Origin of the sequence: Amycolatopsis dongchuanensis, from assembly GCF_039542405.1 — a bacterium.
Taxonomy (GTDB): Bacteria; Actinomycetota; Actinomycetes; order Mycobacteriales; family Pseudonocardiaceae; genus Amycolatopsis_E; species Amycolatopsis_E sacchari.
In genome coordinates, this window is sequence record NZ_BAABIB010000074.1 from 1 (window position 1) to 57,083 (window position 57,083).

The following is a 57,083-nucleotide window of genomic DNA, read 5'->3' on the forward strand; positions in this document are numbered from 1 at the left end:
GGGGGCATCAGTCATACCGAACCTGGCGACCACAGCTCCTTGATCAGGAACCACGAAAAAGGTAACGGGGGGCGGTGGTTTCTGGCGGGTGGCGGAAGGGTTGGGCTGGGGCACGGAACGGCGCGGTGGCGGTGCGGCGCACCTTCGGGCGGCGCGTGGTCAGCGCAGGCGCATCGGCGCCGCGATGCCACCCCCGGCACGTCTGCCGAGCCGGTACCTCAGTCCTCCGCGCGGCGGCGGCGCCGGGGGATGGCGTCCGTCGTGCCGTGGGCGGCGAGCCTTCGGGCGGCGGGTGGTTGAGCCCCGGCACGTCTGTCGGGCCTCCGCGCAGCGGGCGGCGCGGGTCCGCCCCGACGCGCAGCGGCGCTGCCACCCCGGGCATTCTGCCGGGCACCAAGCCTCCGTATAGCGGCAGCGGCGCCTGATCAACCGCGGCGTGGCAGCGGCACTTGTCAGCCCAGGCACGCCTGCCGGGCGCCAAGCCTCAGCAGCGGCGCGGGTGATCAGACCCCGCGCGCGGCGGCGGCGCGCCAAGCCCCCGCACGGCGGGCGTGTGGTCAGCGCAGGCGCATCGGCGCCGCGATGCCACCCCCGGCACGTCTGCCGAGCCGGTACCTCAGTCCTCCGCGCGGCGGCGGCGCCGGGGGATGGCGTCCGTCGTGCCGTGGGCGGCGAGCAGGTCGCTCACCGACCGGCCCGCGGAGTGCGAACCGCCCTCCTCCGGGGCGGCGCGGCGGCCGGTCGGGGGTTCGGGGTCGGGCTTGGCGTGACTACCGTGCGAGGGCGCCTGCCACGACGGCGGCTCCCCCTCCGGACGGCGCCGGCGGCCGCCTCCGGACTGCTCGGCGGGGCTTTCCTCGTCGTCCGGACGGCGGCGACGGCCACCGCGGAACTCCTGCGCCAGCCGCCGGACCTCCTCGGGCAGCGTGGGGTTGGACGCCGCGGGCAGGTCGTCCTCGGGCGGCGCGACGGGCTCCACCGCCGGGCGCGACAGCTCAAACCGAGATTCCGGGGCAACCGGCTCCACCGCCGGGCGCGACAGCTCAAACCGAGATTCCGGGGCAACCGGCTCCACCGCCGGGCGCGACAACTCAAACCGCGACTCCGGCGCGACGGGCTCCACCGCCGGGCGCGACAACTCAAACCGCGACTCCGGCTCCGGCTGCGCGGGCTCGCTCGCGGGCCGCGAGGCCTGGAACCGCGGTTCCGGTTCGACGGGCTCCACCGCCGGGCGCGACAACTCAAACCGCGACTCCGGCTCCGGCTGCGCGGGCTCGCTCGCGGGCCGCGAGGCCTGGAACCGCGGTTCCGGTTCGACGGGCTTCATCGCCGGGCGCGACGACTGGAAGCGCGGCTCGGGCCGCTCCACCGGCGTCATGCGCGGCCGGGACGCCTCGAACCGGGACTCCTTCTTCGCCGCGGCCGCCTCGAACCGCGGCTGCACGGGCTCCATCCGCGGCTGCACGGGCTCCATCCGCGGCCGCGAGCGCTCCGCCCGCCCCTCGAACCGCGGCTGGACCGGCTCCATCCGCGGCCGGGACCGCTCGGCCCGGCGCGGCTCGGCGGCACGCGCGGCCGGCGGTTCCGGGGTGGCGGGCGCGGTGTTCCCCTGCCCGTTCGACGACGGCAGCTCGCTCGTCGAACCGGACGTTTTCTCCCACGCGGCGGTCCAGTCGGCGTCGACGGGCTTGGCGAGCTGGGTGGGCTCGTCCACCGGCTCGGGCTGCGGCGCGGCCGGCGCCTGCCTGCGCCGCCGCTCGGACGGGCTGAACGCGGGCCGCGTCGCTTCGGCCGCGCTACCGAACCGGGGTGCGGGTTCCTGCTTCCTCGGCGGCGGCGGGTTCACGCGGGTCTGCTGGGCGGCGCGCGCCTCGGCGGCGGCCTTCGCGACGCTCGCCGCGGCGTGTCCGCCTGGCTGCCGCTGCGCCGCGGGTTCCGCGCGGCGGGGCGGGAGGTCGAGTGAACGTTCGGGGCGGCGGGGCTCCGGCGCGGCCGCCCGCCCGACTGGCCGCGCCTGTGGTTTTTCCCGGACGCGGTCGAGGTGCTCGGTCGGCCGTTCGGGCGGCCGGTTCGCGCTCGCTGTCAGCTGCGGCGGGGTGAAGCCGTTGTCCCCCTCGACGATCTTCTGCTCCTCGCGCAACGCCCGCATCCGCGTGGCCTGCGCGGTCAGCGCGATGCGTTCGAGCAGCACCTCGCCGCCGAACAGTGACTGCAGGTTGTCCCTGAGCGCGGCGACCTCGGCGCGCAGCGAGTCCAGCTCTTCCCTGGCGTCGGCCTGCATCTTGGCGCGCACGTCGTTCTCGATCTCGAGCTCGTACTCGCGCCGGGCGGCGATCTCGCGCTCCAGCTCCAGCTCGTAGACCTCCTGCGCCTGCGCGACCGCCTCCTCGGTGGTGGCGGCCTGCTTGCGGTACCGGACCGCGAGGAACGCGCCGACGAGGGCCGCCCACAACGCGGCGACGATGCCCAGCCGCAGGTAACGGATGTCGTCGGCCAGCACGAGCGCGAGGGTCGCGGCCACGGCGAGGGCCAAGCCGACGACGAACCACGGCCTGCCCAGTAGGCGGCCGCGCGAGTCGTCGCCCACGCCAGTCATGCCGAACACCGTACCCTCTAGTTACCCGTCTGAGACCTAGTCGGTACTTCGAACGGTCGATTCTCAGCGTTAACCGGTCGGGTGATCGTCGCGATCCTGATCACGTGTCTCCGGGGTGCGGCAGCAGTGTTCGAGCCACAGCGCGGCCGCCGTGAGCACCACCGCGCTGATCGCGCCGATGATCGCGCTGCGGAGGTCGTTGGCCGCCGCGGTGATCTCGTCGGCCCGCGGTACCAGCGCCACGAGCGCCCCCAGCCACGCCCCGAACATGAGCGCGCCGAGCAGGGAGGACGCCTTCGCGAGCGCCACGGCCCGCGCCACCCCGATCGCGCCGGTCAACCGTCCACTTCGGATTCGCGTGCGGATGGAGAAGGCGAGCACGGTCTCGACGGCGGCGATCACCACGAGCGTGATCCCCGCGTACCTCGGCAGCCGGGGCAGCGAGGAGTAGGCGAACTTGAAGGCGAGGTAGGCCAGCACGACGCCCACCAGCCCGGCGACGATCAGCTCGCGGGGCCGTGTGAAGTGCATGGGTTCAACGGTACCGTGCGACACTTGACTCTCCAGTGACTGGAGACATCAGCATGGATTCCGTGGGCAGGACGTTCACCATCGGGGAGCTGGCACGCCGCACCGGCCTGCCGGTCAAGACCATCCGGTTCTACTCCGACGAGGAGCTGCTCCCGCCCACCGACCGCACGGCGGCGGGGTACCGGATCTACGACACCCGGGCACTGGCCCGGCTGGAGCTGATCAGGACCCTGCGCGAACTGGGCCTCGGCCTCGACGACATCGCCGAGGTGCTCGCGGCGCGGGCTTCCGTGCCGCAGCTGGCCGAACGGCACCTGGAGGCGCTCGACGAGCAGATCCGGCGCCTGCGGCTGCGGCGCGCGGTGCTGCGTGCGGTCGTGAAGAGGGAATCCGAACCAGAGGAAGTGAAGCTGATGAACAAGCTGGCATCGATGTCCGACGAGGAGCGCGCCCGGCTGGTCGACGAGTTCTGGGACGAGATGGTCGCGGGGCTCGGCGAGGAGGACGAGTTCCTGGTGCGAATGCGCTCGGCGAAACCGACGCTCCCGGACGATCCAACGCCGGAGCAGGTGGAGGCGTGGGTGGAGTTCGCGGAGCTGGTCCGGGACCCGTCGTTCCGCGCGCTGATCCGCGGGATGAGCGAACGGCACGCGCGGCAGGAGGACCTGCGCGTCCTCGCGGAGCGCCAGGACCTGTGGTGCGACTGGACCGACCGGGCGAAGGCGTTCCTGGACGCCGGGGTCGCGCCGTCGTCGCCGGAGGGCCGCGCGCTGGCCGATGAGGCGGCCGGGGCCCTCGGCATGGACAAGCGGACCCTGGCGGACCGCATCGACGAGGGCAACGACGCACGTGCCGAGCGGTACTGGCAGCTCATGGCGATCATGAACGGCTGGCCGCCGATCCCCACGCGCTACCCCTCGGTGGAGTGGCTCGTGGCGGCGCTGCGAGCGTGATTTCGGAGCCGGAGGCCGGGCCGGGTGGTCCGGCCCCCGGTGGGGGGCCGGGTGGGATTCGGCCGCGGCGGCGGCCCGGCCCACCACCCCTGCATTTACAACCGGAGGTCAGCGTCACAACCGGAGGTCGGGCCGGGCGATCACGCCTGCTCGGTCCGCCTCCGGCAGTGCTGCCAGCAGGTCCGCGATCGGGCCGTGGCCGGGCAGGACCGCGTCCGGCTCGATTTCGTGCCACGGGACGAGAACGCTCGCTCGCTCGGGCGTGCCGGGGTGGGGCAGCAGCAGTTCCGGATCATCCGAACGCACGCCGTCCACCGTCACCACGTCCACGTCCAGCGTCCGTGGGCCCCAGCGCAGCTCGCGCACGCGGCCGGCGGCCTGCTCCAGCGCCTGCCCCGCCCGCAGCCACGCCCACGCGTCCCGCGCCGGATCGTCCACGACGCACACCGCGTTGAGGAAGTCCGGCTGGTCCTCGACACCCCACGGCTTCGTTTCGTACACAGTGGACACCGCCCGCACGATATCGCCCAGGCCGGTGATGACGGAACGCAGGTAGCCGAGCCGGTCGCCGAGGTTCGAGCCCAGCGAAAGGACCGCGCGGCTCATCGTTCCCGCCGGACGGTCACCGCCACGTCGTCGAACGTGAGCGGGATGGGCGCGGACGGCTTGTGGACGGTCACCTCGACCGCGCTCAGCCGTTCGTCGCGGATCACCTCGTCGGCGATCTTCCCCGCGACGCTCTCGATGAGGTCGTAGGGCTCCCCGCCGACGATGTCCGCCGCGAGCTGCGCGAGTTCGCCGTAGTGCAGCGTCCGCTTCAGGTCGTCGGTCTCCGCGGCGGGCGTCAGGTCCAGCCACACGGTGACGTCCACGACGAACTCCTGCCCGTCGCGCTTCTCGCGCTCGAACACGCCGTGCCTGCCGAACACCCGCAGGCCGGTGAGCGTGATCCGGTCACCCACGGCCACGCTCCCATGCCGCGGCGACGGTGACGGCGTCCAGCGACGCCCCCACCGAGTGCACCCGCACGCCCCACGCACCGGCGGCCGCGGCGAGCGCGGAGATCGCCGCCGTGGCGTCCTCGCGGCCGGACGGCGGCCTCGGCTCGCCGTGCTCGTCCGCGAGCAGGCGCCCGAGAAAGCGCTTACGGGACGCACCGACGAGCACCGGGAAACCCATGTCCACAAAGGACCGAAGGTCGTGCAGCAGCGCCCAGTCGTGCGGCGCGTGCTTGGCGAAGCCCAGACCGGGATCCAGCACGATGTTCTCCGCCGACACACCCGCACCCAACGCCGCGTCCACCCGTGCCGTCAACTCGGCACGCACCTCGGCCACGACGTCGTCGTAACGCGCCAGCTGGTTCATGTCCTTGCTGTGCCCACGCCAGTGCATGAGGATCCACGGCGCACCGGTGGCGGCGGCGACCTTCGCCATGTTCGGGTCGGCCAGTCCGCCGGAGACGTCGTTGATGATCGCGGCGCCCGCGTCCACCGCGGCCTCGGCGACCGCGGCGCGCGTGGTGTCCACGGACAGGCACAGCCCGTCAGCCGCGAGCTCACGGATGACGGGCAGCACGCGGTCGATTTCCGTCTGGGCGTCCACTCTGGACGCTCCCGGCCGCGTGGACTCCCCGCCGACGTCGATGACGTCCGCGCCCCGCGCCCACATCTCGTGCGCGTGCGCGAGGGCCGCACCGGTGTCGAGGTAGCGACCGCCGTCGGAGAACGAATCGGGCGTGACGTTCAGGACGCCCATCACGACGCAGCGCCCGGGCGACGGCAGGGCCGTGCTCACCGGCGGCCCTTGATCAACTCCAGGGCCTCCGCGCGGGTCGAGGCGGAGGACTGCAGCAGCCCGCGCACCGCGGAGGTCGTCGTGCGGGCTCCGGCCTTGCGGATGCCCCGCATCGACATGCACAGGTGCTCGGCCTCGATCACGACGATCACCCCGCGCGGCTTGAGCTTGCGCTCCAGCGCGTCGGCGACCTGCGACGTGAGCCGCTCCTGCACCTGCGGCCGCTTGGCGTACAGGTCCACCAACCGCGCGAGTTTGGACAGCCCGGTGACCTTGCCCTGCCCGTTCGGGATGTAGCCGACGTGGGCCACCCCGTGGAACGGGACCAGGTGGTGCTCGCAGGTCGAGTAGATCGGGATGTCCGTGACCAGCACCATCTCTTCGTGGGACTCGTCGAAGGTCCGGTCCAGCACGCTGTCCGGGTCCGTGTAGAGCCCGGCGAACATCTCCTGGTAAGCCCGCGCGACCCGGGCCGGGGTGTCCCGCAGCCCGTCCCGGTCCGGATCCTCGCCGACGGCCAGCAGCAACTCCCGCACGGCCTTCTCGGCACGTGCCTGGTCGAACACCGGCCCGTCCTCGCGGGTCAGCTCACTGTCGATTTTGACCGTCCTGCTCGTCGGGGTCGCGGCGGTGCTGTCCCTCGCCGGAACCACCGAACCAGCCGCCCTGCTGCTGCTCACCCGGCTGCTGCCGCCACTCCTCCGCCGGCGGGCGCCACTGCTGGCCACCCGGCTGCGTCGCCGGGGTCCACCCGGGAGGGGCACCGTAGTTCGGCGGGCCCGCGTGGCCGCCCGAAGGCTGCGGCCACTGCGTGCTGCCGTTCGACGGGCTGTACCGGCCACCACCGTTGGACGGCGGGGCGTACGGGTTCGACGGCGGCTCGGGCTGGGCGTACGGCGGGCCACCGGGCAGGTCGCCACCGCCGGGGGCGGTGCTGACCGGCGTCGGCGCGGGACGCGGAGCGGGCTTCTGCTCCTCCTCGTCCGGCCACGGCTCGCCCCGCTCCATCGCCAGCTCACGCGGCGTCTTGATCGGGGGCTTGTCGGACGGCACGCGCTCACCGAACTCGTTGAACACGGTGATGTGCGGCCGCTTCTCGACCGTCGCGAAGATCCGCTCCAGGTCCTTGCGCTGCAGGGTCTCCTTCTCCAGCAGCTCCAGCACCAGGTCGTCGAGCACGTCGCGGTAGGTGTTGAGCACCTCGTACGCCTCGGTGTGCGCGGTCTCGATGAGCTTGCGCACCTCTTCGTCGATCTCGTGCGCGACCTCGAGCGAGTAGTCCGCCTGGCGGCCCGCCGAGCGGCCCAGGAACGGGTCACCCTGGTCCTGGCCGTACTTGACCGCGCCGAGCCGCGCGCTCATGCCGTACTCGGTGACCATCGCCTTGGCGATCTTGGTGGCCTGCTCGATGTCGGAGGACGCGCCGGTGGTCGGCTCGTGGAAGACCAGCTCCTCGGCCGTGCGCCCGCCCAGCGCGAACACCAGCCGCGCGATCATCTCCGAGCGCGTCATCAGCTGCTTGTCGTCCTCGGGCACGACCAGCGCGTGCCCGCCCGTGCGGCCACGCGGCAGGATCGTCAGCTTGTACACCGGTTCGAGGTCCGGCATCGCCCACGCGGCGAGCGCGTGCCCGCCCTCGTGGTAGGCCGTGATCTTCTTCTCCTTCTCGGAGATGATCCGGCTCTTGCGCGCGGGACCGCCGATCACGCGGTCCACCGACTCCTCCAGTGCGGCGTCGGTGATGACGTGCCCGTTCTGGCGGGCCGTCAGCAGCGCGGCCTCGTTGATCACGTTCGCCAGGTCGGCACCGGACATGCCCACGGTGCGCTTGGCCAGCGCGTCCAGGTCGACGCCCTGCGCGAGCGGCTTGCCCTTCGAGTGCACCTCGAGGATGGCGCGGCGGCCACGCAGGTCCGGCGCGGACACCGGGATCTGCCGGTCGAACCGGCCGGGGCGCAGCAGCGCCGGGTCGAGGATGTCGGGCCGGTTGGTGGCGGCGATCAGGATGATGCCGCCCCGCGAGTCGAACCCGTCCATCTCGACGAGCAGCTGGTTCAGCGTCTGCTCGCGCTCGTCGTGCCCGCCGCCGAGGCCCGCGCCGCGCTGGCGGCCGACCGCGTCGATCTCGTCGACGAAGATGATGCACGGCGCGTTCTGCTTGGCCTGCTCGAACAGGTCACGGACGCGGGAGGCACCGACACCGACGAACATCTCGACGAAGTCGGAACCGGAGATCGTGTAGAACGGCACCCCCGCCTCACCGGCGACCGCGCGCGCGAGCAGCGTCTTACCGGTACCGGGCGGGCCGTAGAGCAGCACGCCCTTCGGGATCTTCGCGCCCAGCGCCTGGTAGCGCGCCGGGTTCTGCAGGAAGTCCTTGATCTCGTACAGCTCTTCGACGGCCTCGTCGGCACCCGCGACGTCACCGAAGGTGGTCTTGGGCATGTCCTTGTTGAGCTGCTTGGCCTTGGACTTGCCGAAGTTCAGCACCCGGTTGCCGCCGCCCTGCGCGTTGTTCATCATCCACATGAGCAGCAGGAGCAGCAGCCCCAGCGGGATCATGTAGATGAGCAGCTGGGAGATCCAGGACTGCTGCGTGACGGTGGTGGTGAACTTGACGTTCGGCTTCGAGACCAGCAGGTCGTAGATGGGCCGCGCCGCGTCGGACGGGTACGGCGTGATGATCTGGTCGACCTGCTGGCCGTCGACGTCGATCTTGTTGTTGAGCGACAGCTTGAGCTGCTGCTCCTTGTCCTCGAGGTTCGCTTCCTTCACGTTGTTCGCGTTGATCTGCGCGATGGCCTGTGAAGTGGCGACCTGGGTGTAGCCGCGGTCGCTGTCGAAGATGGTGCTGAACGCGAAGTAGAGCAGCAGAACCGCGACGATCCACAGCAGTGGGTTCCTGAGCAGGCGCTTCCGGTCCATATGCCTCGGCCGTGCTGGCCTTGACCCTCCCTGGTTAGGCGGTAGATGCTCACATCCGCCGTCACGGTGTACACAACGACTTGCGGGGCGCGGGGGACACCCGTCTACCCAGGGTACAGTCCGGCGGACCTCGGCACCCGCACTAGTCTCCGGCTGCTCAACGGCCGGTCGCGGCGCACGGTTCCCGCAGGGTCAGGAAGTCACGCTCGCGACCATCTCGGACAGCCGCGAACGGAGCGTTTTGGCGTCGGCGGGAGCGACCGTGATCCACTCCCTGCCGTCCCCACCAGGGCGGGAAAGGCTGAGGTAGCGGCCGGACGCGGTGTCGAACCACGCCAGCACCGGCGACCGCCGCCTGCCGGCGAGCTCGCTGAAGCTGTTCGCTGCGAGCTGACCGCCGCGCAGCCGCGGCTGGCCCGCGAGCCGCGCGTAGGACTCGCGCGGGTCGGCCACCTGCTCGCTCAGCGAGGTGCGGCGGCGCGCCCGCGTGGGCTCCGGTTCCCCGTCCGGGGTGACCGGCACGCGGTTCGGCGGGATCCGCAGCGCCTCCTCCACCGGCAGGGTGATGGACGCCTCGGTGCCGCGCTTGCCGGCCGGGAGCAGGTCGACCACGGCGGAGGCGAGGCCCTCGGCGAACGTGGGCCGGATCCAGATGCCGTCCGAGGTCTGGATGGCGATCACACCGGTGGTGCCGTCTGACGCGGCGAGGACGCCGACCGGTGGCTGCTGGTAGTCGGGGATGTGCAGCGCGTCCACGCTCAGCGTGGGACGGGCCAGCACGGCGAACCAGTCCTCCACGTGCGGTTCGAGCCTGCCGAAGTGGTCACGCAGGCCGCGCGCCCGCAGCTCGTTGTCCGCCCGGCGCCGCAGCGCCGACCGCTCGTCGAGCGTCGCGCCGTGGGACCGTACCCGCAGCGGGTACGGCAGCTCACCGAGCCCGGCGGCCTCCCACAGGAAGTCGAACGTCAGCGGCGTGAAGAACTCCTGCCCGCCCGTCACCATGCTCCTCCCGGTGCCATCGTCGTGCTGGCGGCACCGGAGAGCATCTCATTGAGCCGATGGCGGAGGGACGGCGCGTCCGCGGGCGCGATGGTGATCCAGTCACGGCCGTCGTGCCCGCGGCTGGCCTGCGTGAAGTAGCGGCCCGAGTCGGTGTCGAACCAGCTCAGCACCGGCGTCCGCACCTTGCCGCTGACGCGGCCGCGGGCGTTCGCGCCGATCTGGCCGCCCCGCAGCCGCGGCTGGGCCTGCAACCGGGCGAGCGCCTTGCGGTCCTCGTCGGCGCTCACCCGCCCACCCGTCGCCCGACCACCACCCCCGGTGGTGGCGCTGCGCGCCGCTGTGCTTCCCGGATCAGCCACCCGCCGCTGCAGGAAGTCCGCCCCGGTGTCGGTCATCAGCTGTTCGAGCGGCACGGTGATCGACTTCTCGGTGCCGCGCGGCGCGGCGGGCAGCAGCGACACGATGGCGCTGGCCAGCCCGTCCGCGGGCGCGGGGTGGAAGTGGAAACCACGCTCGTCCTGCACGGCGAGCACGCCCTGGCCGCCGAGCGCGGCCGCCACGGCGAGCAGCGGGCGCGCGTTCGGCGCCGGCAGGTGCACGGAGTCGAGGCTCACCTCGGCGGAGGCGAGCACCTCGAAGTAGTTCTCCACGTGCGGCTCGGGGCGCCCGCGGCCGTCCGCGACCCCGCGGCGGGCCAGCTCGGTGAGAGCCTGCCGCCGCAGGTGCGCGCGTTCGTCCATGGTCGCCCCGTGCGACCGGAACTCCAGCGGGTACGGGAGCTCACCGCCCCCGAACGACTCCCACAGGAAGTCCAGCTCCAGCGGAGTCAGCAGCTCCGCACGCGTCACTCTTCGTCCTCGTCGGCCCAGGCGCCGATGACCGGAGGAGCGGTGGAGACGTTCGCGCCGAACGCCGAGTCCGGGTCGGCCTCGACGAGGTACGAGGCGCGCTTGTGCTCCTCGTCCTCGGCGCCCTCGGCACCGGCCGCGCCCATGCCGCCCATCCCGGGCGGCGGCGTGCCCGCCGAGCCGCCGATCGTGCCGTTCGGCGACATCAGCTGCCCCTGCGGCGTGGCGCCCGCCGCGCTGTGGCCCTGCTGCTGCGCCTGGTCGGTGCTCGCGGCGGCCGTCTCGTCCGACTCCTGCTTGGCCGCGGTCTTGTTGCCCCGGCCCAGCACCGCCTTGCCCGCGGCGGCACCCAGCCCGGCACCGGCCAGCCCGAGCCCGACGCCGAGCGCGGCGGAACCACCGTCGGACGAGGACGTGGACACCGCCGTGGTGTGCGCCGCCGGCGCGACACCCGCGCCGGAGACCACACCCGGCGCCGGCGCGCCGGGGGCACCGGGCGCACCCGCACCCGGACCCGCGGTGCCGGCACCCGCCGCCGCGCCACCGATCTCACCGAGATGCGCACCGAACGCGGAGCCGCGGCCGCCGTCGACGCCGGTGCCCGCCAGGCCGGCCACGGGGCCGAGCGCACCGCCGCCGTAGGCACCCACGATCGAGGTGGACCCCGCGACCGAGGACGCCTTCGTGGCGCCGATCGCGCCGTCCGGCGGCAGGCCGAGCGACTCCGGGCCGAAGCTCGGGGTCGAGTCGTCCACCTCGGCCATCGCCTGCGTGTAGGCGTTGAAGTACTGGACCTGCTGCTCGTGCACGGCCCTGGCCTCGTCGGCCTGCGCCTTCATGTCGTTGACCATGGCGGCCGGGCCACCGGCGAGCATCGCCGCGGTCTGCCTGCCGGGGTCGAAGTTCTTGGGGGCGGGCATCTTCTTGACCTCGGCGGCCGCCGCGGCCTGCTGCGCCATGCGGTTGGCCATCGTGTGCGCGGCGTCCCCGGCCTGCTGGCTGGAGCCCGCGATGCCCACCAGCGCGCCCTGCGCGGACGCGGCACCCTGGCCGACCCACGCGTTGCCCAGCTCGGCGATCGCGTTGTACAGGTCGTTGGCCGCCTGGTGCAGCTCGTCGCCGTGGGCCTTCCACAGCTGGCCGGTGGACTCGGCCGTCGCCGGGTCGTTGTTCACGGTCGCGCCCTGGTAGAGCTGCTCGCTCTCCTGCGAGGCCCAGTTCGGCGGGCTCGCGATCGCGCGGTCCGAGCCGTAGTCGAAGCCGCCACCGCTGTTGCGCGCCTGCTCGACGAGCGCCGCCGTCTCCCCGTTGTCGCCCAGCGGGACGGTGGAGGGCGCGCCCGCGCCGGAGTTTCTCTGGTCGTCGAAGCCGCTCATGCTGCCGCCCCCTGGCTCACGCGCGCCCGGACAGCGCGTCCGCGGCGTCCTGGTCGATCTGGTGGTAGTGGCTCATCGCCGCGACGATGGCCTGCTCGGCCTGCTCGTACTGGCCGTAGAGGTTCTGGAGCGCGGTGGTGTAGGAGTCACCGCCGCCGTCCGCGCGCTGGGCGAACTTGGCCGCGATCGCGTCACCGACGGGGTTCGCGCCGAGCTTCGGGGCCTCGGCGAGCGCACCGGCGTTGCGGAGCAGGTTCTCCACGGAGTCCTTGCCCGCGCGGATCTTCTTCAGCACCGTCTGCGCGGCGTCCGGGTCCACCCCCAGCTGACCGCTCACCGCCGCGCTGCGGAACGCCGCGGCATCCGAGAAGCTGCTGTTCCCCATCGGTTCTCTCCTGCCCCAAGTCGATGCCGGGCGTGCCCGCCCGGCTACCCCTGTTCGCTTAGGTTAACGCACTAGGCCAGCCCCTATGACGCGTTTGACCAAGCCCAGGTTCCCAATTCAGCTGCTGTACACCTTGGGATCGAGAGTGCCGATGTAGGGCAGGTCGCGGTAGCGCTCGGCGTAGTCGAGGCCGTAGCCGACGACGAACTCGTTCGGGATGTCGAACCCGACGTAGCGGACCGGCACGTCCACCTTCACCGCCTCGGGCTTGCGCAGCAGCGAGCACACCTCGAGCGAGGCCGGGTTGCGGCTCGCCAGGTTCTTCAGCAGCCACGACAACGTGAGCCCCGAGTCCACGATGTCCTCGACGATCAGCACGTGCTTGCCCGCGATGTCGCGGTCCAGGTCCTTGAGGATGCGCACCACACCCGACGACGAGGTCGCCGATCCGTAGGACGAGACCGCCATGAACTCCAGCTGCGCCGGCATCGGCAGCGCGCGGGCGAAGTCGGTCATGAACATGACCGCGCCCTTCAGCACGCCCACGAGCAGGAGGTCGCCGGTGACGCCGTCCCGCGCGTAGTCCGCCGCGATCTGCTTGGCGAGTTCGTTGATCTTGTCCTGGATCTGCTGCTCGGTGACGAGCACGGAGGCGATCTCGCCTTCGTACACGGGTCATTCCCCTCTGGCTGCTTCGCGACGATTCATGCTCAGCCTGCCATGCGTCCGCACTACGACCAACCCACCGGGTACCCACACACCGCCCTGACCACGCCATTCGCCGACGAGGGCGTCCACCGCGCGCAGGTGCCCGTCGGAAAGATCACACGCGCCGCGGCCGAGCAGCCAGCGCCGGAGCACACGGCGGCGCAACGCGGGAGGCACCGGCTCCAGCTCCTTCGCGTCCAGCGTCTCCTCGTCGGTGCGGAACTCCCCGGCCAGCGCGTCGAGGGTTTCCAGGTCCTCCCTGAGCTGCGTGGCGGTGCGGGCGAGCGCGGCGGCGACCCCACCGGACAGGACGTCTTCCAGCAGCGGCAGCACTTCGGCCCGAAGGCGCACCCTCGTGAACCTCGGGTCGGTGTTGAACGGGTCCTCCCAGGGCTCCACGCCCAGCGCGGCGCAGGCGGCCCGCGTGGCCGCCCGCGGCACGTCCAGCAACGGGCGGCCCCACGGCGGGTCGAACGGCTTCATGCCCGCGATCGAGCGCGGCCCGGAACCGCGGCCGAGCCCGAGCAGCACCGTCTCGGCCTGGTCGTCCCGCGTGTGCCCGAGCAGCACCAGCCCACGGCCCTTGCTCCTGAGCGCGGAGTACCGGGCACGGCGGGCGGCCGCCTCGACCCCGCCCGCGCCGGTGACCTCGACCGGCAGCACCTCGGCCTCGTCGACGCCGAGCCCGCGCGCCGCCTCCGCGGCCTCCCGCGCCACCCGGCCCGAGCCGGGCTGCAGCCCGTGGTCCACGACCAGTGCGCGGACCCGCAGCCCCAGTTTGTGCCCCTCGTGCGCCGCGGCCTCGGCGAGCGCGAGCGAATCCGCGCCGCCCGAGACGGCCACGTCGAAGTCGACACGCGGATGAGCGGCCAGGAAGCCCCGCACGGCGCGCCGCACGGGGATCAGGGCCTCAGCCGTGGACACGCCTGACCCACGCCTCGGGGTCGGTGATCTCCGCTCGGGTGGGCAGGGTGTTGGGCGAGGTCCAGACGGCGTTGAAACCGCTCATGCCCACCCGGCCGACGACGTGCCGCGTGAACGCCGAACCCTGGGCGTACTGGCGGATCTTCGCGTCGATGCCCAGCAGGGTGCGCAGGAGCCGGTCGAGCAGCCCGCCGCCGGACCGCCGGGCGGTGAACCGGGCGCGGATCATCTCCACGGCCGGGACGACGTCCGGGCCCACCGCGTCCATCACGTAGTCGGCGTGCCCCTCCAGCAGCGTGGACAACGCGAGCAGCCGGTCGAACACCTCGCGCTGCTGCGGCGAGCGCAGCAGCCGCGTCAGCGCCGCGACCCCGCCATCGGCCTTGGCGCGCCTGGCTTCGCGGATCGCCTCAGGCAGGCGGCCCAGCAGGTCGGTCACGCCGTCCTGCTCCTCGGTGAGCCCGCTGACGAGCCGCTCCACCTCGTCGGCGAAGTAGGCACGCAGCCAGTCGACGGCGGTGAACTGCAGGCGGTGGGTGCATTCGTGCAGGCACACCCACATCCGGAAGTCCCGGCCGGGCACCTGCATCGCGTGCTGCGCCGTGACGACGTTCGGCGCGACGAGCAGCAGCCGGCCGCGGTCACCGCCGAAGGGGTCGTACTGGCCGAGCACGCGCGACGCGAGGAACGCCAGCACCACGCCGGTCTGCACGCCCGCACTGCCCGCGAGCACGGGGCTGAGCGGGTTCGACGGCAGCGTGCGCAGGGCGTTCCCGGTGAGCGCGTCGAGACCGGCGGCCGCGGACCGCACCCAGCCGGGCCGGTCGACGACCTCGCCGGGCAGGAGGGGCAGACCCGCGCCGAGCCCGGTCAGCTCGCGGACGTGCGCCTCCGCGTCCACGGTCAGCTCACGCAGCTCGCTCACCGCGAGGCGCGCTTCGGTGCGGGGCACCGAAGGACCGCCGCGGACGAGGAACGCACCGGTCGACGCGGCGAGCGACCAGTCGACGACCGGACGCGTCTTTTCCTCGCTCACCGTGCTGTTCATTGTTCCGACGCTACCCGCCGCTAACGACATCCGCAGCCACGTAACGCGGCCGCGACGGCGTCCAGCGCAGGCCGGGCGGCGGTGATGTTGGACCCGTTGGACATCAAGGCGAACACCAGCACACGGCCGTCGGCGTCCAGCACGAGACCCGCGAGGGTGCTCACGCCGGACAGGGTGCCGGTCTTGGCGCGCACCCAGCCCTTGCCGGGCGACGACGCCGCGTCCTGGTAGCGGCTTTCGAGCGTGCCGCTGCCACCCGCGACCGGCAGCCCTTCCAGCAGTGGCCGCAGTTTCGCCGTGCGCGGGTCCTTGTCGTCCGGTGCGGCGGCGACGGTGAGCAGCTGGGCGAGCAGCCGTGGCGACACCTTGTTCGCCGGCGACAGCCCGCTGCCGTCGTTGACCACGGCTCCCGTGACGTCGAAACCGTTGTGGCTCAACACGTTCAGCGTGGTCTGCCCGGTGCCGGCGAAGCTCGCGGCGGCGCCGCTCGCGATCGCGGTCTGGCGGCCGATCGCCTCGGCCAGGACGTTGTCGGAGATCTGCAGCGCGCGGTCGACCAGCTCGGTGAGCGGAGCCGACTTGACCTCGCCGAGCACCTTGGCGTCCTTGGGCGCGGTGGCGTTGCCCGCGGCGGAGGCACCGAGCCGCGAGGCGAAGGTCCGCAGCAGGTCACCGGCGGGGTCGGCGGTGCGGCTGACCTCGTCGACCTTCGGGTTCGAGCGGCCCGCGTCGAGCATCCCGGGCACGATCTCGACGGCGTAGTTCGAGGGCGTGTCCTCGGGCGCCCAGCCGGGCCCGGTGTGCGAGCCGCTGTAGAGGGACAGGTCGATCTGGACCTTCTTGATCCTGCCGCCGGAGGCCTGCTTGACCTGGGCGACGAGGTCGTCGAGGTGCGCGGCGCCGGGGTAGATCGACTCCTGGCCGTCCGGCAGCGACGACAGCGTCGGATCCCCTCCCGCGACGAGGATCGCGGTGTCCGGGGACGAGCCCTGCACGACCTTGGTGGTCAGCTGCATCCCGTGGTCGAGCGTGAGCAGCGCGGCGGCGGTGGTGAGCAGCTTCGTGGCCGAGGCGGGGGTCAGCAGCTGGCCGGGGTTGTGGTTCCACAGGGTCTGCCCGCTGGCCGGGTCGACGACGATGCCGGCGAGCGTGCCGAGCGCACCGCTGCTCGCGGGCCCGGCCAGCTGCCCGCTGACACCCGAGCTGGTCGGCGTGGGCGCGTCGGTGCTGGGCGCGTGCAGGGCGAGCGTGACGGCGGCGGGTTCGGGTTCGTCGCCCTTCGGGAAGTTCGGCGCCCACGGCAGCCCGAGCCGGTTGGACACGGGGGGCAGCGCGAGCGCCACCCCGACGGCAATGACCAGGACGAGCACCACGGCACCGATCAGCAGCCCGCGCCGTCTGCCCCGGCGAGGCGGTTCCTCGGCGGGTGGCTGTTCCGCGGGCTGCACGGCCTGTGCGGGGCGCACCTCGCCGGTGGGTTCGATGCGCATGGGCTGGGCGTGCCCCGACCCCGCGGGCGGGATCGGCCGCTGCGGCGGTGCGGGGCGCTGCGCCCACGGCTGCCGCTGCTCGTCCTGCTCGTCGGGAGGCCGCTGGTCCTGCGGCGACACGGCGCGCATGACCTGCGTGTCGTCCGCGGCGGGCGGCCGGGAGGCGGGGGGCTCCGGCAGGCGCCGGGGCTCGGTGACCTGCTCACCGGCGCCGGATTCGCTCCGCTCGCTGCTCTCGGGCCGCGGCTGGAACACGGTGGCCTGGCTGCCGTCGCTCTGCGACTCGCGGCTCTCCGGGCGGGGTTGGAACGCGGTGGCCTGGCTGCCGTCGCTCTCCGGCTCGCGGCTCTCGGCCCGGGGCTGGAACAGCGTCGCCTCGCTGTCGCCACCCTCCGACTCCCGGCTCTCCGGGCGCGGCTGGAACGCGGTGGCCTGGCTGTCGTCGCTCTCCGGCTCGCGGCTCTCCGGGCGCGGCTGGAACGCGGTGGCCTGGCTGTCGCCACCCTTCGATTCACGGCTCTCCGACCGGAGCTGGAACAGCGTGGCCTGGCTGTCGTCGTCCTTGGGGAGGCGCTGGAAGACCGTGGTCTGGCTGGTGTCCTCGGACTGCTGCCCACGCTCGGGCTCCTCCTGCGGGGGCACCGTCTGGAAAGCGGCGGTCTCCCCAGCATCGCCGGACCGCGCGGCGGTCTCCCCAGCATCGCCGGACTGCTCGGCTTCCTCCTGCGGCGGCACCGTCTCGAAAGCGGCCGTCTCCCCAGCGTCATCAGACCGCTCGGGCTCCTCCTCGGCAGCCTCCGGCGCTTCCTCGGCAGCCTCCGGCGCCTCCTCGGCCTCCCCGTCGCCCCCCTCGTCGTCCTCCGGCGGCTCCGCCCCCTCGGCCTCCGCCTCAGCAGCCTTCGGGCGCGGCACCCACACCGTCTGCTGCTCCGGCAGCGACACCCGCTGGGGAGCGGCAGCCTCCGCCGCGTCGTCCGAATCGTCCGATGGCCAGGCCGGCTCTTCTTCGTGCGTCGGCACGCACCCCTCCTCATCGCGTCGGCGCACCAGGGGCCAAACTCACAGTAGTCAAGACGACATCGGTGCGACTTCCCAATGGCGTGTGGTCCACACTAGTGAAGACCAGTCAGCAAAACCGTGAGCCGCCAGGGGCGGCCCAAAAGACGAGTTCAGCGAGGATCGCCGTGGAGTTCGACGCCACCATCGAAATCCCCAAAGGGGAGCGCAACAAGTACGAAGTGGATCACAAGACGGGGCGCATCCGGCTGGACCGCACCCTCTTCACGGCCACGCAGTACCCGGCCGACTACGGGTTCATCGACGACACCCTCGGCCAGGACGGCGACCCGCTCGACGTGCTGGTGCTGGTGCAGGAGCCGACCTTCCCCGGCTGCCTCATCCGCTGCCGCGCCATCGGCATGTTCCGCATGACCGACGAGAAGGGCCCTGACGACAAGGTCCTGGCCGTCCCCGCGGACGACCCGCGCACCGAGCACCTGCGCGACATCCACCACCTCAACGAGTTCCACAAGCTCGAGATCGAGCACTTCTTCCAGGTCTACAAGGACCTGGAGCCGGCGAAGAGCGTCGAGGGCTCCAACTGGGTGGGCCGCGTGGAGGCCGAGGCCGAGATCGAGCGCTCCTACCAGCGCGAAGCCGACCGGCTCGCCAAGGAAGCCGCCGAGAACGGCGAGCACTGACCGCAGCGCACGACGGCCGGCCACCCCTTCAGGGGCGGCCGGCCGTTTTCGCGTCTCAGGCCTGGTAGCCGGGGATCGGGTACGCGGCCAGCAGGTCCCGCACCTCGCCCGCGATCCTGCCCAGCGCCGCCTCGTCCTCGGCGGTCGCCGCGGCGATCGTCCGGTCGATCCACTCCGCGATCTGCGGCTGGTGCTCCGGGGTGAGGCCGCGGGTGGTGATGGCCGCCGTGCCGAGCCGGATACCGGACGGGTCGAACGGCTTGCGCGGGTCGAACGGCACCGTGTTGTAGTTCAGCTCGATCCCTGCGCGGTCGAGCGCCTGCGCGGCCGGCTTGCCGCCGAGGTGCTTGTTGGTGAGGTCGACGAGCAGCAGGTGGTTGTCCGTGCCGCCGGACACCAGGTCGAAGCCGCGCTCGATCAGCGCCTCCGCGAGCGCCTTGGCGTTGGCGACGATCTGGTGCGCGTAGTCGCGGAACTCGGGCTTCGCCGCCTCGCCCAGCGCGACCGCGATGGCCGCGGTGGTGTGGTTGTGCGGGCCGCCCTGCAGGCCGGGGAACACCGCCTTGTCCACGGCCTTCGCGTGCTCGGCGTCGGAGAGGATCATCGCGCCACGCGGGCCGCGCAGCGTCTTGTGCGTCGTCGTGGTGATGACCTGCGCGTGGCCCACCGGCGACGGGTGCGCCCCACCCGCGATGAGGCCCGCGATGTGCGCGATGTCGGCGACCAGCACGGCACCGACCTCGTTCGCGATCTCCGCGAACGCCGGGAAGTCGATCGTGCGCGGGATCGCCGTGCCACCCGCGAAGATCAGCTTGGGCCGGTGCTCGCGGGCCAGGTCACGCACCTGGTCGAGGTCGACGCGGCCGGTCTCCTTGCGGACGCCGTAGCGCACCGCGTTGAACCACTTGCCGGTCGCGGACACGCTCCAGCCGTGGGTGAGGTGCCCGCCGTCCGGCAGCGCCATGCCGAGCACGGTGTCGCCGGGCTGCGCGAACGCCAGGTACACGGCTAGGTTCGCCGGGGAGCCGGAGTAGGGCTGGACGTTGGCGTGGTCCACGCCGAACAGCGACTTGGCGCGCTCGATGGCCAGCAGCTCGACCTGGTCGATGTACTGCTGGCCCTCGTAGTAGCGCTTGCCCGCGTAGCCCTCGGAGTACTTGTTCGTCAGCACGCTGCCCGTGGCTTCGAGCACGGCCTGCGAGACGTAGTTCTCGGAGGCGATGAGACGGATCTTTTCGGCCTGGCGCTTCGCCTCGTCCTCCACCAGCCCGGCGATCTCCGGGTCGGCGGCGGTGAGGGTCGGAATCGGTGGCTGGTGCGTCATGTCCCTACTCCTGACACTGGCCACACCCAGGCGCGCGGTGCCGGCCTCGTCGGTCGCTTCCCGGTGGTGCTCCACCTCTTACGGCGCCAGTCGCTTGACGGGCTGATAGTACTGCGCGCGAAGTGCTCCGGCAGGGGTGGTGGTCGGGCGACGGGTGGGCTAGTCGACGGGGGCGATGCCCTCCGCGTGCCGCCGGGCGAGCTGCTGGTAGACGGCCGCGTTGTGCTCGACCCACGCTCGCGCGGAGTCGGTGAGCGGGACGAACTTCTTCGCCGGGCTGCCCATCGCGATGTGCTCCGCGGGCACCTCCGTGTTCGGCGTCACGGTCGCACCCGCCGCGACGAGCGCGCGCTCCCCGATGACCGCCTTGTCCAGCACAGTCGACCCGTTGCCGATCAGCGCCTGCTCGCCGACCGTGCAGTCGTGCACCAGGCACATGTGGCCCACGGTCACGTTCCGGCCGACCTCGCACACGCCGTCGTTGACGTGGAGCACCGAGTTGTCCTGGATGTTCGCGCCCTCGCGGATGATGATCTTCCCGAAGTCCGCGCGGATGACCACGCCGTACCAGATCGACACGTCCTTCTCGATGACGACGTCGCCGATCAGGGTGGCGGTGGGGGCGATCCAGGCGTCGGGGTGCACGGTCGGGCTGACGCCCTCGAAGGAGAACAGAGGCATGGACCGCACCCTATGCCAGGCAGAGGAGTTCGATCTCCTCACGCAGGACCGCGAAGGGCCGCCGCCGGACGTGCTGCTGCACGACGGCGCCCAGCAGGTAGGACTGGAGCGCGCGGGCGCGGGCCCGCGGGTCGTCGATGCCGACGTCGTCGAGCAGGTCGGTGAGCAGCTCGATGACCGAGCGGAGCGTGACCTCGGCGGCCTGCACGTTGTCGGCGCGGCCGACCGCCACCCAGTACTCGAACCAGGCGAAGGCGGCGTTGGGGTGCTCGGCGAAGGTGCCGAGGTAGCTTTCGAGGACGGCCCACAGGCGTTCGCGCGGGTCGTCGTACTTGTCCGCGACGAGGCGCAGCCCGGTGAGGAAGTCCGTGACGAGCGCCGCCATCGCGCGGTCGATCAGCAGGTCGATGTCGGAGAAGTAGTAGTGGATCGCGCTCTTCGTGAGCGGTCCCTCCGCCGCGATCGCCCGCGCGGTGCACCCGGCGAGCCCGTCGCGGACGAGCACGCGGCGCGCCGCGTCCACGATCTGCTCCTGCTTCGCGAGCTGGTTGGGTGAGAGCCGGTTGCGTCGGCCCGGCGGCAGTACGGCCACGAAACCCCTTTCACCGTGCGATGTGGACACGCAGCCTAACTCTCAGGACGCACGTCCCATGAACCGACTACAGTGGACAGTACATTTCGGGGCATGAAGATCGCGCGCAGCTGGTTCGGGTTGACGGCACTGGTCGTCGCGGCGGGCATCGTGGTGCAGCTCGTCGTCACCGCGGGGGACACGGGAGGGCTCTTCCCGTCCACGGCGGCACGGGTGGCGAACGTGTTCTGCTACTTCACGATCCTGTCCAACCTGCTCGTGGGCGGCACCAGCCTGCTGCTCGCGCTGGATCCGGACCGGAAGTCCACGGTGTTCCGCACGCTGCGGCTCGACGGGGTGCTCGCGATCGCGGTGACCGGGGTCGTCTACCACGTCGCGCTCGCCGGGCTCGTGGAACTGAGCCCGGCCGGCGCGGTCGCGGACCAGCTGCTGCACACGGTCTCGCCGATCCTCGGCGTGCTGGGCTGGCTGCTGTTCGGGCCGCACGGGACGCTCGGTCCGCGGATCGTGTGGTGGAGCCTGGCCTACCCGCTGCTGTGGCTCGCCTTCACGCTCGTCCGCGGGGCGATCACGGGGTTCTACCCGTACCCGTTCCTGGAGGCGGACGAGCTCGGCTACCCGCGCGTGGCGCTCAACTGCGTCGTGATCGCGGTGCTGTTCCTGGCGCTGGCAGCGGCGGCGATGCTGCTCGACCGGCGGTTGCCGCGGCTACGGTCGCGGGCATGACCTGGCTCGCCGACACCCGCACCTCCTACGACACGGTCGCCGTCCAGTACTCGGACCAGGTGCGGAACTCGCCCACGGAGAACCCGTACGTGCGCTCGACGCTGGCGTTGTTCGCCGACCTGGTGAGCGGTGGCCCGGTGGCGGACGTCGGCTGCGGCCCGGGGCACGTGACCGCTCACCTGCGGAAGCTGGGGCTCGACGCGTTCGGGATCGACCTCTCGCCGGGGATGATCGACGTGGCGAGGCGGGAGTACCCGGACACCCGGTTCGCCATCGGCTCGATGACGGATCTCCCCCTCCCCGACGCCTCCCTCGGCGGGCTGATCACCTGGTGGTCGCTGATCCACGTCCCCGCCGAGGAGCTACCGGGCGTGTTCGCGCACTTCAGGCGCGTCCTGCGCCCGGGCGGCACCCTGCTGGTCGGTTTCCACGAGGGCGACCGCATCAACCGGAAGACGCAGGGCTACGGCGGGCTGCCGATGAACGTGCACGTCCACCTGCACCCCGTCGCGCGCATGCGCACGTGGCTGACCGCGGCCGGCTTCGCCGTGGAGTCGGAAACCGTCCTGACCCCGGCCGACAAGGCCCCGGCCGCGATCGTGTTCGCCCGCTGACCTACTGGCGTCCGGGGAGCGTGGCGAGCGCCCGGGACCGCTGGGCGACCAGCTCGTCGTAGGTGCCGTCCCGCTCGGCCCACCGGTGCATCAGCACGCGCTCGACGAGGATTTCGCGTGGCGTGGGCTCGGTCTCGAGCAGGCCCATCACCTCGGTGGCGAATTCGTCGAGGCCGAGCGCATTCGGGTTGCCGCTTCCCATGTGCGTGGCGACAGCCGGGGGAACGAGCTCGGCGACCTCGACGCCGGTGCCGTCCAGCTGCGCGCGCAGCGCCTCGGAGTAGGCGTGCACCGCGGCCTTCGTCGCGGCGTAGGTCGGCATGAGCGGGAACGGCAGGAACCCGATGCCCGAGGACACCGTGATGATCGTGCCGGTGCCGCGGCCGATCAGGTGCGGGGTGAACGCGTCGATGACGCGGATGGTGCCGAGGAGGTTGATGTCGATCGTCTGCTTCGCGGCGGTGAAGTGCGCGGGGTCGCGCAGGTCCTCGGGGAACCCGACTCCGGCCATGGTGACGATCGCGTCGAGCGCCGGGTGGTCGCGGAGGATCGCGTCGCGGGCGCGGTCGACGCTGTCCTGGTCGGCCACGTCGATCTCGACGGTCGCGAACCCTTCGCCCTCGAGCTCGGCGAGCAGCTCGGTGCGGCGGCCACCGAGGATGACGGTGCTGCCCGCCGCGGCGAAGCGGCGGCCCAGTTCGAGTCCGATCCCCGACGTGCCACCGGCGATGAAAACGGTGCGGTTGCTGATCTTCATGAATCCAGTGTTGGCCGGTTTCCCGGTCGTAGGCAGTACCCCCGTTTTCCAGGGTCCTGCCAGGACCCCCTCAACGGGAGGCACGCTGAACTAGCGTGGGAGACATGAGCGAGGACGAGCGCGCCAACCTGCTCGGCAGCTACCTCCGTGCCCGGCGAGCGCTGGTCACCCCGGAGCAGGTGGGTCTTCCGGCGGGCGCGAAACGCCGCGTGCCCGGGCTGCGCCGGGAGGAGGTCGCGATGCTCGCGGGCATCAGCGCGGACTACTACCTGCGGTTGGAACGCGGCCGCGACCGCAACCCGTCACCGCAGGTCCTCGAATCACTCGCGCGGGTGCTGCTCCTCGACGAGCTCGAGCAGGAGTACCTCCTCAGCCTGTCCGCGTCCCGCCCGAGGCCGCGGCGGCGCCCCAAGCCGGAACGCGTGCCTCCGCGGCTGTACCAGCTGCTGGCGAGCGTGCAGGTGCCCGCGTTCGTGGAAGGGCGCGCGTTCGACGTGCTCGCCTCGAACCAGCTGGCGGTGGCGCTCTCGCCGCGCCTCCAGCCGGGGCACAACCGGCTACGCTCGCTGCTCCTCGACCCGGAGGAGCAGGCGTTCCACAAGGACTGGGCCCGCTCCACCGAGAACTTCATCGCCGCGTTCCGGAACTCCATCGGTGAGGACGTCGACCACCCGCGGATCGTGGAACTCGTGGGCGAGCTCGCCCTGTCCAGCGAACGGTTCCGCACCCTCTGGGCCCGCCACGACGTGCGCGGCCTCGACGGCGGCACGACCACGGTGAACCACCCCGTCGTCGGCGAACTGCACCTGCACCGGGACAAACTCCCCGTGGACGGCGTGCTCCTGGTCCTGTACTACGCGGACCAGGGCAGCGAAAGCGACGAGAAACTGCGCCTCCTCGCGTCCATGGCGAGCACCGGTTCGCCGGCGCAACAGGACCGGACCAGCCACGTGTAGGACCGCGAAAACAACCAGGCCCTCCCCGGTGTCCCGGGAAGGGCCTGGTCAACGCCTGAGCCGCCTGGGGGAATCGAACCCCCGACCTGCTCATTACGAGTGAGCCGCTCTGGCCGACTGAGCTAAGGCGGCGTTGCACGTACGAGTGTAGCGGCCCGCCTGTCGTCACTTCCCACCCCCTGCCTCGTTAGGCTTCGCGACGCCGGTCACAGCAGCCGGCCCGGTTGCTTTCCTGGAGGGACTCCCGCATGCGCCGACGCCTGCCTCGTGTGCTGGCTCTGCCCGTGTCCGCCGCGGTGCTCGTGCTCGCGGCCACCCCGGCGGTGGCCGACAGCACCATCCCGACGACGCCCATCCCCCAGCCCGCCAACCCCAGCCAGGCACCGATCTCGTCGCCGTCGAACCCCCAGCCGCTGGGGCACGCGGTCGCGGACGCGGCGGCCGCGCTCGGGGTGCTGCGCCTGCTGCCCAACGCCGTCGACACCACGACGATCCTCCCCGGCTACGGCAGCGAGCTGCCGAAGCAGTCGGCGCTGGAGGCGGGCATGGGCCTGTCCAGCGCGCAGGCGAACTCCGAGTCGTACCTGACCTACGAGCGCGCGATCGCCCAGTCGTCGCCGCTCGGGCTCGCCGTCGCGGGCAACGCGCCGCAGGCGCCCGGCAGCCTGACGCAGACCGCGCTGCCGGACAACGAGAAGGGCATCAGCGGCGGGCTGAACGCGCCCCAGAACCCGCTGCTCAACGTGGGCCTGCTGAACGGCAACGTGCACGCCCGCTGGAGCGAGACGCTCGGCCCGTGCGTCGGCACGATCGCCGACGCCAGCACCTCCATCGCGAGCCTGTCGCTGCTCAACGTCATCCCCTCGATGCCGAACCTGCCCCTGAGCGGGCTGACCAACCTGCCGTCGCTCGCCGAGGGCTTCGACCCGGCCAAGGGGCTGCAGTCGCTCGGCGGGCTTCTCTCCGGCGGCGGGCAGACCGCCGCCAACGGCGCCGGCTCGCTGCTGAGCCTGCCCAACACGCTGTCGTCGCGCTCGGTGGTCCAGCTGGTCGACCTGCCGGGCTCGAAGAACAAGGCCGTCCAGTCGGTGTCGACGCTGCAGGCCGCGGACGTGGAGATCCTCAAGGGCACACCGCTGGAGCTGTCGCTGAAGGTCGTGAGCCAGCCGACGCTGAAGGTCACGTCGACGGGTGACAAGGCCACCTCGAAGGTCGAGTACTCGGCGCCGGTGATCACCATCCAGCGCGGCGACACGGTCCTGTACACCCTCGACGCGCAGCACCCCACGAAGGACATCCCGATCGGCCTGCCGCTGGAGCAGTTGTCGAAGCAGCTCGGGCCGGTGGAGGACCTGCCGGTCGTCGGCGGGCTCGTCGCCACCGCCACCAAGGGGTTGCAGCAGGTCAGCGACACCGCGGGCACCGTGCTGGACCTCGGCGTGCTCCGGCTGAGCATCGGCGAGCTGAACCAGAAGGGCCAGCAGCTGACCACGCCGTTCGAGGGCTACCAGCTCGGCGCGTCCGCCCGGATGCTGGACCTGCAGGTGCTGCCGACGACGGCGTTGAAGAACCTGCTGCCCGCCGGTCAGGCGAGCTCCCTGCCGTCGTCGCTCGCGCAGCTTTCGCTCGGTGAGCAGATCGGCCGCGCCTACACCCCCACGGGCGGCGTCGTGTGCGGCACGACCACCCCGGTGACACCCGTCGGCAACCCGGCTCCGGGCGTGCCCGCGAAGCTGGCGTACACGGCGGGCGCCTACTCGGCGGTGCCGCTGTTCTGGACCGGGACCGGCATGCTCCTGCTCGGCGTCGTGCTGGTGGCGGCGATCCCGAACCGGCGGCGGAAGGCCGCCGTGGTCAAGCCGTCGCCGAGGCCCCGCTCGTAGCGACCGCGCGTGCCGCGGCCGGCCCCCGGGTCGGCCGCGGCGTGGTCAGCCGTGGCGGAGAGCGGTGACCATGGCCTCCACGGCGATCCTCGGTTTCACGTTCCACAGGATCGCCTCGCGGCAGGCGAGGACCGCTTCCAGGCGCCGGAGCGTGGACTCCGGCGTCCAGGTGCGGGCCGCTTCGACGGCGTCGTTGGCGTGGTCCGGGTGGTTCAGCACGGCCTTCGCGCCGCTGGCGGTGACCAGCACGTCGCGGTAGAAGCCGGCGAGGTCGACCAGCGCGAGGTCCAGCGTGTCCCGTTGCGTCCGCGTCGCACGGGACTTCTGCCGCTTCTCCAGGGCCTTCACGGCGGCCTCGGCCGCGCGCTTCGCCCCCGCCACACCCTTGCCGGTCGCGTCGCCACCCATCGCGTTGCGCAGTTCGGCCTTCTCGCTCTCGTCGCGGGCCTTGCTCTCCTCCGTCGCGTCACCCTCCGCCGCCGCGATCAGCTCGTCCGCGCAGGCGAACACGTCGGCGGGGCGGCGCAGTCCCAGCGGGATGCGCAGCACGGTCTCACGGCGCTTGCGTGACTGCTCGTCCGTCGCGAGCCGCCGGGCCCGGCCGACGTGACCGCCGCACACCGCCGCGGCCCATTCCGCCAGCTCCGGGTCCACGCCGTCCCGTTCGACGAGCACCTTGGCGATCGCCTCGCGCGGAGGCGTGCGGAGGTTCACCAGGCGGCAGCGGGAGCGGATGGTGACCGAGACGTCCTCGGGGTGGTCGGAGGGTGCGCACAGCAGGAAGACCGTGCGGTCCGGCGGCTCCTCGACGGCCTTGAGCAGGGCGTTCGAGGCCCCCTCGGTGAGCCGGTCGGCGTCCTCGACGATGACGACCTGCCAGCGCCCGGTCGTGGGGCGGCGCGCGGCGGCCTGGACGAGCGCCCGCATCTCGGCGACGGAGATCGACAGCCCTTCGGGCACGACCAGCCGGACGTCGGCGTGCGTGCCGTGCAGCGCGGTGCGGCAGCCGGTGCACTCGCCGCAGCCGGTGCCGGTCACGCACTGCAGCGCCGCGGCGAAGGTCCGCGCGGCGACCGAGCGCCCCGACCCGGGCGGGCCGGTCAGCAGCCAGGCGTGCGTCATCGAGCCCGCGGGCACGGGCTCACCGGCGACGATCTTCGCCGCCGCATCGGCCGCCGACGACAGCACCTCCACCGCGGGCTCCTGCCCGACGAGCTGAGACCAGACCGATCCCATCAAGCCTCCACCGCACTCCGCACACGTCCACCCGTTGCCCGGGCGCCGCTCACCCTGCCATCCGACCGGGCACCGCCGCCACCGGTGTCGGCGCCATCGGGCCGTCGCAGCAGTTGCTCGGCCAGCTCCCTCTGCTAGACCGCTTCCAGGGGCGCGAGCCCCGCGCGACGGCCCACGAGCACCGCCCGCACGGCGCTGTGCACGCGCTCGGCCACCTCGTCCTCGTCGCCGTCTCCGTCCACGACGATGTAGTGGTCCGGGTCGGCCGCCGCCATCTCGCTGAGCAGCGTCTGCACCCGCCACTGGTCCTCGATGGACACCGGGCCCGGGTCGCCGTCGACGGGGGTGGCGTCCAGCAGCACCGTCACGTCCGGCCGGAGCCTGCCCGTCGCCCAGTCGGCGAGGCCCTCCAGCTCCTTCGAGTCCAGCCCGGCCACGGCCGACAGGTGCGCGAGCGGCGAGTCCACGAACCGTTCCATCACCACGATCGACCCGGCGTCCAGCGCGGGCTGCACGTCACGCTCGACGATGTCGGCCCGCACCGCGGCGGCGGCCAGCGCCTGCGCCCGCGCACCCGACAGCGACGCACCGGTGACCAGCTTCGCGAGCCGTTCGTCGTCGAGCGCGGGGTCGGCCGCGAACACGACCGGCCGGGGCCCGACCGAGCGCAGCCACTCCACGAGCCTCGCCGCCTGGTTCGCGGTGTCGGCGGCCGTGGTGCCCTCGAGCGCGATCAGCAGGCCGTTCGCCCGGCGCGGCCGGCGCCGGATCACGTTCCGCAGGTCGGCCATGATCGTCTCGGCGCGGCGCGAGTCCATCTGCCGGTACGCGATCACGCCGACGATCGCCGCCAGGATCCCGCCGCCGAGCATCACCGGCCGCGTGCCGTCGATGATGATCGGGTTGCCCCAGACCTGCACCGTCCTCGGCTTCGTCAACCCGATCAGCAGCGGCACGACCGCCGTCGAGCCGAACACGATGATCTTCATCATCGACTGGTAGATCGCGTTGATCCGGCCGCGGATCGCGTCGTCCACCTGCGAGCCGATGATCGTCACGCCGGTCAGGAACGCCGCACCGGCGCAGGCGCCGACGATCGCCACCGCCACCAGCGACACCGCCAGGTGCGGCGACAGCGCGACGAGGATCAGCCCCAGCCCCGCCACCACGATCGACATGCCGAACAGCCGGTCGTGCGGCAGCCGCCGCGCCAGTTTCGGCGCCCCGCCCATGCCCGTCGCGAGCCCGACGAACACCGCGACCAGCAGCAGGCCCCAGGCCGCGTCCCCGGCGAGCAGGCTCGACGAGTACGGCTTGGCCGAACCCACCACCGCGCCACCGGCCGCGAACGCACCGGCCGCACCGATCAGCAGCCCCCGCACGAGCGGCGTGCTCCTGACGAAACGCGCCCCGTCGCGGACCAGCCCGGCCAGGCCGCCGGAAGGCGCGTCCGCGACCGGCTTGGGCGCCACCGCGACCGGCGGGTGCACGTTCCGCCTCGACAGCTCCGGGATCCGCGTGATGATCAGGATCGCGCTCGTCAGGTACAGCAGCCCGATGAGCAGCACGATGACCTTCGCGAACCCGAGGTCGCCGAACAGCGACGGCGGCAGGTGCAGCGCGGGCCCGATGCCGGTGACGATCGAGTAGATCGCGCCGGCGGAGAGCACCGCCAGCCCGTACGTCATCACCATGCCCAGCTGGTTCGCCGTCTCCACCTGGTCCGGCCTGCGCAGCAGGTTCGGCACCGCGGCGTCCTTCGACGGGATCCACATCATCGCGCTGGCGCTGGCCAGGAAGTTCGCGATGTAGAGCCACCAGCCCGTGCCGACGAACGCGATCGACATGACGAACCCGCACCGCAGCAGGTCGGCCACGAACATCACCTTGCGCCGGTCGAACCGGTCGGCGAGGAGCCCGCCGAGCGGCGCGAAGATCAGCCCGGGCAGCAACGCGGACAGCAGCACGCCGGTGAACGCGAAGTTCTGCGCCGTGTAGTTCCCGGTCAGCTTCGTGGCGAGGCTCGTGACCCCCAGGATCGTGAGCCAGTCCGCCACGCTGCACAGGTACGTGACGCCCCACAGCCGCCGGAAGGGACGGATGGCCAGCACGCGCCGGGCGCGGTAGATCGTGGACCCGTCCCGACCAGCCGGCGCCTCCGCCTCGGCTTTCGTCTGCACGCCCTCGCTGATCCGACCCACCCCATTTGGTTGCCCGTGGTGCCGGTGAAGATTCCCTGGGCATGCGCCACCGCGTCACCGGACCGGTGACGTCAGGGTAGCTCCGTCGGGTGGAGCGCGGCCGCTTCGGGCTAGCCGAACAGCCCGGAGATGCTGCTGATCAGGCTCGAAAGGAACTCGATCGCGACCACCGCGAAGATGATCATGAGCAGGATAGCGACGATCATCGCGGTGGACCCGCTGGAGGGGCGCACTCGCCGGACGTTCGGCTGGGGCAGGGAAAACCGGGGCATCCGCAGCTGCGGCCGCCCCCGGGACAGCAGCCCGGGGCGGGACCGCTGCCGCGGCAGCATGCCCAGCGGCTGCGCGGGCGGGATCGGCTGGGCCGGCACCGCGGGCGGCACCTGGTCCACCATGGCCCCCCGCTCGGAGGACCCGCCACCACCCTCGGACATCGCGGCGTCCACCAGCTCGCGCACGGCGGAGGGGTCCGGGCGGACCGGAGAAGCGACCTTGGTCAGCTTGAAGTCGTCGTGGTCGTCGCCATCGTCGAGCGAGCCGGACAGCGCGTCGCCGAACGTCACCGGCGGCAACCCGCTCTGCGTGCCGTCGCCGAACTCGTCGTTCCTGGCAGGCATGACCACTCCCTGTTCTCGCTCGCCCCTCGCCCGCTTTCCGTCCAGGGTAGTGGGCGATCCGGCGCCCGCACTGGCCCAACCGGGTAAGGACAAGATCACGCAGCGCACAGGCGATCAGCCGCATGCCGCCTCCAGGTGCGCCAGCACGGAGTGCCCGATCCAGTGCGCGACGTGCTGCCGCGTGGCGGGCGCGAGGTACAGCACCCAGTCACCCTCCGGCAGCAGGGCGGTGATCAGCAGGTACCGGCCGAGGTCGGTGTCGAACAGGACGACCGCACCCCGCGGGTGCTCGGCGAGGATCCTGCTCCCGATCGTCAGGTCGAACACCGCCGTGCCCGTCCTGGGCCGCGCGGCCAGCGCCCGCAGCCGGGCGACCCCGGCCGCCTGCTCCGGTGACACCCGGCCCAGCGGATCCGCCACTATCCGCACGATCTCGCCCGGCCCCGCCGGGCAACGCGGGAGGCGGGCCGCGACCCTGGCAGGCAGCTCCCCGGCCGGGCCCGTGTTGAGCGCGACCCTCGCGCCGCTGTACTCGAGCACGGCACACGCTTCCCGGTCGCCGAAGAAGTGCATCCTCAGGGGCACCAGCCGGTCGGCGAAGACCGCCGTGACCGCGCCCCGCACGGGGCCGCGCCGCAGGACCCGGAACAACGCCAGCGCGTCCGGCGTCAGCTCGCCCTCACGGGACAGCCCCAGCGCGCCGAGCGCCGCGTGCCACCTGGTCTGCCGCTCGGCCTCCTCGACGACGCCGGCCGCGGGCGGCCCCATCGGCAGCTCGGGATCACCTTCGGGGTCGTAGTACCGCAGCACGGACGGCCGGCGGGGCACCGCCCTCGCCACAGGGCGGATGACCTCGTCGACCAGCTCGAAGACCGTCGGAAACCCGGGTGCGTCGCTCATGGGGGACAGTCTGCACCGGGGTACCGACAATTTTGGTCGAACGCCTGTTCGACCCCTACTTCTTCGCGGCGGCCGCCTTCTTGCGCGCCGGCGCCTTGCGCTTCGGGGCCGGCCCCTTCGCCCGCTTCTCCGCCAGCAGCTCGGCCGCCCGCTCCGCGGTCAGCTCCTCGATGCTGTCGGCCTTGCGGAGGGTCGCGTTGAACTCCCCGTCCGTGACGTAGGGACCGAACCGGCCGTCCTTGACCACCATGGGCTTACCGGACACCGGGTCGTTGCCCAGCTCCTTGAGCGGCGGCTTCGCCGCACCCTGCCTGCCACGGCGCTTCGGCTCCGAGTAGATCTTCAGCGCCTCTTCGAGGGTGACGGTGAACAGCTGCTCCTCGGTCTCCAGCGAGCGCGAGTCCGTGCCCTTCTTCAGGTACGGGCCGTAGCGACCGTTCTGCGCCGTGATCTCGTCGCCCGACTCCGGGTCCTTGCCCACGACCCGCGGCAGCGACAGCAGCTTCAGCGCGTCCTCGAGGGTCACGGTCTCGATGTCCATGGACTTGAACAGCGACGCCGTGCGCGGCTTCGGCTTCTTCGCCTTGCTGGTCTTCTTGCCGTCCGCGGGCTCCTCGGGCTCCGGCAGCACCTCCGTGACGTAAGGGCCGAAGCGGCCCTCCTTCGCCACGATCTCGTGCCCCGACACCGGATCCGTGCCCAGCGAACGGCCTTCCTGCGGGGTCGCGAACAGCTTCTCCGCGATCTCCGCCGTCAACTCGTCCGGCGGCAGGTCCTCGGGCAGGTTCGCGCGCTGCGACTTGCCGTCGACCTCGCGCTCCAAGTACGGCCCGTAGCGGCCGACGCGCACGTACACCGTGCGGTCCTGGTCGTCGGTGAACAGCGGGATCGAGTTGATCTCGCGCGCGTCGATGTCCTCGACACCCGTCCCGACCAGCTTCTTCAGCCCGCCGAGCCGGCCGATCGAGCCGTCCACGCCCTGCTCGCCACCGAAGTAGAACCGCGACAGCCAGCGCGTGCGCTGCTCGTCCCCGGAGGCGATGCGGTCGAGCTCGTCCTCCATCGCGGCGGTGAAGTCGTAGTCCACCAGCCGCTCGAAGTGCCGCTCCAGCAGCCCCACCACCGCGAAGGCGACCCACGACGGGACCAGGGCGGAGCCCTTCTTCCACACGTAGCCGCGGTCCTGGATGGTGTTGATGATCGACGCGTACGTCGACGGGCGGCCGATGCCCAGCTCCTCCAGCTTGCTGACCAGGCTCGGCTCGCTGTACCGCGGCGGCGGCGTGGTGTTGTGGCCGTCCGGCGTCAGGTCCGCGGCCGTCAGGCCCTGGTCCTTCACCAGCTGCGGCAGCCTGCTCTGCTTGTCGTCGGCCTCGCCGCCGGACTCGGTGTCCACCGCCTCGACGTAGGCCTTGAGGAAGCCGGGGAACGTGATCGTGCGGCCCGACGCGGAGAACACGCACTCCTCGCCCGTGCTCGCGGTGCCGACGATCCGGACCGACATCGTCGTGCCCTTCGCGTCCGCCATCTGCGACGCGATGGTGCGCTGCCAGATCATCTCGTAGAGCCGGAACTCGTCGGCCTCCAGCTCGCCCGCGACCTGGCCCGGCGTGCGGAACACCTCACCGGCCGGCCGGATCGCCTCGTGGGCCTCCTGCGCGTTCTTGACCTTGCGGTTGTACTGGCGCGGGCTCGGCGAGACGTAGTCCTTGCCGTACAGCTCGGTGGCCTGGCTGCGGGCGGCCGTGATCGCCGACTCCGACAGCGTCGTGGAGTCGGTGCGCATGTAGGTGATGTAGCCGTTCTCGTACAGCCGCTGCGCGATGCGCATCGTCCGCTCCGACGAGAACCGCAGCTTGCGCCCGGCCTCCTGCTGCAGCGTGGAGGTCATGAACGGCGGGTACGGGCGCCGCGTGTACGGCTTCTCCTCGACGCTGGCGACCTTGAAGTCCCGGCCGCGCAGGCCCTCGGCCAGCCGGTTCGCGCCGGTCTCGTCGAGCACGCGGACGTCCTTCGCCGACGTCTTGAGCTTGCCGTCGGAGCCGAAGTCCTTACCGGTGGCAAGCCGGGCGCCGTCCACGGAGATCAGCCGCGAGGGGAACGTGCGCGGCGTGGCGTCCTCACCGGCGTCCATCGTCGCGGAGATGTCCCAGTACGACGCCGACTTGAAGCGCATCCGCTCGCGCTCGCGCTCCACGATGATCCTGGTCGCCACCGACTGCACGCGGCCGGCCGACAGCTTCGGCATGACCTTCTTCCACAGCACCGGCGAGACCTCGTAGCCGTAGAGCCGGTCGAGGATGCGGCGGGTCTCCTGCGCGTCGACGAGGTCGGCGTCCAGGTCACGGGTGTCGGCCGCGGCGGCGCGGATGGCCTGCTCGGTGACCTCGTGGAACACCATGCGGCGGACCGGCACCTTGGGCTTGAGCGTCTCCAGCAGGTGCCACGCGATCGCCTCGCCCTCGCGGTCGGGGTCGGTGGCGAGGTACAGCTCGTCGGCGTCCTTGAGCAGGCTCTTGAGCTCGGTGACCTTGGCCTTCTTCTCCGGGCTCACCACATACAGGGGCTCGAAGTCGTGGTCGACGTTCACGCCGAGCCGCGCCCACGCCTCCCCCTTGTACTTCGCCGGCACGTCGGCCGCGCCCCTGGGCAGGTCGCGGATGTGGCCGACCGAGGACTCGACCACGTAACCGCGGCCGAGGTAGGGAGCGATCTTGCGGGCCTTCGTGGGCGACTCGACGATCACGAGCCGCCGACGGCCCGAGCCGTTGGTCGCCTCGCCGTCAGTCCCACCCGTCGCCCGGCCGCCACCCCCGGACGAGGCGCTCCGCGCCGCGGTGCTTTTGGTCCGTGCTGCCACGCTGTCGCTCTCCGCTCATTCCCGTCGCCCGCTCGGCGACGCTGTATCAACCAGCCAGTGTGCACGCTGATGGCCGGTCATGTCCGCCCAGGTGGCTCAACACGCCGCCTTCCCGTGTGAAGCGCATCGGCGCCGACCTGGACGGCGTTTCTTTTCCACACCTAGCACGTGACGCGGGACACGTGCTTCGCGGGGTCTTTCGGTGACGGTTCCACTACGCTGCGGCGTCATGGTCCGCCGCTGCCTCTTCGTCCTGTTCACGCTGTTCCTCGCGCTGGGCACGCTGCCCGCGACAGCCGCGCCCACCGGCGGTTACGCCGGAACGGTGGAGCTCAGCAACTGCTCGGGCGCCGTCGTCCGCACCCCGGACTCCCGCGGCGGCGACCACGCGCTCGTGCTCACGAACGGTCACTGCGACGAAGCGGGCATGCCCGCACCGGGCGTCGTGGTGCTGAACCGGCCCACGAACCGCACCATGCACCTGCTCCGCGAGGACGGCTCCGAGCTCACCACGCTGCGTTCGACGAAACTCGTCTACGCCACGATGACCGATACCGACGTCGCGTTGTACCAGCTCGACTCCACCTACGACCAGCTCACGGCCCTCGGCGGACAGGCGCTGACGCTCGCCGCTGCGCCCGCCAAGGAGGGCACCCGCATCAGCGTGATCTCCGGCTTCTTCCAGCGGACGTGGACCTGCTCCATCGAGCGGGTGCTGTACTCACTGCGCGAGGGCGACTGGACCTGGAAGAACTCGATCCGGTACACGCCGGAGTGCAAGACCATCCACGGCACCTCGGGCTCACCCGTCGTCGACACGGCCACCGGCGAGGTCGTCGGCGTCAACAACACCGGTAACGACGAGGGTTATTCCTGCACCGTCGACAACCCCTGCGAGGTGGACGAACAGGGCACCGTCACGGTGCTGGAGGGCCGTTCCTACGGCCAGCAGACCGCCCTGCTCGTCCCCTGCCTCGTGAACAGCGAGATCGCGCTGGACCGGCCGGGCTGCGCGTTGCCCAGGCCCGCCGCGCTCACGCGGCGGTCTCCGGCACCGGGGGCCTGAAGCCGGGCCACACGTCCACGGCGGCGGGCGGCGGCGCCCCGATCAGCTCCTCCAGGGTGGCGAGCCTGCGCTTGCCCGTGACCCGCACGGCGGGGCCGCCCGCCCGCGGACCGACGCACTGCGCGGGCAGGCCGAGCTGGCGGCAGGCACCGGCGAGCAGCTCCCCGGCGTCCTCGTCCACGGCGAGCAGGTAGTGGTTGCCGTTGGGCTGCCCGGCGGCCAGCGCCCACATCCGCAACGCGCCGCCGGTCAGCCGGAAACCCGGCGGCGGCTTCTTCTCCTCACCCGGCTGCCACGCCCTGGCCAGGTGGATGAGGTCGGCCCGGAACGCGGTGCGCACGAGCAGCCCTTCCTCGTCCCGCAGCACGTCCGCGTGCACCCCGCGCCGCGCGAACTCGGCGGCGAGGACCTTGGCGCGCCACAGCTCGGTCAGCGGCACGGAAAGCCGGGCCGCCGTGCGGCCGAAGCTCACGATCCGCCCCTGCCCGCACAGGACTCCGGCCAGGTCGGCGAGCCGGGGCCCGCTCGCCTCCGCCGAGAAGAACGAGAGCTGCTCCACAGCGCACCAGGGTAGAACATCCGTTCGATTCCCCGCGAGTCCTGAACGTGGGAAAAAGTCTTGAAGTTGCCGTAGCGTCAACCTCTACCTTCGGTTCCAGGGACGACGGGAGGAGGCGAGATGGCGGATCAGGTCCTGTCGATCGTGCAGGTCGCACGGCTGGCGAAGGTCACTTCGCGGACGCTGCGGCACTACGACGAGATCGGCCTGCTGCCACCGGACCACACCGATCCCAGCGGGAGGCGCTTCTACCGGCGCGAACAACTGGTGCGGCTCCAGCAGATCCTGCTGCTGCGGGAGCTGGGGCTGGGCCTCGACCGGATCGCGGAGATCCTGTCCGGCTCGGTTTCGCAGGCCGAGGGGCTGCGACTGCACCGGAAGTGGCTGCTGGCGGAGCGCGATCGGCTGGACCGGCTCGCCGCCACCGTCGCCCGCACCATCACCGAACTGGAAGGAGGGATCGAGATGCAGGTGGAGCGGATGTTCGAGGGCTTCGCGCCCGGCTCCGAGAAGGCCGAGCAGCTCGCGAAGGAGGCCGCGGACCGGTGGGGCGACACCGCCACCGAGTCCTACGAGCGCAGCAAGAACTGGTCGAAGGAGAAGTGGGACGAGGTCAACCGCCAGGGCAGCGAGGCCACGGCGAAGCTCGCCGAGCTGGCCAAGGCCGGCGTCCCGGTCGACGACGAGCGGGTGCTCGACGCGGTCGCCGGCCACTACGAGTGGATCAAGAACCACTGGACGCCGGACGCTGAGTCCTACACGGGCCTCGGCCGCGCCTACGCGGAGGACGAACGGTTCCGCAGGCAGTACGAGGCCGTGCACCCGGGGTTCGCGGAGTACCTGCGGGACGCGATCGCGGCGTTCGCCGCCGCGCGGCTCACTCGGTAGTGCGAACGGTCAGCTGCTGACAGACCGGGGCGCGGGCGACCGCGGTCCGCAGGTCGGGGACGGCGTCGAGGCCGGACAGCAGGTTCAGCTTCGCCACCTCGTCCAGCGGGCCGCGGGCTTCGCCCAGCGTGGCCTGGTCGATCGTCGGCGCGTCACCCGCGTCGTCGAGGCGTGCCTTCGCCTCGGCGGCGCGGACCCGAACACCACTCAATTCGGTGACGGTGTCGGTCCGCACGGAGTCCCCCTCGGGCAGGGGCGCGGCAGGGAGCGCCCGCAGCCCGGCGACCGCGCGGTCGAGGCCGCCGATCATCGAGCCGAGCAGGGCGCTGGAGGTCTGGACGGCCCGCCGGGGCGTGCTCGGATCGACCGTGGGCATCGTCGCCAGGTTGTCCACGAGCGAACCGACGGCCACGCAGTAGTCGTTGGCCCAGCGGGTGATCTCGTCCTGTCGCTGCACGTCACGCTGGGAAAGCCCGGGACCACCCGACTGGATCGCACCCGGCTCGGCAGGTGGCTGGCCGCAGCCCGAGAGCCCGATACCCAGACCCGTGAGCAGCGCCAGGAAACCGACCTTCCCGGGTCGCACGCGAACACCTCCCGCCAACGCGAACTTCTCTCGACGGTACCGACATGATCGCTCTCCGCAAACCCTGCCCCCGCCACCGGAGAACCGAACGGGCCCGCCACACACGCACGTGTGACGGGCCCGCGGCGGTTCGAACTCAGGCGGTCTTCGCGGGTTCCTGCGTCGACGCCGGCGAGTCGGAGATGACCGTGCTGCGCCGCTTCGACACCACGATCGCGACCACGATGATCGCGAGCGCGACCAGCGCGATCGCCAGCCGCACGCCGAACGAGGCGTCCGGACCGACCGAGAACTGCACGATCGCCGGCGCGATCAGCACCGAGACCAGGTTCATCACCTTGATCAGCGGGTTGATGGCCGGACCGGCGGTGTCCTTGAACGGGTCGCCGACGGTGTCACCGATGACGGTCGCGGCGTGGGCCTCGGAGCCCTTGCCGCCGTGGTTGCCGTCCTCCACCAGCTTCTTCGCGTTGTCCCACGCACCACCGGAGTTGGCGAGGAAGATCGCCATCAGCGTGCCGGTGGCGATCGCACCCGCCAGGTACCCGGCGAGCGCACCCGTGCCGAGGCCGAAGCCGACGGCGATCGGCGCGAATACCGCGAGCAGACCCGGCGTCGCCAGCTCACGCAGCGAGTCGCGGGTCACGATGTCCACGACCTTGCCGTACTCGGGCCGCGTGGTGCCCTCCATGATCCCGGCGATCTCGCGGAACTGGCGGCGCACCTCGTACACCACCGCGCCCGCCGCGCGGGAAACCGCGTTCACGGCCAAACCGGAGAACATGAACACCACCGCGGCACCGATCATCACACCGACGAGCGTGTTCGGGCTGACGATGGTGTCGATGAACGACTTCACGCCGCTGGCGGTGGTGCCGATGCCGCTCAGCGCCTTGGTGATCGAGTCCTGGTAGGAGCCGAACAGCGCCGTCGCCGCGAGCACCGCGGTGGCGATCGCGATGCCCTTGGTGATCGCCTTCGTGGTGTTGCCGACCGCGTCCAGCTCGGTCAGCGTCTGCGCGGCGTTCTCGTCGACGTCACCGGACATCTCGGCGATGCCCTGCGCGTTGTCGGAGACCGGGCCGAAGGTGTCCATCGCGACGATGACACCGACCGTGGTCAGCAGGCCGGTACCGGCCAGCGCCACCGCGAACAGCGCGACCGCGCCACCGAGCAGGTACGCGCCGAACACCGCGGCACCGATGACGACCGCCGTGTACACCGCGGACTCGAAGCCCACCGAGATACCGGAGAGGATGACCGTCGCGGCACCCGTCTCCGACGTCTTGCCGACGTTCTTCACCGGGCCGTGCTCGGTGCCGGTGTAGTAACCGGTGAGGCGGAGGATGAGACCCGCCAGCACGATGCCGATGAGCACCGCGACGAAGGCGATCACGGCGGGGTTGCCGTCGTTGGCGTACTCCGGGCCGAACTCGGCGAACGAGCTGGGCAGGAACACGAACGCGGCGATCGTGCACAGCACCGCCGAGATGATCGCGGAGATGTAGAAGGAGCGGTTGATCGTGGTCAGGCCGCTCTCGTTCGCCCGCGCCTTGGTGATGTAGACGCCGATGACCGCCGTGATCACGCCGATGGCGGGCACGATCAGCGGGAAGATCAGGCCGTCCGCACCGAACGCGGTGCTGCCCAGGATCAGCGCGGCGACCAGCGTCACCGCGTAGGACTCGAACAGGTCCGCCGCCATACCGGCGCAGTCACCCACGTTGTCACCGACGTTGTCGGCGATCGTGGCCGCGTTGCGCGGGTCGTCCTCGGGGATGTTCTGCTCCACCTTGCCGACGAGGTCGGCGCCGACGTCGGCGGCCTTCGTGAAGATGCCGCCGCCGACACGCATGAACATCGCGATCAGCGCGGCGCCGAAGCCGAAGCCCTCCAGCACCTTCGGCGCGTGCCCCGTGTACACGAGCACCACGACGGCCGCGCCGAACAGGCCGAGCCCGACGGTGAACATCCCGACGGCGCCGCCGGTGCGGAAGGCGACCCGCATCGCCGTCTCCCTGCCGCCCTGCTCCCGCGAGGCGGCGGCGACGCGCAGGTTCGCCCTCGTCGCCAGCCACATGCCGAGGTAGCCGATGGTGAAGGAGAAACCGGCGCCGAAGAGGAAGAAGATCGAGCGGCCGATGCGCTCGTTCCAGTCGTCCGCCGGGAGCGCGAAGAGCAGCAGGAACACCACCACGCCGAAGATCGAGAGTGTGTTGCGCTGCCGCTTGAGGTAAGCAGCCGCCCCCTCCTGCACCGCCCTGGCGATGTCCTGCATCTTGGCGGTGCCCTGGCCCGTGGCCAGCACCTCCTTGAGCAGGAAGTAGCCGATGACGAGTGCGATCAGGGCGACCACGGCGACCACGCCTGCGATGGCGTAGTCACCCCCGGAGAGCTCGAGGCCCTCCGCGAGGAATTGCCGGGACATCCGTCCTCCTGAAACGTCGCCTGCACCAGCGACGGCCTCACCGCGGAAGCAATGCCGACGCTGGCATGGGATGTACACCACAAGTGGTGTCGGTTTGCCGGAGTGTATTGGTAGTGACTTCGCCACGGTCAGGGCGTCCCGCAATGAACACGCTGCGTGCATGTGAGTCTGCTCACTGTTCATGATCAACGCGTAATGCGGCGGGGCTGTCGTACACGTGTGCGATCCTGGATCGGTGGCGGAGATCGAGCGCGCCCGCCGGTTGCTGGGCCGGGTCACGGCGGGGATCCCGGAGTCGGCGAACCCGGTGACGCACGTGGCCGAGCAGCCGGCTCGGCGGGCCCGCTGCGTGGACTGGCCCGAGTGGGCCGACGCGGACGTGGTCGCCGCGCTCCGCAAGTGCGGGGTGGACCAGCCGTGGGCGCACCAGATCGAGGCCGCGTCCCTCGCGCACGCGGGTCGCAACGTCGTGATCTCGACCGGGACGGCGTCGGGCAAGTCGCTGGCGTACCAGCTGCCGGTGCTGTCGGACCTGGTCGAGGACGAGAAGGCGTGTGCGCTGTACCTGTCGCCGACGAAGGCGCTCGGTGCCGATCAGCTGCGTTCGGTGTCGGAGCTGGACATCGCGGGGGTGCGGGCGGCGTCCTACGACGGGGACACGCCGATGGCGGAGCGGGACTGGGTGCGGGCGCACGCGCGATGGGTGTTCACGAACCCCGACATGCTGCACCGCGGCATCCTTGCCTCGCACGCGCGGTGGTCGCGGTTGTTCCGGAAGCTGAAGTACGTCGTCGTCGACGAGTGCCACGGCTATCGCGGCGTGTTCGGGTCGCACGTGGCGTTGTTGTTGCGGCGGCTGCAGCGGGTGGCGCGGTATTACGGGTCGTCGCCGGTGTTCGTGCTGGCGTCCGCGACGACGGCTTCGCCCGCGGAGTTCGCGTCACGCCTGATCGGGCAGGATTGCGAGGCGGTGACCGAGGACGCCTCGCCGCGTGGGGCGCGGACGGTCGCGTTGTGGGAACCGCCGCTGCTGGAGGACTTTTCGGGGGAGAACGGGGCGCCGGTGCGCCGGTCCGCGGGTGCCGAGGCGGGACGGATCCTGGCGGAGCTGGTGGTGGAGGGCGCACGCACGCTGGCTTTCGTGCGGTCGCGGCGTGGCGCGGAGCTGACGGCGCTGGGTGCCAGACGGATTCTGTCCGAAGTGGACCCGGCGTTGGCGGAGCAGGTCGCGGCGTACCGCGCGGGTTTTCTGCCGGAGGAGCGCCGGAAGCTGGAGCGCGCGTTGCTGTCCGGTGAGCTGCTGGGCGTGGCGACGACGAACGCGCTGGAGCTGGGTGTGGACATCGCGGGGCTGGACGCGGTGGTGCTGGCGGGTTATCCGGGCACGCTCGCGTCGTTCTGGCAGCAGGCGGGTCGCGCGGGCCGGTCGGGTGACGAGGCGCTGGTGGTCTTCGTCGCGCGCGACGATCCGCTGGACACGTACCTGGTGCACCACCCGGCGGCGATCCTGGAGCGCCCGGTGGAGACGGCGGTGCTGGATCCCGCGAACCCGTACGTGCTGGCGCCGCAGCTGGCGTGTGCGGCGGCGGAGTTGCCGCTGACGGCGCAGGAGCTGGACACGTTCGGCGGTGAAGCGGCGCGTGGCGTGCTGGACGCGCTGGTGGCGGACAACGTGCTGCGTCGGCGGCCGAGTGGTTGGTACTGGACGTCGCGGGACAGGCCGCAGTACGAGGTCGACATCCGTGGATCCGGTGGGGACCAGATCGCGGTGGTCGAGGCGGACACGTCGCGGTTGCTGGGCACGGTCGACCCGGGTTCGGCGTGCGCGACGGTGCACCCGGGCGCGGTGTACCTGCACCAGGGGTCGTCGTACGTGGTGGACGAGCTGGATCTCGAGGCCGGGGTGGCGTTGGTGCACGCGGAGGACCCGGAGTGGACGACGTCGGCGCGCGAGCTGGCGGACATCAGCGTGCTGGCCGTGCAGGAGCGGGTGGACTACGGCGGCGTGACGGTCTGTCTCGGCGACGTGGCGGTGACTTCGCAGGTGGTGGGCTACCTGCGCCGCCGCCCGTCGGGGGAGATCCTGGACCAGGTGGCGCTCGACCTGCCCGCCCAGCGCCTGGAAACCCGCGCAGTCTGGTACACGATCTCGGATGAGCTCCTCGAGGGCGCCCGGATGGCGGCCGAGCCCGAGGCGGGAGCCGAGCCAGGGCGGCCGGTGACGGAAGCCGAGGCGGGACGGCCGGTGGCGGGAGCCGAGGCCCAGCGGCCGGTGGCGGGAGCCGAGGCGCGACGGGCGGTGGCGGCTGGGGAGGTGCGGGCTGGGGTGGCCGCGAGGCTCGCCGACGGGGTCGGCGAGGCGGCGAGTGGGAGTGGACAGGCTCCGGCTGGCGAGACGCTGGCTGGCAGCGGTGAAACTCCGGCCGGGAGCGGCGCCCGTGCGGTTGAAGCCAACCGACGTTCGGCGGGAATCGGCGGACTCGCGGCGGAGGACGGCGTACCTGCGGTCGCTGCGGGCACGGACCCGGCCGAGACCGGCGAGCGGCTGACGGGAACCGGCGAGCGTCCTATCGGAACCGGCGCGCGTTCGGCGGGGAACGGCGGGGATCCGGCCGAGACCGGGGCGCCTCCGGTGAGGACTGGCGGGGGAAGTGGCAGGACGCCGGGGGGCGCTGGGCTGGAGCCCGCGCGCATCCCCGGCGCCCTGCATGCCGCCGAGCACGCGGCGATCGGCCTGCTACCGCTCTTCGCTACGTGCGACCGCTGGGACATCGGCGGGGTGTCGACCGCGCTGCACGCTGACACCGGGGAGGCGACGGTGTTCGTGCATGATGGCCATCCCGGAGGCGCGGGATTCGCCGATCGCGGTTTTGCCGCTCTGGTCCCTTGGCTGGCCGCTACGCGGGAGGCCATTGTCTCCTGCGAGTGCCCGGCGGGATGCCCGTCCTGTGTGCAGTCACCGAAGTGCGGGAACGGCAACGACCCACTGGACAAGGCGGGGGCGGTGGCTGTACTGGACACCGTGCTCGGGGCGGTGCGTCAGCACGGGAGCCGGTACGGCCACGTGGAGGTTCAGGCCGCGGACACCGCCGCGACGAGCTGAGCCCGGTCCGCGGCAGCGGACTGGTCGAGAGCGCGGATGAGGACCGAGTGCACGACATCGGCCTCCGGCAGACGCCAGCTCCACACGTCGGGCCGGACGCGCCAGTGCACGACACCGTGCTGGAACGGGGTGGGCGGCAGCGGGATCCAGCTGCCCTCACCGTGCCACCGCACCTCACCGCTGGTGGCGAGCTGCTCGGGGAGGTTGCCTGCCACCGTGGTCAGGAACAGCCAGCGACCGTCCGGCGTCGCGACGATCGGCGCGGGGTGACCGGTCGCGCGGAGCAGACGCGCGGCGCGCTTGCCCAGCTCGACGTCGACCTCGACCGCGTCCAGCACCAAGCCCGTGCCGACCAGCAGGCTGTACGGGTTGCCGCTCCACCACTGCGCGACCTCGCCCGGGTGGGCGCCGAGCCGGTCGGCCCAGTCGTGGTGCACCGGCACCGGTCCCGACCACGCCTCGGCACCGGCCTCGTTCGCCGGAACCGTGCCGGGCAGCACCGGCCACCCGTGCCAGGCGAGTCCGATCGCCTCGGCACGCAGCTCGATGCGGAACGCGTCCCGCCAGCTATCCGACCAATCCGTGTCCAACATCCGTCAACAACTCCTCGTTCGCTCCACCGCCCGCGGTGGCTTTCTGATCTCAATAAACGGCAATTTGCAGAGTGCCGGAAGTGGGCGCTCGACAACCGGCCGCTCCGGAACGACGAGTGAACGTCGCACCACCGCCCGCGCTGAAGGCCCGCTGTCGATCACCGCGCGACGACCAACGGCATCGAGGCTTGTCCCCCGATCGTGAGCCATCACACACTTCTTCCTTGCCCTACAAGGGGTTTCACGCCCTCGACCACCACTCGTCCCGTTCGGCCACCCGACCGCTCGCCGCTCGGGACCGACCGTCCATCCGCTGCCGCGGTGATTCCGTTCGCCGCGGCAGATGCCGCTCATCGCGCCGCCGGTCCCGCCCTCGCCCGCGCCGAAAGGCTTCCCCAGGCGCCCGGTACGTCGGCCTCCACTTCGACGAGCGCATCCCACTCCTCGAAACGGCAGACGACGAGCCGGACCCCCATCCGCCTGCTCACGGCCTCCGCGGCCTGGCACGCGAGATCGCCTTGTTCGGCGCGTCCCGCCGCGGCGAGCGCCGCGAGATCCGCGGCCGCGGCGGCCTGGTGCCGGGTCACGATCACCGAGCCGAGCGAGAACAGCAGCCCCGCGGTGGCCACCAGCGCGGTGGTGGCCACCGCCGTCCAGACCGTCGCCACGCCCCTGTCATCCCGGAGCATCGGGAACTCCAGGCTCGAGCAGTGCGTAAGCGCGCCCCCGCAGGTGGACGCCGGGAAGCAGGCCGCCGATCGGTTCGGCCGCCACCTCGACCACGACCTCCTCTCCCGTCGCCTCGATGGTGATCCGCGCTCCCACGGGGGCGATCCGCGCCGCGGCCATCTCGGCGCCGGTCCGGTCTCCTCGGGCAGCGAGACGAGCCGCCTCACCTGCCGCGTCGGTGCACCGCACTTGCCCGACCACCGCGACGAGGCCGGCGAGCAGCAAACCGAACACGAGCGTCAGCGCGGTGAGAGCGATCGCTGCCTCGACGGTGACAGCGCCACGATCCCGCTCATGAGTCGCCGTTCCGGTCATCAGGTCTTCAACGACAGCGAACTCATGATCAGGTTGGTCAGGATCGAGACCACCGTGTCACCGCTCAGGATGCTGTAGAGGACTGCCGCTATCGCCGCCGCGGCCACGGTGCCGATCGCGTATTCGACGGTGCTCATCCCGTCGTCCGCCTTCGTGAAGGGGCGGAGCCAGCGACGCCACCAGCGGATCTTGCGCTGGCTGTGACGCCCGGTTGCCTGCCAGTACATGCCTGGGTCCTTTCCGTAGTTGTTCGAGTAGCGGTTGGTTCAGGTGAACTGGCTTACGAGCCCGAGTACGACCGGTGCCACCCCGAAGCAGAGGAAGGCGGGGAGGAAACACAGCGCGAGCGGCCCGGCGATGAGCACCCCGGCTCGCTGGGCCTTGGCCTCCGCCTCGTCAACCAGTGCGGCCCGGAGCCGGTCCGCCAGTTCTTCCGCGACATCCGCGAGCGCACTTCCCGAGCGCGCCGTGCGCTCAGCTGCTCTCGCGAGCTCCGCGGTGCCCGGACCGGCTCGCGCCGGCGCCCATGCTTCGGCGGGAGAGGCACCGAGGCGCAACAGGTTCGCGGTCGCTCGCAGAGCGTCGGCGTCGGGACCAGTCAGATCTCCGGTGACCGCGGACAACGCCGTCGGAATCGGCAGCCCCGCACGCAGACAGGCGGCGAACAGGTCCCACGTTCCTGCGAGGCACACGGGCCTGGACCGGCGCTTCCGCAGTCGAGGAAGACTCGAAGGCTTCGGGCGGCGGCCGAGAGACGACGTGTACTTCCTCCGTGCGGGCAGTACCAGCAGGGCAGCGGCCACGAGGGCGAGACTCGCGCTGTTCATCGCGCCACTCCAAGCCTCGTCAGACGCTCGCTCCAGACGACCCCGGCCAGGAGCAGTACCGAGCCGAGCATGAGGACGACCTGCCCCGGCGGGGTGGCGACGAGGACGTGCAGGGGATGCGCTCCGATCGCCTCTCCGAGCAGCACCCCGACCACGGGCAGGATCGCGAGTACGACGGCGCTGGCTCGTGGCCCAGCCATGTTCGCGTCGGCTCTCGTCATGAAGCGGGCCTGGGCGACGACGTCCCGCCGGACGGCGTCGAGCAACTCGGCGAGCGGCAGCCCGTGCCGCCGGCTGAGCGTCCAGGCTTGTGCGACCTGGTCGTGCGGTTCCGCGCCCCGAGGAAGGTCGACGGCGAACCGCGCCGAGACAGCCAGCGCACGCAACGCCGGCGCGACCGGGGCCGGAGCATCGCGGGCAGCTCGCTCGGCAGCGGTGACCGCCGAGACACCGCTGCGGAGCTCGGCCACGAGGGCCTGGAGCGCTTCTGCCATTGAATTCGCGGTCGTCACCTCGGCCCGGAATCGCTTCCGCGCCTTCCGGTGGCAGTGCACGGCCAGCACCAGCAATGCCGCTCCCACGCCGCCCACAGGCCCCGACAGCGCGACGACCGGCACCACCGCAAGTGCCACCAACCAGCGTCGATCCAGAGTGGCGGAGCGCCGACGCGGCTCGACGCGCGTGAGCGCGGCAAGGCGAGCTTTGGGCGGTCTGATCGCGGGCCACAGCAAAAGGGCGGCGGCCACACAAACCAGCATCACGTCCGGCATGACTCCCCCTCCGCTTCCTGGAGGAGCCCGCCCTGGCAGAAGCGGACTCCGCGGCCTTTCAGCAGGCTGGTCAGGAGAACTCGGCGCTTCGTCCAGCTGCCGTTCGACCAAACCGGCAGTACGCGGACATCGCCGTTGTCTTCCCGGGTCAGAACCCCGATTTCGGCCAGGCGCCTGCCGGCACCGTCCCGGCGCATGTGCAGGACCACCTGCACGGCCGCGGCGAGCTGGCTGTGCAGGGCATCGCGGGACAGACCTCCCAGTGCCGCCAACGCTTCGAGGCGAGCGGGCACCTCCGACGGAGAGTTCGCGTGTACGGTGCACGCGCCCCCTTCATGGCCCGTGTTGAGCGCGTTGAGCAACTCACAGACTTCACGTCCGCGGACCTCGCCGACCACCAGCCGATCCGGCCGCATGCGCAGCGCCTGCCGCACGAGATCGCGCAGGGTTATCTCACCGGCGCCCTCGATGTTGGGCGGACGGGCGATCAGACGGACGAATTGCGGGTGTTCCGGCTGCAACTCGCCCGCGTCCTCGACGGAAACGATGCGCTCCTGCGGCGCGACGGCGCCGAGCATGGCCGCCAGCAGCGTGCTCTTGCCCGCCCCGGTCGCGCCGGTGACCAGGAACGCCAGCCGGGTGTCGACGACGGCTTTGACTAGTGCGGCGCCCGCGGTGTCGAAGGTGCCGAGCGTCCTCAGTGTCTCGAGGTCGTGCACCGCGGGCCGCAGGACCCGGAGCGAGATGCACGTGCCATCCGCCGCCACGGGCGGTAGCACAGCGTGCAGGCGGACCCGTCCGCGTGGCCCGCTGCCGGGCAGCCAACCGTCCACATAGGGCTGCGCGTCGTCGAGCCTCCGGCCCGCCGCGAGCGCCAGCCGTTGTGCCAGCCTGCGAACAGCTTCCTCGTCGGGAAACCGGATATCCGTGCGCCGCAAGCCTTCCGGGCCGTCCGCCCACACCTCGTCAGGCGCTGTCACGAGCACGTCGGTGGTGCTTCCTTCGCTGAGCAAGGACTCCAGCGGGCCGACTCCGGTGAACTCGTGGCGAAGCACCCGGAGCGCGTCGAGCACTTCCCCGTGGCCGACCGGACGGCCGGCCTCCGCACGCACGGCTTCCGCGAGCGCCATCGGGTCCGTCGGGGCGCCGCTGCCCGCGAGCCGGAGACGGACGCGCTCCAGCAACTCCCCCTTCACGCCGCCACCTCGTGCGGGCGAGCCCATTGGCGTGCCGCCGCGAGCACGATCCGGGCGGCGGTGATCAGCGGGCTCCGCGGACGAGGCACGAACTCCCCGCGTTCCAAGTGACGGTCGAGGTACCGCTCCGGGGCCATCGACGTCAACAGGGGAATGCCGATGTGCTCGGCCGCGTCCTGCGGCATGAGCCCGTCCGGCGCGGGACCGCGGACCACGAGCCGTACCTTGTCCACGCCCAGTCCCTCGACCACACGCCGCGCGGCCGCACACGCCCGCACCTCGGCAGGCACCACGAGTGCGATCAGATCCGCCCGCTGGACGGCGGCCCTGCCCGCCGCGTTCAGGTGCCGTGGCAGATCGCAGACCACCGCCATCCCCGCGCGGCGACCTGCGTCCACAACGGACGCCACGGCCTGGCTCGTCGGCCCATCACCCTTGCGGTCACAGGAGACGAAGGGGAACCGCCCGAGCCGATGCCGGTGCTCGGGCAACGCCGAGCGCAGCGCCTCGATGGGAACGCGGCCGCCGTCGAAGCACAGCGCGGGCCAACGTGCGCCTTCCGCCGCGTCCGCCGCGAGCACGAGATCGAGCCCGCCACCCAGCTGGTCACAGTCGACCAGCAGCGCACCGTCCTGCCCGGCAGCCATGCCGAGCGCCGAGGCGAACACCGAAGCGCCCGCACCACCGCGACCGCCGATCACACCCACCACGCAACCACCCGGCACACCCGGCCCCTCCGCGACGTCGGCCAGCGCACCGACGAGTACCGGCTCGGCATCGGGCAGGGACAGCACCTCCTCCACTCCGGCCGCGAAAGCACTCGCCCAGGTACTTTTGCTCGGTTCGCCCTTCGTGACGAGGAAGACCTTCGCCCGCGGGGGCAATCCGACCTCGCCTTCCACGACCTCCTCGTCGATGAGCACCAACGGCGCCCTCGCCCACGCGGCGCCCGCCGAAGCCAGGTCCGGTGCGCGCTCGACGGCGCACCCCACCGCGGCGGCGAGCCGCAGGACTTCGTCGAGCAGTGCCTCGTCGGACACGATCACGAGCGGACGGACGTCGGTCATCGCTACCCCCAGGAAAGCGGTTCACGGGAAGGAAATCGAGTTGGGAACAGCCTTGCCCGGCGGAGCGGGGAAGGACAAGAAGGAGTTGGGCAGGCTGTGGACAACCGGGGTGTTGTGGACAACTCGCTGGATCGTGATTCACCCCGCACAGGATTCGCACTGATGGGCGAAATCAACAGGAGTGTCCCGACCAGGGAAGAGGCGACCCCCGCCAGGGGGGAGGGGCGGGGGTCGCCGGGGGTTCAGCCCCGGGGGGTCGGGCTGAACCAAGCCGGTGGATCACCGGTCGCCCCACTGTAACTCCGGGACCAGCGCCCGAGCGCCTTTCGGCAGACCCACAATTCGATAACGTCACCAGCAAACGTTTTCCAAGCGGGGTAACGGATTCACCCGCCGGGGCAAGCACCCGTCGTCACCTCACCGGCGCGCTGGCGGAAAGCTTCTATCCTGAACGGGTGGCAGAACCGACCAGCTCGCCGGCGAGCACAGGCCCCGTCGCGGCCTTCTTCGACCTCGACAAGACGATCATCGCGTCGTCCAGCGCGCTCGCCTTCAGCAAACCGCTGATGCGGCAGGGCCTCATCAGCAGGCGAGCCGCGCTGAAGAGCGCGTACGCACAGCTCGTCTTCTCGCTGTCCGGCGCGGACGAGGGCAGGACGGAGCGGATGCGCGCGGAGATCTCGGCGCTCTGCACGGGCTGGGACGTGGCCCAGGTTCGCGCGATCGTGAACGAGACGCTGCACGACATCGTCGATCCGCTCGTGTACGAGGAGGCCGCCGAGCTGATCGCGTCGCACAAGGCGCAGGGGCACGACGTGATCGTGCTGTCCGCCGCGGGCGAGGAGGTCGTCACGCCCATCGCGGACATGATCGGCGCCACCCGCAGCGTCGCGACGAGGATGGAGGTCGTCGACGGCCGGTACTCGGGTCAGGTCGATTTCTATTGCTACGGCGAGCAAAAGGCCGTCGCGGCGAAGCAGCTGGCCGCGGATCACGGCTACGACCTGTCGCGCTGCTTCGCGTACACGGACTCGAGCACGGACGTGCCCATGCTGGAGGTCGTCGGCAACCCGTTCGCGGTGAACCCGGATCGCGCGCTGCGACGGCTCGCGACCGAACGGAACTGGCCGATCCTGACCTTCGACAACCCGGTTTCCCTGCGGAACCGCATCCCCGCGCCGTCCGCCACGACACTCGCCGTCGGAGTCGGCCTGGGAGCGATGGCCGCGGCCGGCGTGACCTGGTACGGACTGGCCCGGCGCAAGCGCGGCGGCAGTCCAGAATAGTCGCTCAGCGTGCTCTCATCACCGAATCGAGTCTCTGTACCGGTGCACTCGACAGACCCCTTGAAGTGACCGCCATCACTGGGTACAAAGTGAGTGCGGACATCTTGTCGGCCAGGGAACGGGACGAAGATGAGCCCCGATCCACCCCGAAAGATCTCCGTGCGCGGACCTCCGGGCACCCACGCGCAGCGCGCCGCGGGAGGCTTGTCGTCGAGGGACTGCGTGCCGGGACGCCGGACGCCGAGTCCACGTAGGTACGACACGAGTTGCACGCTTGGTCACCCGAGTGGTCCGCGCCGGCGGGCGCCGCCGGCCTCACCGCCGGCGGCGCCCGCGCACGTTCGGGGGGTGGTTCCCCGACGCCCGGCGTTCCGCACGCCGCCGCACCGCAGGAACGCCGGGTCGGGGCCGAACCCCTTACCCCGAAACGGCGTACGCCGAAAGACATACGAGCGTTGACCTGCGTCCCGGCGAGTGAGTAGCTTCCCCGTACCGGCCGCTTCCGGTGGAATTATTTCCGCGGTGGCCGGCACTGGAGGGAGGCCGTTCGTGATCCGGAGGAACCATGCGCTCGCCGCGCTCGTCGCCGGTCTGCTCGTCGTGACCGGGGTCGGTGCCGCCGGACAGGCGGGTGCGCAACCGGGGGTTCCGGGTGTCGACCGGCAGGCCGCTGCCTTGCTGCGGGGGATGAGTCTCGAGGAGAAGGTCGGGCAGCTCTTCGTCGCCGACGTGTGGGGCAAGTCCGCGGACCAGGCCGACCCCGGCAACCGCACGAAGTACGGCGTCGACACCCCGGCCCAGGTGGTCGAGCGCTACCACCCCGGCGGGGTCATCTACTTCAACAACGCGGGTACGGACAACGTCGACGACCCCGTCCAGGTCGCGAAGCTGTCCAACGGCCTGCAGCGCGCGGCCCTGTCCTCCGGAGCGCGCCTGCCCCTGATCGTCTCGATCGACCAGGAGGGCGGCCGCGTCACGCGGATCGCCGCGCCGGCAACGGAGTACCCGGCGAACATGGCGGTCGGCGCGGGCCGCAGCGCCGAGGACGCCAGGCGGCTCGCCGCGATCAACGGGCACGAACTGCGTGCCATGGGGATCAACCAGGATTTCGCGCCGGACGCCGACGTGAACTCGAACCCGCTCAACCCGATCATCGGGTCCCGCTCGTTCTCGGCGGACCCCGCGCTGACCGGAGAGCTCGTCGCCGCCGAGGTCGAGGGGTACCAGGACGCCGGGCCCGCGACGCAGACCGTGTCCTCCGCGGCCAAGCACTTCCCCGGGCACGGTGACGCGGCGACGGACAGCCACACGGGCCTGCCGGTGATCAGCCGCACGGAGCAGCAGTGGCGGCAGATCGACCTGCCGCCGTTCCAGGCGGCCATCAAGTCGGGTATCGACGTGATCATGACCGCCCACATCACGGTGCCGAGCCTCGACCCGTCGGGAGAGCCGGCCACGCTGTCGAAGCCGATCATGACCGGCATCCTGCGGAACGAACTCGGTTACCAGGGTGTGGTGGTCACCGACTCGCTGCAGATGGCGGGCGTCCGGCAGCTGCACCCCGACTCGGAGATCCCCGTGCTGGCGCTCGAAGCGGGCGTGGACCAGATGCTGATGCCGCCGGACCTCGGGGTCGCGATCAACGGCGTGCTCGACGCGGTCAGGAGCGGCAGGCTCACCGAGCAGCGCATCGACCAGAGCGTGCTGCGCATCCTGGAACTCAAGATCAAGCGCGGCATCCTCGCCAAGCCACTGGTCAACGAGCGGGCGGTGAACCGCACGGTCGGCACACCCGAGCACCTGGCGGCGATCCAGCAGCTGACCGACCGCACCACGACCGTCCTGCGCAACGACGCCGGGCTGTTGCCGCTCAAGAACCCGGGCCGGATCCTGGTCGCGGGCTGGAACAACCCGAGCTATCCCGGTTATCCGGCGGAACCGGTCGCCACCCTGGCGAAGGAGCTCGGCGGCACGGCGGTGTCCACGGGTGCGAGCCCGACGGCGAGCCAGATCGACGAGGCGGTCTCCGCGGCGCAGCGGTCCGACACGGTGGTGGTCCTGACGAACGGGCTGCGGACGTCGACGGCGCAACAGGATCTGGTCCGGAGTCTGCTGGCTACCGGCAAACCCGTCGTCGCGGTCACCGTCCAGGAGCCGTACGACCCGGGTTATGCCGACGTGCCGACGTGGGTGGCGACGTATGACTGGCGCGACGTCACGATGCGTTCGCTGGCCATGGTGCTGCTCGGGAAGATCTCGCCGCAGGGCAAGCTGCCGGTGTCGATCCCGGCGGGCAGTGACGGGCGGACCGTCCTGTACCCCTTCGGGACGGGGCTGACGTGGTGAGCCTCAACCGTCGCGGGTTCCTCGCGGCAGGTGCCGTCGCGACCCCGTTGCTCGCCGGGGGTTCGGCGATCGCCGAAGCCGTTCCGCCCGGGGTGGTCCCGGCCGCCGATCAGCTCGCGGCACAGGGCTGGCGCAGGTTCGCGGGCCGCAAGGTCGGGGTGCTGTCCAATCCCACAGGCGTGCTGGCCGACTTCACCCACATCGTCGACTCGATGGTTGCGGCGGGAGTCCGTCCGGCCGCGGCTTTCGGTCCCGAGCACGGCTTCCGGGGCAGCGCCCAGGCAGGTGGTTCGGAGGGCAACTACACCGACCCCCGCACGGGAATCCCGGTGTACGACGCGTACGGCGCCAGCGCGGACAGCCTCGCGGCGATGTTCACCAAGGCCGAGGTGGACACGATCGTCTTCGACATCGCCGATGTGGGTGCCCGCTTCTACACCTACATCTGGTCCATGTACACGGCGATGGTCGCCGCGGCTCGCGTCGGCGCCACCTTCGTCGTCCTCGACCGGCCGAACCCGGTCGGCGGCACGGCGCTCGGGCCGATGCTCGATCCCCGGTTCGCTTCCGGGGTGGGCCTGCAGCCGATCGTGCAGCAGCACGGGATGACGGTCGGTGAGCTCGCCCGGTTCTTCACCGGTGAATTCCTGCCGTCCGCGGACCTCGACCTGGAGGTCGTGGGGGTTCGCGGGTGGCGGCGCGACATGCTGTTCGGCCAGACAGGGCTCAAGTGGATCCCGCCGAGCCCGAACATGCCCACCCCGGACACCGCGCTCGTGTACCCCGGGCTCTGCCTGTTCGAGGGCACCCTGTTCTCCGAAGGACGCGGCACCACCCGTCCGTTCGAGATCATCGGTGCGCCGGGCGTCGACTGGCGGTGGCGGGACGCTCTTTCCGCGTTGCACCTGCCTGGCGTCGAGTTCCGCGAGACCTACTTCGTGCCCACGTTCGGCAAGTTCGTCAACGAGACCTGTGGGGGCGTACAGCTGACGGTCACCGAGCCGCACTCGTTCGACGCCATCCGCACAGCCGTGGCGATGCTGGTGACCGCGAAGAAGCTGCACCCCGACCTGTTCGGCTGGCGGCCGGACCTGGCGATCGACAAGCTGTCCGGCTCCGGCCGGCTGCGCACGATGATCGACGCGGGTGCCGGGGTGGACGAGGTCGTCGGGTCGTGGCAGGCCGAGCTGGCGGGGTTCGTGAGCCGCCGACGGCCCTACTTGATCTACTGGTGAGGTTGTCATGCGTATCGGCAAACTCGTGGTCGCGCTGTTCGTCGCGGCCCTGACCCTGCCAGGAGCGAGCGCCATCGCCGAGGTGCACCAGCCGTGGGTGGGCCGGTTCGACCGGCCGCAGCAGGGCTTCGCGCCCGCCAACACCGTCTTGCGGCCGGGTGCGCCCGCGGAGGTCGGTCTCGACGGGGCCCCGATCCACGCGGCCGAGCAGTTCCTGGAGAACTGGACGCAAAGCGATCGCGAGACAGGGCATCCGCGCTTCTCCGGCGCCGTGGGGCTCCTGGCGCACGACGGGGTGATCGTCGACCAGTACGCGACGGGGCAGGCGTTGCGCTACGCCGACGCCGCGGGCACCGAACTTCCTGCCGCACAACAGGTGCCGATGCGCCCCGACACGATCTTCGACATGGCGTCGATCACCAAGCTCTTCACGTCGATCGCCGTGATGCAGCTGGTCGAGTCCGGTCAGGTCGACCTCTCCGCGCCGGTGGCGCGTTACCTGCCCGAGTTCGCGGCGAACGGCAAGCAGGACGTCACGGTGCAGCAGCTGCTGACCCACACGTCCGGGCTCGACGCCGACCCCAGTCCTTCGCTCTGGCAGGGGTACGCCGACATCCCCGCGCGCCGGAAGGCGGTGCTCGACAGCCCGCTCGTGCACCCGCCCGGTACCGCGTACCTGTACTCCGACATCAACCTGATGACGCTGGGGTTCCTGGTCGAGCAGCTCACGGGTTCGCCGCTGGACAAGGTGGTGCACGACCGCATCACGCAGCCGCTGGGCATGACCGACACCGGTTACAACCCGCCGGCGAGCAAGCTCGACCGGATAGCCGCGACCGAGTACGAGACGAACCCGCCGCGTGGCCTCGTGCGGGGGCAGGTCCACGACGAGAACGCGTGGGCACTCGGGGGCGTGTCCGGGCACGCCGGCATCTTCTCCACCGCAGGGGACATGGCGGTGCTCGGACAGGCGATCCTCAACGGCGGCAGCTACCGGGATGCGCGCATCCTGCGCCCGGAGACCGTGCAGCAGATGCTGACGAACCACAACCAGGCCTTCCCGGGGAACGAGCACGGCCTCGGGTTCGAGCTGGACCAGATGTTCTACATGGGCGCCTTGTCCTCGCCGGTGACGGCGGGGCACACCGGGTTCACCGGGACGACGTTCGTGCTGGATCCGGAGTCGCGGTCGATCGCGATCCTGTTGACCAACCGGGTGCACCCCTCGCGGAACTGGGGGTCGATCAACCTGGCCCGCGAGACCTGGGCGACGGCGCTCGCCAAGGCGATGGCGGTCGAGCCCGTGCACGGGCCGGAGGCGTGGTTCAGCGGTCTGGGCAATTCGAGCACCGGCACCCTGACGACACCGGTGTTACAGCCCCCTGGCGCGACGCGGGTCGAATTCGACGCCTTCGTCGACACCGAAGCCACGGATCCGCTCGTTCTGGAGGCCAGCGAAGACGGCGTTACATGGCAAGCGGTGCCGTTACACGCCGCTGGTCGTGGCGCTCCGCCCGGCACGGTCACGTCTTTGAGCGGACACGGGCATCGATCTTGGTGGCGGGTGACGGCAGAAGTACCGGCGTCCGCCCGGGTGATTCTTCGCTGGCGCTACACCACGGACACCTCCTACACCGGCCGGGGCGTCGCTGTGGACGGTGTCCGAATAACCAGCAACAACAGCACTCTGTTGGATGACGAAGCGCGCTCTACGTCACTCTCAGCGATCGGCTGGGTGCGAAACTCACGCTAGCCGAGATCGGGATTTCGAGCCGGAAGCGGCTTACCATGCGGCCGGGCGTCCTCTAGCACTGGACGAACGGGCGGGCTACCGACGATCGTCGGCTGTTTCGGGAACCACAACAAGTTGCCAAGTCGTTAACAACTCGACGTTAACAACTTTGACCTGGTTGGCGACTTTCTGGGCAACTGAGTCAGCGCAGCTCGGCCGTGCAGGGGCGGGCGAGTTGCGATCATCCCGAAGGATGTGGGTAGCCTTGTCTCAAATGCCTACGGTTGGTAACTTTCCCACGGAGTCGGGTACCGATTCCGTAACCGCGTCGGCACCGACGGAAGCGATTCCCGCAGGCAGAGAGCCTGAAAGCAGCCCGTTGGTGCGGATTCGGTCGCTTCTGCCCGGTTTGGCCCGTGCCGAGCAGCGGGTGGCGAAGGTCGTGCTCGACGACCCGTCGGCCGTGGCCCGCCGGAGCATCACCGAGGTCGCGCTCGCGGCGAACACGAGCGAAACCACAGTCACCCGATTCTGCAAGGCCGTCGGCGTCGGTGGTTACCCGCAGTTACGCATCGCTCTCGCTGCCGACACCGCCCGGACCGAGGCGCGGTCGACCAGGAACCTGGGCGGGGAGATCGGCGTGGACGACGACCTCGCCGCGGTCGTCGGCAAGGTCAGCTTCGCCGATGCCCGTGCCGTCGAGGAGACCGCCGACCAGCTCGACATCGCGACGCTCGAGCACGTGATCGAGGCGCTCGCCGAGGCCGGCCGCGTGGACGTCTACGGCGTGGGCGCGAGCGCCTTCGTCGCGGCCGACCTGCAGCAGAAGCTGCACCGCATCGGACGCGTGTCCTTCGCGTGGTCCGACACGCACATCATGCTCACCTCGGCGGCGGTCCTCCGCCCCGGCGACGTCGCGATCGGCGTTTCCCACACCGGCGCGACCACCGACACGGTCGAGGCACTGCGGGTCGCGCGTGAGCACGGTGCCACCACCGTCGCGCTGACCAACTTCCCGCGCTCCCCGATCACCGAGGTCGCGGACTACGTGCTGACCACGGCCGCGCGGGAAACCACGTTCCGTTCCGGCGCGACCGCGAGCCGCATCGCGCAGCTGACGGTCATCGACTGCCTGTTCATCGGTGTGGCCCAGCGCCACATGGAGGCCGCTTCCCAGGCGCTGGACGCCACCAGGGAAGCGGTCGGCGCGCACCGGCTCGGCGTGCGGCCGGACGGCAGGAGGCGTCCCCGTGAAACCGGTAAGTGAGCAGAACTGAAATGAGGCGCATGATGACGGTGCCGAGTCAGGTAGTGCACGTCGATTCCCCGACCGAGCAACGCAATCCCCGGACGACAGACATCGACCGCCTGCCGACTCGCGAGATCCTCAGCGTGATCAACGCCGAGGACCGCCGGGTGCCCGAAGCCGTCGCCGCGGTGCTGCCGCAACTCGCGGACGCCGTGGACTACGCGGTGGAGGCGCTGCGGAACGGGCACCGCGTGCACTACGTCGGCGCTGGTACGTCAGGGCGGCTCGCCGTCCTGGACGCCGCCGAACTCGTGCCGACCTACAACGTGCCGGAGGACTGGTTCGTCGCGCACCACGCCGGTGGCGCGCAGGCGCTGCAGCGCGCGGTGGAGAACGCCGAGGACGACGCGAAGGCAGGCGCCGAGGAGCTTTCGGCGTCGGTCGAGCCGGGTGATTTCGTGCTCGGGCTGACCGCGTCCGGGCGCACCCCGTACGTGCTGGGCGCGTTGCTCGCCGCGCACCGCAAAGGTGCGCACACCGCGCTCGTGTCCGGCAACCCGCGGGCGATGCGCCCTGCCGGGGTGGAAGTGCTGATCGCGGTCGACACCGGGCCTGAGGTGATCGCCGGTTCCACGCGGATGAAGGCGGGGACGGCGCAGAAGCAGATCCTCACGGCGTTTTCGACGGCGACGATGGTGAAGCTCGGCCGGACGTATTCGAACCTGATGGTGAGCATGCGCGCCACGAACGCGAAGCTGCGCGGCCGGACGCTGCGCATCCTCCGGGAGGCGACGGGCGCGGGCGAACGCGAATGCGCCGACGCACTCGCCCAGGCGGACGGTGATCTCAAGGTGGCGCTGATGCACCTGCTGTGCGGAGTGGACGCCCCCACGGCGACCGCGATGCTCGCGGCGAGCGGTGGCCACGTCCGCGAAGCGGTCGACGCCTGCGCGGCCTGCTCGGCGTAGCACTTCCCGGACCGCGGCTCGCGGGTCGCGGTCCCGGAAAGCGCTTTCTCGATCACGCTCGCGTACGGCGGCGGATGGGGGCGGAACCCGTACTGAAACCGCTCTTGAACATGGGGGCCGGGTGGCGCAAGCTACCGCGTCAGGGCACTTCTTGAGGCGATCGGTGTCTGCCGCGAAAGCGCCCTCCTCGTCCCTGGATTTCGCTGTACCTTCCAAACGAAGATGCGTAACGGCTGTCAACTCCCGTGCGACTGGATCAGCACAACCAGCTTGCACATGGCCTGGGGGTTTGCGTGGCGCGAATGTGGGATTGCCCGAAGTGCGGACACTATTGCGCAGAAGCGGTGTGTTGCCACTGTCTGGGTGATGGACAACGGAATCTCGCCGGTGAAAAGGTGAGCGGTCGCCGCGGGTCAGTCGCGCTTGAGTTGAATGCGACGCTTCACCCGAAGCATCACCTCGGGGAACGTGTGGGCCGCTACCTTCCCGGTACTACAGCTGCCGAGAATCAAG

General features: G+C 71.4%; 50 protein-coding genes, 1 tRNA gene and 1 riboswitch. Of the genes, 15 read left to right on the top strand and 36 right to left on the bottom strand.

Going from position 1 to position 57,083, the window contains the following annotated elements; translation table 11 throughout:
* Positions 1-616: 616 nt before the first annotated feature.
* On the bottom strand, positions 617-2,596 hold the full coding sequence (locus tag ABFX51_RS17220) for a DUF6779 domain-containing protein (RefSeq protein ID WP_346054234.1): 1,980 nt from the start codon (positions 2,594-2,596) through the stop codon (positions 617-619).
* Between the two features lie 69 nt (positions 2,597-2,665).
* The gene (locus ABFX51_RS17225; protein WP_091515814.1) at positions 2,666-3,127 is read right to left on the bottom strand and encodes a DUF3180 domain-containing protein; all 462 of its coding nucleotides are present in this window, start codon (positions 3,125-3,127) and stop codon (positions 2,666-2,668) included.
* A gap of 53 nt (positions 3,128-3,180) precedes the next feature.
* On the opposite strand from ABFX51_RS17225, the gene ABFX51_RS17230 reads away from it, so the two are divergent.
* Positions 3,181-4,080 carry a MerR family transcriptional regulator gene (locus ABFX51_RS17230; protein WP_091515817.1) on the top strand — a complete coding sequence of 300 codons (900 nt, stop codon included), beginning with the start codon at positions 3,181-3,183 and terminating at the stop codon, positions 4,078-4,080.
* A gap of 114 nt (positions 4,081-4,194) precedes the next feature.
* Here ABFX51_RS17230 and folK read toward each other — a convergent pair whose 3' ends face one another.
* From folK to dacB, 13 genes are all read right to left on the bottom strand, one after another.
* Positions 4,195-4,686, bottom strand: a complete 492-nt coding sequence (folK, locus tag ABFX51_RS17235) for a 2-amino-4-hydroxy-6-hydroxymethyldihydropteridine diphosphokinase (RefSeq protein WP_346054235.1) — start codon at positions 4,684-4,686, stop codon at positions 4,195-4,197.
* Positions 4,683-5,042 (bottom strand): dihydroneopterin aldolase, encoded by a 360-nt coding sequence (gene folB / locus ABFX51_RS17240; protein ID WP_346054236.1) that lies wholly within the window; start codon positions 5,040-5,042, stop codon positions 4,683-4,685. Before folB ends, folK begins: the two co-directional genes overlap by 4 nt.
* Positions 5,035-5,835 carry a dihydropteroate synthase gene (folP, locus tag ABFX51_RS17245; protein ID WP_091515918.1) on the bottom strand — a complete coding sequence of 267 codons (801 nt, stop codon included), beginning with the start codon at positions 5,833-5,835 and terminating at the stop codon, positions 5,035-5,037. Before folP ends, folB begins: the two co-directional genes overlap by 8 nt.
* A gap of 35 nt (positions 5,836-5,870) precedes the next feature.
* The gene (gene folE / locus ABFX51_RS17250) at positions 5,871-6,473 is read right to left on the bottom strand and encodes a GTP cyclohydrolase I FolE (RefSeq protein WP_091515914.1); all 603 of its coding nucleotides are present in this window, start codon (positions 6,471-6,473) and stop codon (positions 5,871-5,873) included.
* Positions 6,463-8,799, bottom strand: a complete 2,337-nt coding sequence (gene ftsH / locus ABFX51_RS17255; RefSeq protein ID WP_091515821.1) for an ATP-dependent zinc metalloprotease FtsH — start codon at positions 8,797-8,799, stop codon at positions 6,463-6,465. Before ftsH ends, folE begins: the two co-directional genes overlap by 11 nt.
* A gap of 192 nt (positions 8,800-8,991) precedes the next feature.
* Positions 8,992-9,798, bottom strand: coding sequence for an ESX secretion-associated protein EspG (locus ABFX51_RS17260; RefSeq protein ID WP_346054237.1), 807 nt, complete (start codon positions 9,796-9,798; stop codon positions 8,992-8,994).
* Positions 9,795-10,649, bottom strand: a complete 855-nt coding sequence (locus tag ABFX51_RS17265) for an ESX secretion-associated protein EspG (RefSeq protein WP_091515825.1) — start codon at positions 10,647-10,649, stop codon at positions 9,795-9,797. The genes ABFX51_RS17260 and ABFX51_RS17265 overlap by 4 nt, the downstream gene beginning before the upstream one ends.
* On the bottom strand, positions 10,646-12,025 hold the full coding sequence (locus tag ABFX51_RS17270; protein ID WP_091515828.1) for a hypothetical protein: 1,380 nt from the start codon (positions 12,023-12,025) through the stop codon (positions 10,646-10,648). Before ABFX51_RS17270 ends, ABFX51_RS17265 begins: the two co-directional genes overlap by 4 nt.
* A gap of 16 nt (positions 12,026-12,041) precedes the next feature.
* Positions 12,042-12,410 (bottom strand): hypothetical protein, encoded by a 369-nt coding sequence (locus ABFX51_RS17275; RefSeq protein WP_091515829.1) that lies wholly within the window; start codon positions 12,408-12,410, stop codon positions 12,042-12,044.
* Between the two features lie 117 nt (positions 12,411-12,527).
* Complete coding sequence (hpt, locus tag ABFX51_RS17280) at positions 12,528-13,082, bottom strand: hypoxanthine phosphoribosyltransferase (protein ID WP_091515832.1); 555 nt, start codon at positions 13,080-13,082, stop codon at positions 12,528-12,530.
* Positions 13,083-13,085: 3 nt separating this feature from the next.
* Positions 13,086-14,042: a tRNA lysidine(34) synthetase TilS gene (gene tilS / locus ABFX51_RS17285; protein WP_091515835.1), complete on the bottom strand. Its 957-nt coding sequence runs from the start codon at positions 14,040-14,042 to the stop codon at positions 13,086-13,088.
* On the bottom strand, positions 14,029-15,090 hold the full coding sequence (locus tag ABFX51_RS17290; protein WP_346054239.1) for a zinc-dependent metalloprotease: 1,062 nt from the start codon (positions 15,088-15,090) through the stop codon (positions 14,029-14,031). The genes tilS and ABFX51_RS17290 overlap by 14 nt, the downstream gene beginning before the upstream one ends.
* 20 nt (positions 15,091-15,110) lie before the next feature.
* The gene (gene dacB / locus ABFX51_RS17295; protein ID WP_346054240.1) at positions 15,111-17,600 is read right to left on the bottom strand and encodes a D-alanyl-D-alanine carboxypeptidase/D-alanyl-D-alanine endopeptidase; all 2,490 of its coding nucleotides are present in this window, start codon (positions 17,598-17,600) and stop codon (positions 15,111-15,113) included.
* A 164-nt stretch (positions 17,601-17,764) separates the two neighbouring features.
* Between dacB and ABFX51_RS17300 the strand changes: the two genes are divergently transcribed.
* On the top strand, positions 17,765-18,280 hold the full coding sequence (locus ABFX51_RS17300) for an inorganic diphosphatase (protein ID WP_091515840.1): 516 nt from the start codon (positions 17,765-17,767) through the stop codon (positions 18,278-18,280).
* Positions 18,281-18,335: 55 nt separating this feature from the next.
* Here ABFX51_RS17300 and ABFX51_RS17305 read toward each other — a convergent pair whose 3' ends face one another.
* From ABFX51_RS17305 to ABFX51_RS17315, 3 genes are all read right to left on the bottom strand, one after another.
* A complete protein-coding gene (locus ABFX51_RS17305) occupies positions 18,336-19,604 on the bottom strand; it encodes a serine hydroxymethyltransferase (RefSeq protein ID WP_346054241.1) in 1,269 nt (422 codons plus the stop codon).
* 17 nt (positions 19,605-19,621) lie between these two features.
* Positions 19,622-19,708: riboswitch (ZMP/ZTP riboswitch) on the bottom strand.
* Between the two features lie 55 nt (positions 19,709-19,763).
* Positions 19,764-20,285, bottom strand: coding sequence for a gamma carbonic anhydrase family protein (locus ABFX51_RS17310; RefSeq protein ID WP_346054242.1), 522 nt, complete (start codon positions 20,283-20,285; stop codon positions 19,764-19,766).
* 10 nt (positions 20,286-20,295) lie between these two features.
* Complete coding sequence (locus ABFX51_RS17315) at positions 20,296-20,877, bottom strand: TetR/AcrR family transcriptional regulator (protein ID WP_091515844.1); 582 nt, start codon at positions 20,875-20,877, stop codon at positions 20,296-20,298.
* 93 nt (positions 20,878-20,970) lie between these two features.
* On the opposite strand from ABFX51_RS17315, the gene ABFX51_RS17320 reads away from it, so the two are divergent.
* Positions 20,971-21,603, top strand: coding sequence for a Pr6Pr family membrane protein (locus ABFX51_RS17320; RefSeq protein ID WP_346054243.1), 633 nt, complete (start codon positions 20,971-20,973; stop codon positions 21,601-21,603).
* A complete protein-coding gene (locus ABFX51_RS17325) occupies positions 21,600-22,217 on the top strand; it encodes a class I SAM-dependent methyltransferase (RefSeq protein ID WP_346054244.1) in 618 nt (205 codons plus the stop codon). Before ABFX51_RS17320 ends, ABFX51_RS17325 begins: the two co-directional genes overlap by 4 nt.
* Position 22,218: 1 nt before the next feature.
* On the opposite strand, the gene ABFX51_RS17330 is transcribed toward ABFX51_RS17325, so the two are convergent.
* On the bottom strand, positions 22,219-22,974 hold the full coding sequence (locus ABFX51_RS17330) for an SDR family oxidoreductase (RefSeq protein ID WP_346054245.1): 756 nt from the start codon (positions 22,972-22,974) through the stop codon (positions 22,219-22,221).
* Positions 22,975-23,078: 104 nt separating this feature from the next.
* Here ABFX51_RS17330 and ABFX51_RS17335 point away from each other — a divergent pair, with 104 nt between their 5' ends.
* Positions 23,079-23,930 (top strand): helix-turn-helix domain-containing protein, encoded by an 852-nt coding sequence (locus ABFX51_RS17335; RefSeq protein WP_091515852.1) that lies wholly within the window; start codon positions 23,079-23,081, stop codon positions 23,928-23,930.
* A gap of 58 nt (positions 23,931-23,988) precedes the next feature.
* Here the strand turns inward: ABFX51_RS17335 and ABFX51_RS17340 are convergent.
* Positions 23,989-24,062 (bottom strand) — tRNA-Thr (locus ABFX51_RS17340).
* Between the two features lie 116 nt (positions 24,063-24,178).
* Between ABFX51_RS17340 and ABFX51_RS17345 the strand changes: the two genes are divergently transcribed.
* On the top strand, positions 24,179-25,813 hold the full coding sequence (locus tag ABFX51_RS17345; RefSeq protein ID WP_346054246.1) for a hypothetical protein: 1,635 nt from the start codon (positions 24,179-24,181) through the stop codon (positions 25,811-25,813).
* 45 nt (positions 25,814-25,858) lie between these two features.
* Here ABFX51_RS17345 and ABFX51_RS17350 read toward each other — a convergent pair whose 3' ends face one another.
* The 5 genes from ABFX51_RS17350 to topA form a co-directional block, all read right to left on the bottom strand.
* On the bottom strand, positions 25,859-27,049 hold the full coding sequence (locus ABFX51_RS17350) for a DNA polymerase III subunit delta' (RefSeq protein WP_346054247.1): 1,191 nt from the start codon (positions 27,047-27,049) through the stop codon (positions 25,859-25,861).
* Between the two features lie 134 nt (positions 27,050-27,183).
* On the bottom strand, positions 27,184-29,250 hold the full coding sequence (locus ABFX51_RS17355; protein ID WP_346054249.1) for a bifunctional MFS transporter/dTMP kinase: 2,067 nt from the start codon (positions 29,248-29,250) through the stop codon (positions 27,184-27,186).
* A gap of 110 nt (positions 29,251-29,360) precedes the next feature.
* On the bottom strand, positions 29,361-29,867 hold the full coding sequence (locus tag ABFX51_RS17360; protein ID WP_091515937.1) for a hypothetical protein: 507 nt from the start codon (positions 29,865-29,867) through the stop codon (positions 29,361-29,363).
* Positions 29,868-29,981: 114 nt separating this feature from the next.
* Positions 29,982-30,767: an ESX secretion-associated protein EspG gene (locus ABFX51_RS17365; RefSeq protein WP_346054250.1), complete on the bottom strand. Its 786-nt coding sequence runs from the start codon at positions 30,765-30,767 to the stop codon at positions 29,982-29,984.
* Positions 30,768-30,822: 55 nt separating this feature from the next.
* A complete protein-coding gene (gene topA, locus ABFX51_RS17370; RefSeq protein WP_346054265.1) occupies positions 30,823-33,513 on the bottom strand; it encodes a type I DNA topoisomerase in 2,691 nt (896 codons plus the stop codon).
* A gap of 343 nt (positions 33,514-33,856) precedes the next feature.
* On the opposite strand from topA, the gene ABFX51_RS17375 reads away from it, so the two are divergent.
* The gene (locus tag ABFX51_RS17375) at positions 33,857-34,693 is read left to right on the top strand and encodes a S1 family peptidase (protein ID WP_346054251.1); all 837 of its coding nucleotides are present in this window, start codon (positions 33,857-33,859) and stop codon (positions 34,691-34,693) included.
* On the opposite strand, the gene ABFX51_RS17380 is transcribed toward ABFX51_RS17375, so the two are convergent.
* Complete coding sequence (locus ABFX51_RS17380; protein ID WP_091515862.1) at positions 34,662-35,252, bottom strand: hypothetical protein; 591 nt, start codon at positions 35,250-35,252, stop codon at positions 34,662-34,664. The genes ABFX51_RS17375 and ABFX51_RS17380 overlap by 32 nt on opposite strands.
* 120 nt (positions 35,253-35,372) lie before the next feature.
* Between ABFX51_RS17380 and ABFX51_RS17385 the strand changes: the two genes are divergently transcribed.
* Positions 35,373-36,140: a MerR family transcriptional regulator gene (locus ABFX51_RS17385; RefSeq protein WP_091515865.1), complete on the top strand. Its 768-nt coding sequence runs from the start codon at positions 35,373-35,375 to the stop codon at positions 36,138-36,140.
* On the opposite strand, the gene ABFX51_RS17390 is transcribed toward ABFX51_RS17385, so the two are convergent.
* Both ABFX51_RS17390 and ABFX51_RS17395 read right to left on the bottom strand, forming a co-directional pair.
* Positions 36,130-36,726 carry a hypothetical protein gene (locus tag ABFX51_RS17390; RefSeq protein WP_346054252.1) on the bottom strand — a complete coding sequence of 199 codons (597 nt, stop codon included), beginning with the start codon at positions 36,724-36,726 and terminating at the stop codon, positions 36,130-36,132. The genes ABFX51_RS17385 and ABFX51_RS17390 overlap by 11 nt on opposite strands.
* 136 nt (positions 36,727-36,862) lie before the next feature.
* Positions 36,863-39,154: a sodium-translocating pyrophosphatase gene (locus ABFX51_RS17395; RefSeq protein ID WP_346054253.1), complete on the bottom strand. Its 2,292-nt coding sequence runs from the start codon at positions 39,152-39,154 to the stop codon at positions 36,863-36,865.
* 235 nt (positions 39,155-39,389) lie between these two features.
* On the opposite strand from ABFX51_RS17395, the gene ABFX51_RS17400 reads away from it, so the two are divergent.
* Entirely contained in the window at positions 39,390-42,257 is a 2,868-nt protein-coding gene (locus ABFX51_RS17400) for a DEAD/DEAH box helicase (protein ID WP_346054254.1), read from the top strand.
* Here the strand turns inward: ABFX51_RS17400 and ABFX51_RS17405 are convergent.
* From ABFX51_RS17405 to ssd, 8 genes are all read right to left on the bottom strand, one after another.
* Positions 42,227-42,850: a bifunctional DNA primase/polymerase gene (locus tag ABFX51_RS17405; protein WP_091515872.1), complete on the bottom strand. Its 624-nt coding sequence runs from the start codon at positions 42,848-42,850 to the stop codon at positions 42,227-42,229. The genes ABFX51_RS17400 and ABFX51_RS17405 overlap by 31 nt on opposite strands.
* A 350-nt stretch (positions 42,851-43,200) precedes the next feature.
* Positions 43,201-43,539: an Rv3654c family TadE-like protein gene (locus tag ABFX51_RS17410; protein ID WP_091515874.1), complete on the bottom strand. Its 339-nt coding sequence runs from the start codon at positions 43,537-43,539 to the stop codon at positions 43,201-43,203.
* Positions 43,526-43,894 (bottom strand): TadE family type IV pilus minor pilin, encoded by a 369-nt coding sequence (locus tag ABFX51_RS17415; RefSeq protein WP_091515876.1) that lies wholly within the window; start codon positions 43,892-43,894, stop codon positions 43,526-43,528. Before ABFX51_RS17415 ends, ABFX51_RS17410 begins: the two co-directional genes overlap by 14 nt.
* Complete coding sequence (locus ABFX51_RS17420) at positions 43,894-44,121, bottom strand: DUF4244 domain-containing protein (RefSeq protein WP_091515878.1); 228 nt, start codon at positions 44,119-44,121, stop codon at positions 43,894-43,896. The genes ABFX51_RS17415 and ABFX51_RS17420 overlap by 1 nt, the downstream gene beginning before the upstream one ends.
* 39 nt (positions 44,122-44,160) lie before the next feature.
* Positions 44,161-44,586 (bottom strand): type II secretion system F family protein, encoded by a 426-nt coding sequence (locus tag ABFX51_RS17425; protein ID WP_425425887.1) that lies wholly within the window; start codon positions 44,584-44,586, stop codon positions 44,161-44,163.
* A gap of 131 nt (positions 44,587-44,717) precedes the next feature.
* Entirely contained in the window at positions 44,718-45,491 is a 774-nt protein-coding gene (locus ABFX51_RS17430) for a type II secretion system F family protein (protein ID WP_091515883.1), read from the bottom strand.
* A complete protein-coding gene (locus ABFX51_RS17435) occupies positions 45,479-46,687 on the bottom strand; it encodes a TadA family conjugal transfer-associated ATPase (protein ID WP_091515886.1) in 1,209 nt (402 codons plus the stop codon). Before ABFX51_RS17435 ends, ABFX51_RS17430 begins: the two co-directional genes overlap by 13 nt.
* A complete protein-coding gene (ssd, locus tag ABFX51_RS17440) occupies positions 46,684-47,754 on the bottom strand; it encodes a septum site-determining protein Ssd (protein ID WP_091515888.1) in 1,071 nt (356 codons plus the stop codon). Before ssd ends, ABFX51_RS17435 begins: the two co-directional genes overlap by 4 nt.
* 455 nt (positions 47,755-48,209) lie before the next feature.
* On the opposite strand from ssd, the gene ABFX51_RS17445 reads away from it, so the two are divergent.
* The 6 genes from ABFX51_RS17445 (at position 48,210) to ABFX51_RS17470 (ending at position 56,570) form a co-directional block, all read left to right on the top strand.
* Positions 48,210-49,040, top strand: coding sequence for an HAD family hydrolase (locus tag ABFX51_RS17445; protein ID WP_091515891.1), 831 nt, complete (start codon positions 48,210-48,212; stop codon positions 49,038-49,040).
* Between the two features lie 549 nt (positions 49,041-49,589).
* Positions 49,590-51,386: a glycoside hydrolase family 3 protein gene (locus ABFX51_RS17450; protein WP_245783405.1), complete on the top strand. Its 1,797-nt coding sequence runs from the start codon at positions 49,590-49,592 to the stop codon at positions 51,384-51,386.
* On the top strand, positions 51,383-52,621 hold the full coding sequence (locus tag ABFX51_RS17455) for an exo-beta-N-acetylmuramidase NamZ family protein (RefSeq protein ID WP_091515944.1): 1,239 nt from the start codon (positions 51,383-51,385) through the stop codon (positions 52,619-52,621). The genes ABFX51_RS17450 and ABFX51_RS17455 overlap by 4 nt, the downstream gene beginning before the upstream one ends.
* A gap of 7 nt (positions 52,622-52,628) precedes the next feature.
* On the top strand, positions 52,629-54,374 hold the full coding sequence (locus ABFX51_RS17460; protein WP_091515896.1) for a serine hydrolase domain-containing protein: 1,746 nt from the start codon (positions 52,629-52,631) through the stop codon (positions 54,372-54,374).
* A 253-nt stretch (positions 54,375-54,627) separates the two neighbouring features.
* Complete coding sequence (locus ABFX51_RS17465; RefSeq protein ID WP_177228982.1) at positions 54,628-55,620, top strand: MurR/RpiR family transcriptional regulator; 993 nt, start codon at positions 54,628-54,630, stop codon at positions 55,618-55,620.
* Between the two features lie 20 nt (positions 55,621-55,640).
* Positions 55,641-56,570, top strand: coding sequence for an N-acetylmuramic acid 6-phosphate etherase (locus tag ABFX51_RS17470; RefSeq protein ID WP_091515899.1), 930 nt, complete (start codon positions 55,641-55,643; stop codon positions 56,568-56,570).
* Positions 56,571-57,083: the final 513 nt, after the last annotated feature.

Bases quoted from the DNA above. Each gene is read 5' to 3' on its own strand.
- ABFX51_RS17310 (WP_346054242.1), bottom strand. From the start codon at position 20,285: ATGCCTCTGTTCTCCTTCGAGGGCGTCAGCCCGACCGTGCACCCCGAC.
- ABFX51_RS17225 (WP_091515814.1), bottom strand. From the start codon at position 3,127: ATGCACTTCACACGGCCCCGCGAGCTGATCGTCGCCGGGCTGGTGGGC.
- ABFX51_RS17330 (WP_346054245.1), bottom strand. From the start codon at position 22,974: ATGAAGATCAGCAACCGCACCGTTTTCATCGCCGGTGGCACGTCGGGG.
- folK (WP_346054235.1), bottom strand. From the start codon at position 4,686: ATGAGCCGCGCGGTCCTTTCGCTGGGCTCGAACCTCGGCGACCGGCTC.
- ABFX51_RS17430 (WP_091515883.1), bottom strand. From the start codon at position 45,491: ATGCCGGACGTGATGCTGGTTTGTGTGGCCGCCGCCCTTTTGCTGTGG.
- ABFX51_RS17335 (WP_091515852.1), top strand. From the start codon at position 23,079: ATGAGCGAGGACGAGCGCGCCAACCTGCTCGGCAGCTACCTCCGTGCC.
- ftsH (WP_091515821.1), bottom strand. From the start codon at position 8,799: ATGGACCGGAAGCGCCTGCTCAGGAACCCACTGCTGTGGATCGTCGCG.
- ABFX51_RS17460 (WP_091515896.1), top strand. From the start codon at position 52,629: ATGCGTATCGGCAAACTCGTGGTCGCGCTGTTCGTCGCGGCCCTGACC.
- ABFX51_RS17415 (WP_091515876.1), bottom strand. From the start codon at position 43,894: ATGACCGGAACGGCGACTCATGAGCGGGATCGTGGCGCTGTCACCGTC.
- ABFX51_RS17470 (WP_091515899.1), top strand. From the start codon at position 55,641: ATGATGACGGTGCCGAGTCAGGTAGTGCACGTCGATTCCCCGACCGAG.
- ABFX51_RS17230 (WP_091515817.1), top strand. From the start codon at position 3,181: ATGGATTCCGTGGGCAGGACGTTCACCATCGGGGAGCTGGCACGCCGC.
- ABFX51_RS17385 (WP_091515865.1), top strand. From the start codon at position 35,373: ATGGCGGATCAGGTCCTGTCGATCGTGCAGGTCGCACGGCTGGCGAAG.
- ABFX51_RS17395 (WP_346054253.1), bottom strand. From the start codon at position 39,154: ATGTCCCGGCAATTCCTCGCGGAGGGCCTCGAGCTCTCCGGGGGTGAC.
- ssd (WP_091515888.1), bottom strand. From the start codon at position 47,754: ATGACCGACGTCCGTCCGCTCGTGATCGTGTCCGACGAGGCACTGCTC.
- ABFX51_RS17360 (WP_091515937.1), bottom strand. From the start codon at position 29,867: ATGCCTGCCAGGAACGACGAGTTCGGCGACGGCACGCAGAGCGGGTTG.
- ABFX51_RS17405 (WP_091515872.1), bottom strand. From the start codon at position 42,850: ATGTTGGACACGGATTGGTCGGATAGCTGGCGGGACGCGTTCCGCATC.
- ABFX51_RS17220 (WP_346054234.1), bottom strand. From the start codon at position 2,596: ATGACTGGCGTGGGCGACGACTCGCGCGGCCGCCTACTGGGCAGGCCG.
- ABFX51_RS17375 (WP_346054251.1), top strand. From the start codon at position 33,857: ATGGTCCGCCGCTGCCTCTTCGTCCTGTTCACGCTGTTCCTCGCGCTG.
- ABFX51_RS17410 (WP_091515874.1), bottom strand. From the start codon at position 43,539: ATGCTCCGGGATGACAGGGGCGTGGCGACGGTCTGGACGGCGGTGGCC.
- ABFX51_RS17365 (WP_346054250.1), bottom strand. From the start codon at position 30,767: ATGAGCGACGCACCCGGGTTTCCGACGGTCTTCGAGCTGGTCGACGAG.
- ABFX51_RS17350 (WP_346054247.1), bottom strand. From the start codon at position 27,049: ATGGGATCGGTCTGGTCTCAGCTCGTCGGGCAGGAGCCCGCGGTGGAG.
- ABFX51_RS17275 (WP_091515829.1), bottom strand. From the start codon at position 12,410: ATGGGGAACAGCAGCTTCTCGGATGCCGCGGCGTTCCGCAGCGCGGCG.
- ABFX51_RS17345 (WP_346054246.1), top strand. From the start codon at position 24,179: ATGCGCCGACGCCTGCCTCGTGTGCTGGCTCTGCCCGTGTCCGCCGCG.
- ABFX51_RS17290 (WP_346054239.1), bottom strand. From the start codon at position 15,090: ATGAACAGCACGGTGAGCGAGGAAAAGACGCGTCCGGTCGTCGACTGG.
- ABFX51_RS17305 (WP_346054241.1), bottom strand. From the start codon at position 19,604: ATGACGCACCAGCCACCGATTCCGACCCTCACCGCCGCCGACCCGGAG.
- ABFX51_RS17270 (WP_091515828.1), bottom strand. From the start codon at position 12,025: ATGAGCGGCTTCGACGACCAGAGAAACTCCGGCGCGGGCGCGCCCTCC.
- ABFX51_RS17420 (WP_091515878.1), bottom strand. From the start codon at position 44,121: ATGTACTGGCAGGCAACCGGGCGTCACAGCCAGCGCAAGATCCGCTGG.
- folP (WP_091515918.1), bottom strand. From the start codon at position 5,835: ATGGGCGTCCTGAACGTCACGCCCGATTCGTTCTCCGACGGCGGTCGC.
- ABFX51_RS17325 (WP_346054244.1), top strand. From the start codon at position 21,600: ATGACCTGGCTCGCCGACACCCGCACCTCCTACGACACGGTCGCCGTC.
- ABFX51_RS17465 (WP_177228982.1), top strand. From the start codon at position 54,628: ATGCCTACGGTTGGTAACTTTCCCACGGAGTCGGGTACCGATTCCGTA.
- ABFX51_RS17320 (WP_346054243.1), top strand. From the start codon at position 20,971: ATGAAGATCGCGCGCAGCTGGTTCGGGTTGACGGCACTGGTCGTCGCG.